This window comes from Agrobacterium sp. 22117 (assembly GCF_052045735.1).
Classification (GTDB): domain Bacteria; phylum Pseudomonadota; class Alphaproteobacteria; order Rhizobiales; family Rhizobiaceae; genus Agrobacterium; species Agrobacterium cavarae.
Genome location: NZ_JBQEPP010000001.1, coordinates 112,860 through 170,530 on the forward strand (window position 1 = coordinate 112,860; position 57,671 = coordinate 170,530).

General features: G+C 59.4%; 50 protein-coding genes and 1 other RNA gene (2 of these 51 cut by a window edge). 30 read left to right on the plus strand and 21 right to left on the minus strand.

What is annotated here, in order from left to right; genetic code table 11:
- Both ACTJKV_RS00565 and ACTJKV_RS00570 read left to right on the plus strand, forming a co-directional pair.
- On the plus strand, positions 1–1,161 hold the 3' portion of the coding sequence (locus tag ACTJKV_RS00565; protein ID WP_274101025.1) for an efflux RND transporter periplasmic adaptor subunit. The gene continues 126 nt to the left of window position 1, outside the view; the window shows 1,161 of its 1,287 coding nt (coding positions 127–1,287); its start codon lies off the left edge, out of view; the stop codon is at positions 1,159–1,161.
- Positions 1,158–4,289: an efflux RND transporter permease subunit gene (locus ACTJKV_RS00570; RefSeq protein WP_112358176.1), complete on the plus strand. Its 3,132-nt coding sequence runs from the start codon at positions 1,158–1,160 to the stop codon at positions 4,287–4,289. The genes ACTJKV_RS00565 and ACTJKV_RS00570 overlap by 4 nt, the downstream gene beginning before the upstream one ends.
- Before the next feature lie 61 nt (positions 4,290–4,350).
- Here ACTJKV_RS00570 and ACTJKV_RS00575 read toward each other — a convergent pair whose 3' ends face one another.
- Entirely contained in the window at positions 4,351–4,935 is a 585-nt protein-coding gene (locus tag ACTJKV_RS00575; protein WP_062443174.1) for a c-type cytochrome, read from the minus strand.
- Between the two features lie 150 nt (positions 4,936–5,085).
- Here ACTJKV_RS00575 and ACTJKV_RS00580 point away from each other — a divergent pair, with 150 nt between their 5' ends.
- Positions 5,086–5,841, plus strand: a complete 756-nt coding sequence (locus tag ACTJKV_RS00580; RefSeq protein WP_113266371.1) for a 3-deoxy-manno-octulosonate cytidylyltransferase — start codon at positions 5,086–5,088, stop codon at positions 5,839–5,841.
- A 10-nt stretch (positions 5,842–5,851) separates the two neighbouring features.
- Positions 5,852–6,712, plus strand: a complete 861-nt coding sequence (locus tag ACTJKV_RS00585; protein ID WP_062599145.1) for a prephenate dehydratase — start codon at positions 5,852–5,854, stop codon at positions 6,710–6,712.
- 96 nt (positions 6,713–6,808) lie between these two features.
- Here the strand turns inward: ACTJKV_RS00585 and nudC are convergent, their stop codons facing one another.
- Positions 6,809–7,777, minus strand: coding sequence for an NAD(+) diphosphatase (nudC, locus tag ACTJKV_RS00590; RefSeq protein ID WP_113272923.1), 969 nt, complete (start codon positions 7,775–7,777; stop codon positions 6,809–6,811).
- The gene (locus tag ACTJKV_RS00595) at positions 7,777–8,181 is read right to left on the minus strand and encodes an HIT domain-containing protein (protein ID WP_112358173.1); all 405 of its coding nucleotides are present in this window, start codon (positions 8,179–8,181) and stop codon (positions 7,777–7,779) included. Before ACTJKV_RS00595 ends, nudC begins: the two co-directional genes overlap by 1 nt.
- A 132-nt stretch (positions 8,182–8,313) precedes the next feature.
- On the opposite strand from ACTJKV_RS00595, the gene ffs reads away from it, so the two are divergent.
- The 3 genes from ffs (at position 8,314) to ACTJKV_RS00610 (ending at position 10,762) form a co-directional block, all read left to right on the plus strand.
- Positions 8,314–8,410: signal recognition particle sRNA small type (gene ffs / locus ACTJKV_RS00600), an RNA gene on the plus strand.
- A 78-nt stretch (positions 8,411–8,488) separates the two neighbouring features.
- A complete protein-coding gene (locus ACTJKV_RS00605) occupies positions 8,489–10,363 on the plus strand; it encodes a DNA polymerase III subunit gamma/tau (protein WP_440598379.1) in 1,875 nt (624 codons plus the stop codon).
- 75 nt (positions 10,364–10,438) lie between these two features.
- Positions 10,439–10,762 (plus strand): YbaB/EbfC family nucleoid-associated protein, encoded by a 324-nt coding sequence (locus tag ACTJKV_RS00610; RefSeq protein WP_274101022.1) that lies wholly within the window; start codon positions 10,439–10,441, stop codon positions 10,760–10,762.
- Positions 10,763–10,802: 40 nt separating this feature from the next.
- On the opposite strand, the gene ACTJKV_RS00615 is transcribed toward ACTJKV_RS00610, so the two are convergent.
- Positions 10,803–11,414, minus strand: coding sequence for an MOSC domain-containing protein (locus tag ACTJKV_RS00615; protein WP_274101021.1), 612 nt, complete (start codon positions 11,412–11,414; stop codon positions 10,803–10,805).
- Positions 11,415–11,472: 58 nt separating this feature from the next.
- Here ACTJKV_RS00615 and recR point away from each other — a divergent pair, with 58 nt between their 5' ends.
- Positions 11,473–12,078, plus strand: a complete 606-nt coding sequence (gene recR / locus ACTJKV_RS00620; RefSeq protein WP_062427187.1) for a recombination mediator RecR — start codon at positions 11,473–11,475, stop codon at positions 12,076–12,078.
- A gap of 26 nt (positions 12,079–12,104) precedes the next feature.
- Positions 12,105–13,370: a lytic murein transglycosylase gene (locus tag ACTJKV_RS00625; RefSeq protein ID WP_440598380.1), complete on the plus strand. Its 1,266-nt coding sequence runs from the start codon at positions 12,105–12,107 to the stop codon at positions 13,368–13,370.
- Between the two features lie 36 nt (positions 13,371–13,406).
- On the opposite strand, the gene ACTJKV_RS00630 is transcribed toward ACTJKV_RS00625, so the two are convergent.
- Complete coding sequence (locus ACTJKV_RS00630) at positions 13,407–15,035, minus strand: MFS transporter (RefSeq protein ID WP_062427320.1); 1,629 nt, start codon at positions 15,033–15,035, stop codon at positions 13,407–13,409.
- A gap of 286 nt (positions 15,036–15,321) precedes the next feature.
- On the opposite strand from ACTJKV_RS00630, the gene rimP reads away from it, so the two are divergent.
- From rimP to ACTJKV_RS00680, 10 genes are all read left to right on the plus strand, one after another.
- Positions 15,322–15,906 (plus strand): ribosome maturation factor RimP, encoded by a 585-nt coding sequence (rimP, locus tag ACTJKV_RS00635; RefSeq protein WP_062443144.1) that lies wholly within the window; start codon positions 15,322–15,324, stop codon positions 15,904–15,906.
- Positions 15,907–15,968: 62 nt separating this feature from the next.
- Complete coding sequence (nusA, locus tag ACTJKV_RS00640; RefSeq protein WP_062443141.1) at positions 15,969–17,573, plus strand: transcription termination factor NusA; 1,605 nt, start codon at positions 15,969–15,971, stop codon at positions 17,571–17,573.
- A complete protein-coding gene (locus tag ACTJKV_RS00645; RefSeq protein WP_062427182.1) occupies positions 17,570–18,262 on the plus strand; it encodes an RNA-binding protein in 693 nt (230 codons plus the stop codon). Before nusA ends, ACTJKV_RS00645 begins: the two co-directional genes overlap by 4 nt.
- A gap of 101 nt (positions 18,263–18,363) precedes the next feature.
- Positions 18,364–21,102 carry a translation initiation factor IF-2 gene (infB, locus tag ACTJKV_RS00650; RefSeq protein WP_274101019.1) on the plus strand — a complete coding sequence of 913 codons (2,739 nt, stop codon included), beginning with the start codon at positions 18,364–18,366 and terminating at the stop codon, positions 21,100–21,102.
- Between the two features lie 181 nt (positions 21,103–21,283).
- A complete protein-coding gene (gene rbfA / locus ACTJKV_RS00655; RefSeq protein WP_440598381.1) occupies positions 21,284–21,700 on the plus strand; it encodes a 30S ribosome-binding factor RbfA in 417 nt (138 codons plus the stop codon).
- Positions 21,701–21,703: 3 nt separating this feature from the next.
- Positions 21,704–22,636 (plus strand): tRNA pseudouridine(55) synthase TruB, encoded by a 933-nt coding sequence (gene truB, locus ACTJKV_RS00660; RefSeq protein WP_062427179.1) that lies wholly within the window; start codon positions 21,704–21,706, stop codon positions 22,634–22,636.
- 377 nt (positions 22,637–23,013) lie between these two features.
- A complete protein-coding gene (locus ACTJKV_RS00665) occupies positions 23,014–23,913 on the plus strand; it encodes a LysR substrate-binding domain-containing protein (protein WP_112520038.1) in 900 nt (299 codons plus the stop codon).
- Between the two features lie 293 nt (positions 23,914–24,206).
- Positions 24,207–24,476, plus strand: coding sequence for a 30S ribosomal protein S15 (gene rpsO / locus ACTJKV_RS00670; RefSeq protein ID WP_062427177.1), 270 nt, complete (start codon positions 24,207–24,209; stop codon positions 24,474–24,476).
- Between the two features lie 243 nt (positions 24,477–24,719).
- Entirely contained in the window at positions 24,720–26,864 is a 2,145-nt protein-coding gene (gene pnp, locus ACTJKV_RS00675) for a polyribonucleotide nucleotidyltransferase (protein WP_112520037.1), read from the plus strand.
- Between the two features lie 173 nt (positions 26,865–27,037).
- Entirely contained in the window at positions 27,038–28,057 is a 1,020-nt protein-coding gene (locus ACTJKV_RS00680; protein ID WP_112520036.1) for a class I SAM-dependent methyltransferase, read from the plus strand.
- 37 nt (positions 28,058–28,094) lie between these two features.
- Here the strand turns inward: ACTJKV_RS00680 and ACTJKV_RS00685 are convergent, their stop codons facing one another.
- The gene (locus ACTJKV_RS00685; protein ID WP_274101017.1) at positions 28,095–29,039 is read right to left on the minus strand and encodes an AEC family transporter; all 945 of its coding nucleotides are present in this window, start codon (positions 29,037–29,039) and stop codon (positions 28,095–28,097) included.
- 339 nt (positions 29,040–29,378) lie between these two features.
- Here ACTJKV_RS00685 and ACTJKV_RS00690 point away from each other — a divergent pair, with 339 nt between their 5' ends.
- A complete protein-coding gene (locus ACTJKV_RS00690) occupies positions 29,379–30,371 on the plus strand; it encodes an adenosine kinase (RefSeq protein ID WP_274101016.1) in 993 nt (330 codons plus the stop codon).
- Between the two features lie 60 nt (positions 30,372–30,431).
- Here the strand turns inward: ACTJKV_RS00690 and ACTJKV_RS00695 are convergent, their stop codons facing one another.
- A complete protein-coding gene (locus ACTJKV_RS00695) occupies positions 30,432–30,968 on the minus strand; it encodes an SH3 domain-containing protein (protein ID WP_062427172.1) in 537 nt (178 codons plus the stop codon).
- 178 nt (positions 30,969–31,146) lie between these two features.
- Between ACTJKV_RS00695 and ACTJKV_RS00700 the strand changes: the two genes are divergently transcribed.
- Positions 31,147–32,151, plus strand: coding sequence for a 2-hydroxyacid dehydrogenase (locus ACTJKV_RS00700; RefSeq protein ID WP_062427171.1), 1,005 nt, complete (start codon positions 31,147–31,149; stop codon positions 32,149–32,151).
- Here the strand turns inward: ACTJKV_RS00700 and ACTJKV_RS00705 are convergent.
- The 3 genes from ACTJKV_RS00705 to recF are packed head-to-tail and all read right to left on the minus strand — an operon-like array spanning position 32,148 to position 34,541.
- Positions 32,148–32,624: a GNAT family N-acetyltransferase gene (locus tag ACTJKV_RS00705; protein ID WP_274101015.1), complete on the minus strand. Its 477-nt coding sequence runs from the start codon at positions 32,622–32,624 to the stop codon at positions 32,148–32,150. The genes ACTJKV_RS00700 and ACTJKV_RS00705 overlap by 4 nt on opposite strands.
- Positions 32,621–33,379, minus strand: a complete 759-nt coding sequence (locus ACTJKV_RS00710) for a molybdopterin-synthase adenylyltransferase MoeB (RefSeq protein WP_274101014.1) — start codon at positions 33,377–33,379, stop codon at positions 32,621–32,623. The genes ACTJKV_RS00705 and ACTJKV_RS00710 overlap by 4 nt, the downstream gene beginning before the upstream one ends.
- 37 nt (positions 33,380–33,416) lie before the next feature.
- On the minus strand, positions 33,417–34,541 hold the full coding sequence (gene recF, locus ACTJKV_RS00715) for a DNA replication/repair protein RecF (RefSeq protein WP_144621835.1): 1,125 nt from the start codon (positions 34,539–34,541) through the stop codon (positions 33,417–33,419).
- A 202-nt stretch (positions 34,542–34,743) separates the two neighbouring features.
- On the opposite strand from recF, the gene ACTJKV_RS00720 reads away from it, so the two are divergent.
- Positions 34,744–35,853 carry an alpha/beta hydrolase gene (locus ACTJKV_RS00720; protein ID WP_144621833.1) on the plus strand — a complete coding sequence of 370 codons (1,110 nt, stop codon included), beginning with the start codon at positions 34,744–34,746 and terminating at the stop codon, positions 35,851–35,853.
- Between the two features lie 61 nt (positions 35,854–35,914).
- Here the strand turns inward: ACTJKV_RS00720 and ACTJKV_RS00725 are convergent, their stop codons facing one another.
- From ACTJKV_RS00725 to ACTJKV_RS00740, 4 genes are all read right to left on the minus strand, one after another.
- Positions 35,915–36,550, minus strand: a complete 636-nt coding sequence (locus ACTJKV_RS00725; protein WP_274101013.1) for a nucleoside triphosphate hydrolase — start codon at positions 36,548–36,550, stop codon at positions 35,915–35,917.
- The gene (locus ACTJKV_RS00730) at positions 36,547–37,329 is read right to left on the minus strand and encodes an ATP-binding cassette domain-containing protein (RefSeq protein WP_062599625.1); all 783 of its coding nucleotides are present in this window, start codon (positions 37,327–37,329) and stop codon (positions 36,547–36,549) included. Before ACTJKV_RS00730 ends, ACTJKV_RS00725 begins: the two co-directional genes overlap by 4 nt.
- Before the next feature lie 11 nt (positions 37,330–37,340).
- Entirely contained in the window at positions 37,341–38,405 is a 1,065-nt protein-coding gene (locus ACTJKV_RS00735) for an ABC transporter permease (RefSeq protein ID WP_062427165.1), read from the minus strand.
- Between the two features lie 134 nt (positions 38,406–38,539).
- On the minus strand, positions 38,540–39,562 hold the full coding sequence (locus tag ACTJKV_RS00740; protein WP_062427164.1) for a sugar ABC transporter substrate-binding protein: 1,023 nt from the start codon (positions 39,560–39,562) through the stop codon (positions 38,540–38,542).
- A gap of 264 nt (positions 39,563–39,826) precedes the next feature.
- Here ACTJKV_RS00740 and ACTJKV_RS00745 point away from each other — a divergent pair, with 264 nt between their 5' ends.
- Entirely contained in the window at positions 39,827–41,059 is a 1,233-nt protein-coding gene (locus tag ACTJKV_RS00745) for an ROK family transcriptional regulator (RefSeq protein WP_440598382.1), read from the plus strand.
- Positions 41,060–41,084: 25 nt separating this feature from the next.
- Here ACTJKV_RS00745 and ACTJKV_RS00750 read toward each other — a convergent pair whose 3' ends face one another.
- The 7 genes from ACTJKV_RS00750 to mepA form a co-directional block, all read right to left on the minus strand.
- On the minus strand, positions 41,085–42,074 hold the full coding sequence (locus tag ACTJKV_RS00750) for an Ldh family oxidoreductase (protein WP_274101011.1): 990 nt from the start codon (positions 42,072–42,074) through the stop codon (positions 41,085–41,087).
- A gap of 175 nt (positions 42,075–42,249) precedes the next feature.
- Positions 42,250–42,885 carry a 2,3-bisphosphoglycerate-dependent phosphoglycerate mutase gene (locus tag ACTJKV_RS00755; protein WP_062427161.1) on the minus strand — a complete coding sequence of 212 codons (636 nt, stop codon included), beginning with the start codon at positions 42,883–42,885 and terminating at the stop codon, positions 42,250–42,252.
- An 18-nt stretch (positions 42,886–42,903) separates the two neighbouring features.
- On the minus strand, positions 42,904–43,731 hold the full coding sequence (dapB, locus tag ACTJKV_RS00760; RefSeq protein ID WP_274101010.1) for a 4-hydroxy-tetrahydrodipicolinate reductase: 828 nt from the start codon (positions 43,729–43,731) through the stop codon (positions 42,904–42,906).
- 17 nt (positions 43,732–43,748) lie between these two features.
- Positions 43,749–45,533 (minus strand): ABC transporter ATP-binding protein, encoded by a 1,785-nt coding sequence (locus ACTJKV_RS00765; protein WP_274101009.1) that lies wholly within the window; start codon positions 45,531–45,533, stop codon positions 43,749–43,751.
- A 98-nt stretch (positions 45,534–45,631) separates the two neighbouring features.
- Positions 45,632–46,648: a glucokinase gene (locus ACTJKV_RS00770; protein ID WP_274101008.1), complete on the minus strand. Its 1,017-nt coding sequence runs from the start codon at positions 46,646–46,648 to the stop codon at positions 45,632–45,634.
- 57 nt (positions 46,649–46,705) lie between these two features.
- Positions 46,706–47,089, minus strand: coding sequence for a methylglyoxal synthase (locus ACTJKV_RS00775; protein WP_062443089.1), 384 nt, complete (start codon positions 47,087–47,089; stop codon positions 46,706–46,708).
- Between the two features lie 81 nt (positions 47,090–47,170).
- Positions 47,171–48,220, minus strand: a complete 1,050-nt coding sequence (mepA, locus tag ACTJKV_RS00780) for a penicillin-insensitive murein endopeptidase (RefSeq protein WP_440598383.1) — start codon at positions 48,218–48,220, stop codon at positions 47,171–47,173.
- Positions 48,221–48,388: 168 nt separating this feature from the next.
- Between mepA and ACTJKV_RS00785 the strand changes: the two genes are divergently transcribed.
- From ACTJKV_RS00785 to ACTJKV_RS00815, 7 genes are all read left to right on the plus strand, one after another.
- On the plus strand, positions 48,389–50,233 hold the full coding sequence (locus ACTJKV_RS00785; protein WP_274101007.1) for an extracellular solute-binding protein: 1,845 nt from the start codon (positions 48,389–48,391) through the stop codon (positions 50,231–50,233).
- Between the two features lie 146 nt (positions 50,234–50,379).
- Complete coding sequence (locus ACTJKV_RS00790) at positions 50,380–51,471, plus strand: microcin C ABC transporter permease YejB (RefSeq protein ID WP_130977141.1); 1,092 nt, start codon at positions 50,380–50,382, stop codon at positions 51,469–51,471.
- A gap of 29 nt (positions 51,472–51,500) precedes the next feature.
- Entirely contained in the window at positions 51,501–52,613 is a 1,113-nt protein-coding gene (locus ACTJKV_RS00795) for an ABC transporter permease (RefSeq protein ID WP_246666410.1), read from the plus strand.
- A 29-nt stretch (positions 52,614–52,642) separates the two neighbouring features.
- On the plus strand, positions 52,643–54,271 hold the full coding sequence (locus ACTJKV_RS00800) for an ABC transporter ATP-binding protein (protein ID WP_274101087.1): 1,629 nt from the start codon (positions 52,643–52,645) through the stop codon (positions 54,269–54,271).
- A gap of 101 nt (positions 54,272–54,372) precedes the next feature.
- A complete protein-coding gene (locus ACTJKV_RS00805; RefSeq protein WP_274101006.1) occupies positions 54,373–55,620 on the plus strand; it encodes an NAD(P)/FAD-dependent oxidoreductase in 1,248 nt (415 codons plus the stop codon).
- A gap of 183 nt (positions 55,621–55,803) precedes the next feature.
- Positions 55,804–57,165 carry a glutamine synthetase family protein gene (locus ACTJKV_RS00810; protein ID WP_062443073.1) on the plus strand — a complete coding sequence of 454 codons (1,362 nt, stop codon included), beginning with the start codon at positions 55,804–55,806 and terminating at the stop codon, positions 57,163–57,165.
- A 3-nt stretch (positions 57,166–57,168) separates the two neighbouring features.
- Positions 57,169–57,671, plus strand: partial view of an NAD(P)/FAD-dependent oxidoreductase gene (locus ACTJKV_RS00815; RefSeq protein WP_440598384.1) — the beginning only. Its footprint extends 799 nt past the window's final position; the window shows 503 of its 1,302 coding nt (coding positions 1–503); the start codon lies at positions 57,169–57,171; its stop codon lies off the right edge, out of view.

Here is a 57,671-nt window from a genome sequence, read left to right on the forward strand (position 1 = left end):
ACGGCTTCTGCTGATGGAAAGGCCGGGGGAGATAAGGCCGCCGCCCAGGATGGCGGCGGTCACGACCGGGCGAAGGGCCAGGGCGGCGGGCGGCGCAATGGCGGTCCGCCTGCGGTTTCCACAGTCACGGTCGAAGAAGCGGCCTTGCCGATGGATGTGGAAGCGACCGGGTGGGCTGTTGCTGCGGATTCCACCAACATCGCCCCGCGTGAAGCGGGTACGGTCGCGTCTGTGGCCGCCACGAGTGGCCAGGAGGTCAAGGCGGGCGATCTCATCATCAAGATGGATGATCGCTTTGCGAGCGCTGCCGTTGCCAAGGACAAGGCCAACATCGCGTCCGATCAGGCCAGTCTGGCGCAGGCGCAGGCGGCATTCGATCGCGCGACCGCGCTTGCCAAACAGAGTGCTGAGTCCCAACAGGTGCTGGATCAGGCCCGCGCAGCCCGCGACATGGCCGCTGCCAAGATCGATGCCGACAAGGCAACATTGCAGTCCGACGAGGCAACCCTTCAGGACACCGAAATCCGCGCGCCCTATAATGGTCGCCTCGGCATCATCACCATTAGCCCTGGCGCCTATCTCAGCGCCGGTGTGACGATTGTCAGCATCACCCGTTACGATCCGATTTACATGCAGTTCAGGCTGCCCCAGCGCTATCTGGAGCAACTGCGTGAAGGGATGAAAAACGGCGCGACGGTCGATATCGACCCGGTGGCAACCGGCGGAACGGCGATCCAGGGAAAGCTTGCCTATTTCGACAACACCGTCGATCAGGCATCGGGTACGGTGCTGGTCAAGGCCGCGTTCAAGAACGACAAGGGCCTCGTCTGGCCCGGTCAGTCCGCCGATGTCGTCGTTCACTTCCAGTCGGATCAGAAGCAGATCGTTGTGCCGACAGTGGCGCTGAGGGCAGGACCGAACGGGCAATTCGTCTATACCGTGGATGACAGCCACCATGTTCACATGACGCCTGTCGATGTCATCCGCTCGAACGGCAATATGACGGCGATCGCCAGCGGCCTCTCTGCCGGACAACGCATCATCGTCGAAGGGCAGTCTGAACTGACGGATGGTCAGACGGTCGTCGATACGCCGGAAGCTGCGGCCGGTCAGCCAAACAAAGTTGCACAGAACGCGCCCGCCACGGAGATTGCCCAGTGATCGCACGTTTTTGCATCAATCGCCCCGTCGCGACAATCCTTCTTGCGATCGGGCTGACGCTCGCTGGCTTCGCCGGCTACAGGCTGCTGCCTGTGGCGGCGTTGCCAAAAGTGGACTTTCCCACCATCAACGTCTCTGCGTCACTCTCCGGTGCCTCGCCGGAGACCATGGCGACCTCGGTCACGACACCGCTCGTCAAGCAGTTCGAGACCATTCCCGGCATCAGTGAAATCAGCGCCACCAACACGCTCGGCAACACCTCCATCGTCATCCAGTTCGACCTGAACCGCGATATCGACGCAGCTGCAGCGGATGTGCAGGCGGCCATTTCGCGCGCGCAGCGACAGTTGCCGAGCAACATGACCACCGCGCCGAGCTACCGCAAAACCAACCCGGCGGACGCGCCGGTCCTGTTGCTGGCCGTCAACAGCAAGGAAATGCCGGCAAGCAAGGTGGACGATATTGCGGAGAACATCATCTCGCCGCTGCTTTCGACAATTTCAGGCGTGGCGCAGGTGAGTGTTTACGGCGCAAAAACCTATGCTGTCCGCGTGGGTCTCGAACCCTCCAAACTTCAGGCCCGCAATCTTGGCGTCGATACGGTCACGACAGCCATTGCACAGGCGAACAATCAGGTCCCGGTCGGCGCGCTGGAAAACAAGAGCCAGCGCCTGACGATCGATGCCGATACGCAAAGAACCAATGCAGAGGAGTTCAAGTCGCTGGTCGTCGCCACCGCAAACGGTGCGCCGATCCATCTGGGCGATGTCGCCAATGTCCAGGATGGCGTGGACAATCCGGATGCCGGCAGCTGGTTCGACGGCGAACCCGCCATCATTCTCGCCGTCCAGCGCCAGTCGGATGCCAATACGGTCGATGTGGTGAAAGCCATCCAGGACAAGTTGCCGGCGCTTCGCGAACAATTGCCGCCCTCGATCAACATCCATGTCATGAACGACACGTCCGTTGCCATCAAGGACGCCGTTTCGGATGTTCAGTTCACACTGTTCCTGACAATCGCGCTCGTTGTTCTGGTCATCTATCTGTTCACCGGACACCTGACCGCGACCATCATTCCGGGCCTTGCCGTTCCCCTGTCGCTGATTGCGGCCTTCGGCGCCATGTATGTCCTGGGATACAGCATCGACAACATCTCGCTTTTGGGGCTGACGCTCTCGGTCGGTCTCGTCGTGGATGATGCCATCGTCATGCTGGAGAATATTCTGCGCCTGCATGAAGAGGGGCTGCCCATGCGTGAGGCCGCACTCAAAGGTGCAGCGGAAGTCAGTTCCACCATTCTGTCCATGTCGATATCGCTCGTTGCCGTGTTCATCCCTATTCTTCTGATGGGTGGCGTGGTTGGCCGTCTGTTCAACGAATTCGGCATGGTGGTGACGCTCGCCATCCTGGCATCGGCGCTCGTGTCCCTGACGGTGACGCCGATGCTCGCTTCGCGCCTGTCGTCTCATTCCTCCAGACCGCCGGCGATCATTCGCTGGTTCGATGCCGGTTTCGACCGCACCCTTGGCGTTTACGACCGCGCCGTCGGATGGTGCCTGCGCCATCGCGGCTTTGTTCTTTTGTGCTTCCTGGGCTCGGTCGCAGCATCCGGCCTGTTGTTCTGGACCCTGCCATCCAGCTTCTTTCCGCAGGAAGACATTGGCCAGCTGTCGGTCTCGACCCGTGCGCGTGAGGACATTTCCTATACCGACATGAGTGACCTGCAGAACCAGGTGGCGGCAGCGATCCGCACCAATCCCGCCGTCCTGCATGTCACCTCCATCGTTGGCGGCGGTTCGCGCAGCCCGCTGAACAACGGCTCCATGTTCGTGCAGTTAAAGCCGAAAGCGGATCGAGAACCGCTCCAGCAGACACTGGCTGAGTTGACCAAGGCAACCGCGAAGATTCCCGGTATCAGAACCTACATCACGCCGCAGCAGAGCCTCCGCTTTGGCGGCCGCAGTTCGGCCTCGCAATATCAGCTCGTCGTACAGGGCCTGAGCGCCGATGCCACAAGCCTTTGGTCGGGCAAGCTGATGGACGAGATGCGCAAGGACCCGACATTCACGTCCGTCACATCTGACGCGCAGAATGGCGCAATTGCCGCAACCATCGTGATTAATTCCGAGAAGGCGGCAGCCTACGGCATTACCAACGATCAGCTGCGCAAGACGTTGGAAATGTCTTTTGGTGGCTATGACGCCGCCCAGATCCAATCGACGGGCAACAGCTATAATGTGATCGTCGAGTTCGATCGCTCCAAGCCCTGGACCGCAGACTCCCTGCGCGACATCAATATTCTTTCCACCAAGACCAACACGCTGGTACCGCTGTCCAACTTTGCCACGGTGGAGAGCAAGCCGGCGCCGGTCGCCATCAACCAGACGGGACAGCTGGTCTCGACCACCATCTCCTTCAATCTGCCGGATGGTGTCTCGCTGAGCCAGGCCATGCAGCGCATCGACCAGGTCAAGGCGCAGATCGGCCTTCCTAACGACGTCTTCACCACCTATGGCGGCACGGCAGCGATCTTCCAGCAGTCACAGGGCAATACCGGTCTGCTGATATTGGCCGCGGTGCTGACCATCTACGTGGTGCTGGGCGTTCTCTATGAAAGCTTCATCCATCCGCTCACCATTCTGTCGGGCCTGCCGGCGGCCGCCTTCGGCGCACTTCTGGCGCTTAAAATCATGGGTATGGACTTTTCCATCATCGCCCTGATCGGCCTTCTGATGCTGATCGGCATCGTCAAGAAGAATGCGATCATGATGATCGACGTGGCGGTGGACAATATGCGCAGCAAGGGAGAGGCGGCGGCGGTCGCCATCCACGAGGCCTGCGTCCGCCGTTTCCGCCCGATCATGATGACGACCTTCTGCGCGCTTCTTGGTGCATTGCCGATCGCGCTTGGCTCCGGTGCCAGTTCCGAACTTCGCCAGCCCTTGGGTGTCGCGGTGGTCGGCGGCCTGCTGGTGTCACAGGTCCTTACTCTCTTCATCACGCCGGTGATTTTCGTCGAGATGGAGCGTGCGGGCCAAGCTCTTGGCAGGCTGTTCTCCCGCCGTCACACGGTGGAACATGAGGCCAATAGCGAGACGGCCAGCAAGCCCAACAAGGCGGCCGCATGATTGCGCCGCTCCCGAAGGCACAAAAAAGCCCGGTCGCCCGGGCTTTTGAAATTCATGCTGGTTAGTTCGTCGGCATCGGTGCCGCAGGTGCATTTGGATCCGGCAGCGGGGCCGGATTGTCGGACAGCGTGCGCAAATAGGCGATGAGATCGGCGCGCTCTGTTTCCTTCTTGATGCCTGCAAAGCCCATGGCCGTGCCAGGGACATGCTTCTTCGGTGCTTCGATGAAGTAGCTCAAGTGATCGTAGTCCCACTTCTCGGAGCTACCCTTGGAGAAATCCTTCATGCCAGCGGAATAGCTGAAGCCTGCGTGGCTGGCGATCGGGCGGTTGACCACGTCGAAGAGGTTAGGGCCGACTTTATTGGGGCCGCCCTTGTCCCCGGTGTGACAGCTCGTGCATTTCTTGAACACGGTTTCGCCCTTGGCGGCATCGGCAGTTGCAAGAAGCTTGGCAATCGGTGTTGCAGGCGCCTCGGCTGCGCCTCCGGCGGCCTCGCCTGCACCGGATGTCTCTGCAACGATCGTATAGCCTTCCTTTTCCGGGGCAGCGGAATGGAAAATTGCGTCCGAGGCTATTGATACCGTCATAAGGACGAAGATCGTGCCAAGAAACGCACCGACCGCCATATTAACCCGTGAATTCATTGATTTGCGCTCCCTCACAACCGTTTGCATGAAACGGGCATCTTGAAATTGCGTGAAAGCTATGGCTTTTGCACAGCCTGCGCAACTTGAATATGCTCTCCGCCCCCGTGACGTATTGCCACTTTTCCGGCGGAATTTGAAGGGTGTCGGATGAATAATCGAAATTTCGAAAAAGCTATCGTGCTTATTCCCGCACGAATGGCCTCGACCCGCCTTCCGGGCAAGCCTTTGGCCGACATTAACGGCAAGCCGATGATCGTTCAGGTTGCCTTGCGCGCCCGCGAAGCAGGCGCCGAACGCATCGTTGTCGCGGTGGATGACGAGCGCGTTTTCGACGCGGTCAGGTCGGCCGGTTTCGATGTCATCATGACCCGGAACGATCACCAATCCGGCTCCGACCGCATCTACGAAGCCTTGCAAAAGGCCGATCCGGAGGGCCGCGCCGAATTCGTCATCAATGTTCAAGGCGATCTTCCGACCATTGAGCCGGAAACGATTCGCGCCTCGCTGCTGCCGATGGACAATCCTGAGGTCGATATCGCCACCCTGACCGTGCCGATCACCGACGAGGATGAAAAGACCAATCCGAGCATCGTCAAGATCGTCGGCAGCCCGCTTTCGCAAACCCGTCTTCGTGCGCTCTATTTTACGCGCGCGACGGCGCCCTATGGCAACGGACCGCTCTACCATCATATTGGGCTCTACACCTATCGGCGTGCCGCGCTGGAGAAATTCGTGTCACTGAAGCCGTCCGTGCTTGAGCTGCGCGAGAGCCTCGAACAGTTGCGCGCACTGGAAGCCGGCATGCGGATCGATGCGGAGATCGTGCGCTCCATTCCACTCGGCGTCGACACCCAGCCGCAGCTTGAGACCGCCCGCAAGATCCTTGCCAACAGACAGAATTGAAGATCGTACCATGACCAGCAGCAATCGCATTGCCTTCCAGGGCGAATATGGCGCAAATTCCGACATGGCCTCTCGCGATGTCTTTCCGGATATGGACCCGCTGCCGTGCCCGACCTTCGAAGATGCGTTCAATGCGCTGGAAAATGGCGACGCCGATCTGGCGATGATCCCGATCGAAAACACACTGGCCGGACGCGTGGCAGATATTCATCACCTGCTTCCGGAATCGCGCCTGCACATCATCGGCGAATATTTCATGCCGATCCGCTTCCAGCTGATGGTGCTGCCCGGTGTGCAGAAGGATGAGATCAAGACGGTCCACAGCCATATCCACGCCCTCGGCCAGTGCCGCAAGATCATTCGCTCCAACGGCTGGAAGGCGGTTGTTGCAGGCGATACCGCCGGCGCTGCAAAGCTGGTGTCGGAAAAGGGCGATCGTAGCATGGCAGCTCTCGCGCCCCGCTTGGCCTCGTCGCTTTACGGACTGGATATTCTTGCTGAGAATGTCGAGGACTCCGAAAACAACGTCACCCGATTCGTCGTGTTGTCGCGCGATGAGCAATGGGTGAAGCGCACCACGCCACAGGACGTGATCGTCACCACCTTCGTCTTCAATGTCCGCAATATTCCGGCAGCGCTCTATAAGGCCATGGGTGGCTTTGCCACCAACGGCATCAATATGACGAAGCTCGAAAGCTACCAGATCGGCGGCAAGTTCGTCGCGACGCAGTTTTACGCCGATATCGAAGGCCATCCTGAGGACGAGCCGGTCCGGCATGCACTGGAAGAGCTGAAGTTCTTCTCCGAGAAGGTCCGCATTCTCGGTGTCTATAAGGGCCACGCCATGCGCGGCAATTTCAACACCGTCTAACAGTCGATCCAGGAATGCCGTTGGCCGCCTGCGAATGTCAAACCAGCGGCAATTCCTGAACAGACTACGATCCTCTTATGGTCGGGCGGAGAGCGCTTAAGCCGCGCCGTCCCACTCGATCCAGTCGCGCATCAGCCGATGGGCTATGGCACCTTTCGGTGGCGGTAACTGACCATTGGCCCCCGTCATCTGCAGAAGTTCCGCGACCTCCTCACGGGTAAACCAGCGGCAATCCTCCAGCTCCGCATCGTCACGTCTGATGTCGAAGGACAGCGCTTCAGCAAAGCAGCCGATCATCAGCGTGTGGGGCATCGGCCATGGCTGTGAGGCATGGTAGCGAACGCGCCCGACCTCAATGGCGGATTCTTCCCGCGTCTCGCGACGCACGGCGTTTTCGATCGTCTCGCCGGGCTCCACGAAGCCCGCGAGGCAGGAATACATGCCCGGCGGAAAATGCGCGCCGCGACCGAGCAGGCAAAGGTCCCGCTCCAGATCGATCGTCAGCATGATGACGACGGGATCGGTGCGCGGAAAGATCGTGTGGCCGCAGCCGGAACAGATGCGCTTATAGCCACCAATCCGAAGCTCCATCTGGTCGCCGCAGCGACCGCAGAATTTGTTGTCGGCGTTCCAGTTCACAAGGCTGACAGCTTGCGCCACTTCGCCCAACAGTTCCTCTCCGATCAACTGGTCGCGATAGAGCGTGCGCGCATCCGCTGCCTTATAGTGGCTGGCAAGCGCCTCTTCGGCAATCTTGACCGGAACGGCGACACGCGGTTCGCCATTTTCTCTGTAGCCCAGTAGAATCGCCTGATCGAAATCGGGATCGAGCTCCGCCAGTTCATAGGCGGCAAACAGAGGATCGAGGACCTGATCGTCATGCTTGAGGATCAGCTTGTTGCCGGCAAAGGCCAGAAGATGGGTGCCTTCCACCTTCAAGGCGTCGGCTACACAGGTCTCGTTGCGATTTTCGGCTAGGCGGTCAAGATCGTTTTGCGCAAAGGCCGTCAGAGCGGAGGGTTCGGGATGTGGCGAGGTCGTATCGAAAATGCGATTTGAAGTCATCAGAGTGCGCCAGCCAGTTTCTTTATGAAATCCTGTTTGTCGTGTTCGGCGTAAGGCACTGGGGTTCCCTGTCCCCAGATCGGCCCAGGCCAGCACGGATCGCCTTCGTTACGGGCAATGATATGCACATGGAGTTGGCGGACGATGTTGCCAAGCGCACCGACATTGATTTTCACGGCTCCCGTCAGATCCTTCAGCGCCGAAGCGACAAGGTTGGTCTCAAACGTCAGCACGGCCTGATCGAGTGGGGTGAGGTCGAACAATTCGCTGACATCGTTGCGTTGAGGGACCAGCACCACCCAGGGCCAGCGGCAATCGTTCTGCAGCCGCAACTGGCAAAGGCCAAGCGTGGTAATCAGGACGCTGTCGCGCGCCAGTCTTTCGTCCAGGTGGAATGGGCCCAAGGCATCCTCCCTAAAATGGTCCGCGGTCTTGCGCCGCAGTTCGCGCTTAATAACGAACTGTTTTCACAGAGATAGCAGTTTTTTTAAGGCCTGACTTGCATTTGCTTCTATTATTGCCGATATGTGGCGCCGGGAGGTTGGTGGTGGACGAGCCACTCGCCAACCGGGTCAGGTCCGGAAGGAAGCAGCCCTAACGAGCCAGGCACGGGTCGCCGTGCCAGCCTCCCACCCTTCTTTTTAAGACACGCTCTGCTTCGCCGGGCCAGTTGAGCCTGAAGCGGGCCCCACTTCGAAAACTGGCGAGGCGATGAGCGACACCGGAACCAATATGCCCCAGACAAAAGAGCAGGGTACAGGTTACCGGGTTTTGGCGCGCAAATACCGCCCCAAGGATTTCTCCGATCTGATGGTCGGGCAGGAGCCGATGGTTCGCACGCTGACCAATGCGTTCGAAACCGGCCGTATCGCCCAGGCCTATATGCTGACCGGTGTGCGCGGTGTCGGCAAGACCACCACCGCCCGTATTCTGGCGCGGGCTTTGAACTACAAGACGCCCGAAATCGACAAGCCCACCATCGATCTGCGCATCCCCGGCGAGCATTGCCAGGCGATCATGGAAGGTCGCCATGTCGACGTGATCGAGATGGACGCCGCCTCGCATACGGGTATCGACGATATTCGCGAGATCATCGAGCAGGTGCGTTATCGCCCGGTCTCGGCGCGCTACAAAGTCTACATCATCGACGAAGTGCACATGCTCTCGACGCAGGCGTTCAACGGCCTGTTGAAGACGCTCGAAGAGCCGCCGGAGCACGTGAAGTTCATCTTCGCCACCACCGAAATCCGCAAGGTTCCGATCACTGTTCTGTCGCGCTGCCAGCGTTTCGATCTTCGCCGCATCAGCGCCGCCGACCTTGTGGGACTGTTCACGGCGATCGCATCCAAGGAAGGTTTCGAGGCCGAGCCGCAGGCGCTGTCGATGATTGCGCGCGCAGCCGAAGGCTCGGCGCGTGACGGTCTCTCGCTGCTCGATCAGGCGATCGCCCATGGCAGCGGCCGCGTCGAGGCCGATGCGGTGCGTGGCATGCTGGGTCTTGCCGATCGCGCCCGCATCGTTGATCTCTTCCAGCACATCATCAAGGGCGATGTGGCATCCGCGCTCTCCGAATTCAACGCGCAGTATGAAGCGGGCGCAAGCCCCGTGGTCGTCCTGAACGATCTCGCCGATTTCACCCATCTCGTGACGCGCATGAAATATGTGCCGGATGCGGTAGAAGATCCGTCGCTTTCGGAGGTCGAGCGGGTTCGCGGTGCCGAATTTGCCGAAAGTGTCGCCGTCTCTACCCTTTCTCGTATCTGGCAGATGTTGCTGAAGGGTATTCCGGAAGCGGAGAATGCCTCGCGCCCTGCCGGTGCTGCCGAAATGGTATTGATCCGCCTATCGCATGCCGCCAATTTGCCGGCGCCGGAAGATGCGGCCCGCCGTCTGGAAGAGCTTTCAAACGGTGCTGGCGCCATGCCGAATGGCGGTCCCGCCGGTGGTGGCGGCAATGGTAATGGTGGCGGCGCGCGCGCCTATGGCACGACGCAAGCTGTCGCTTCGGCGCAGACATCGCCTCAGATGCAATCCGCACCCCAGCCGACCGCCATGCTGCGCGCCGTGCCTGACAGCCGCCCGCAGGACATGCAGGTTGCAGCGCCTCGTACCGAAGAGCGCCCTGAGCCCAGGGTGCCGGTCACATCGGTGCAGGACATCGCCGATCTGGCGCAGAAAAATCGCGATCCCGTCATGCGCGCCAAGGTTCGCAACTTCGTGCGTCTGGTTAAGATCGAGCCCGGCCGTCTCGACATGCGCCTTGGTGAAGGTGCTCCGGGCTCGCTTCCGGGCGAACTCGGCGTCAAGCTGAAGGAATGGACGGGCATCCACTGGATCGTCAGCCTCAGCAAGGACGAGGGCGAGCCGACGCTCGTGGAAGCGGAAGGCAATGCGCGTAATGCTCGCTTGGTCGACGCGCGGCAGGATCCGGATGTTGCGGCAATCCTCGCTCAGTTTCCCGGCGCGAAGATCACCGACGTTCGCATTCGCGCCCCCGTGCAGGAAGAGATCGAAGATACCGCGCCGCCTTCCGTGGCTGAATCCAGCGAAGGCGACATTCTTCCCGGCGACGATATCGAGTTTTGAACAAAGCGGCGAAGGCGACGATGCCGACCGCGTTCGCATCATCCGCCCCAACAACGAAAAACAGGAGTTTCAGCCATGCGTGACATTATGGGCATGATGGGCAAGGTCAAGGAAATGCAGGCCAAGATGGAGAAGGTGCAGGAAGAAATTGCCGCACTCGAAGTCCATGGCGCGTCCGGTGGTGGTCTCGTCACCGTGACCCTCAATGGCAAGGGCGAAATGCGCGCCTTGAAGATCGATCCGTCGCTCTTCAAGGAAGACGAAGTCGAAATCCTCGAAGACCTGATCGTCGCAGCCCACAAGGATGCCAAGGAAAAGGGCGAAGCCCAGGCACAGGAAAAGATGGCTGGCCTGACCGCTGGCCTGCCCATCCCGCCCGGCATGAAGTTCCCGTTCTAAAAAACCTGCGTCGGCCTTGGGCGACGCAAGCCAATAAGACTTAGGCGATCATCGCGCGAAAGCGGCTGGCAAGGGGCGTGTCGAGAAAAGCGGCACGCTCTTCCTGCGTCAGGCGGTTGGGCCGAAAACGCTGCAGGATGACCGGGATCGGAAGTTTCGTTCCGTTATAGGGTGTGAAGGTCACGCTCTCTCCGGCTTCTATCATGCCTGATTGGAGCACCCGGCAGTAAAATCCGGGATGACCGGCATTGCGAAAGCGCCGGGCAAATTGCGGGTCGCCAACGCGCGCTGTGAGCGTGGCGCAGGGTATGCGCGCGGCGGTGACTTCCAGCGTGACCTGTTGGAGCCCTAGCCGATCGCCGACGCAGAGCGTGGCGCTGTCGATGCCTTCGATCACCAGGTTCTCGCCGAAGAATCCGGGCTCGACGGCGTGGCCAAGATCATTTACCCAGAAGTCGAGATCGCCCGAACCCATGGCATAGATCGCCTGGTCCGGCCCGCCGTGATGCTTGCGGTTACAGACGGCATCACCGACGATCCCTTGCGCATCGACCATTACAGGCCCACTTAGCGCGTGCTTGAAGATGCCGGTCTTGGATGTCTTGCCGGGGAGCGTTTGCGCATCCGCGCGACAAATCGCCTGAATTTTCATGAGATGCCTTTCGCGCTTCGCGATTCCCGTTCAACGATTAATGCAGTAGAAACGCTCCATGGCAAAACGAGTCACCGGTCCTGAAATCGAAAAACTGATCCAGCTTCTGGCAAAGGTGCCGGGACTTGGCCCCCGCTCTGCGCGCCGCGCGGCGCTGCACCTCATCAAGAAGAAGGAGCAGTTGCTGGGTCCCCTTGGACATGCCATGGACGAAGCCTATCACAAGGTCAAGATCTGCTCCTGCTGCGGTAATGTCGATACGATCGATCCCTGCACGGTCTGCTCCGATGTGCAGCGCGACCAGGCGGTGATCATCGTGGTGGAAGACGTGTCCGATCTCTGGGCGCTGGAGCGGGCAGGGGCGATGAACACGGCATACCACGTGCTGGGCGGTACGCTCTCGCCGCTGGATGGTGTCGGCCCGGAAGATCTCAACATCAAGGGCCTGATCGACAGGGTCAGTGTCGGCGGCATTCGCGAGCTGATCATCGCCGTCAACGCCACTGTCGAGGGCCAGGCGACCGCACATTACATCACCGACCGTCTGACCGACCTTGGCGTCAAGATCACCCGCCTTGCCCACGGCGTGCCGGTTGGCGGCGAGCTGGACTATCTCGACGAAGGTACGTTGACCGCGGCGCTTCGCGCCCGCACGGCAATTTGAACTCACTTAAAGACTAAGGAGACCGAATGCGCGCTCACACCATCGGCCTTGCACTTGCCGCCGCTATTTCTCTTCTCTCATCTGGCACCGCCTCGGCGCAGGCTGTTCCGACGGGGGCTGCTGCCGCGAAATATGACGCGGAGTTCAATGCCTGGCTGAAGCGGGAAATCTGGCCGGAGGCGCGCAAAGCCGGCGTGTCGCAAAAAACGCTCGAGGCAGCGCTCACCGGCTTGTCGATCAATTGGAAGCTGCCGGATGTCCTGGTGCCTGGGCAGAAGCCGCCGAAGGAGCAGGCCCAGAGCCAGGCCGAGTTCTCTTCTCCCGGCGCATATTTTTCTGAAAAACGTCTGCAGGGTCTGGCAGCAACGGGTCGCTCGCTTGCTGCCACCCACGCGGCGACGCTTAAGCGCATCGAAGCCACCTATGGCGTCCCGGGCAACATCGTCGTTGCGATCTGGGGCCGCGAGTCCGGTTTCGGTCGCGCGAAGCTGCCAAATTCCGTCATCGATGTACTGGCCACCAAGGCCTATGCCTCGACTCGCAAAGAGATGTTTCGCGCCGAGCTGATCGACGCGCTGAAGATCGCCGAAAGCGGTGACGTGCCGCCCTCGCGGATGATGGGCTCATGGGCCGGAGCCCTCGGCCAACCGCAATTCATGCCGTCGAGCTATTTGAAATACGCCGTCGATTTCGATGGTGACGGCCATCGCGATATCTGGAATTCGGTACCGGACGCGTTGGCATCCATCGCCAACTATCTATCCAAACGCGGCTGGCAAAGAGATCGCGATTGGGGCTTTGAGGTTTCCATACCAGACAATGTTTCCTGCGCGCAGGAAGGCCCGGATCTGGCAAAGCCTGTGTCGCAATGGGCGAAGATGGGAATCACTCACGTCTCTGGAAAAGGTTTTCCATCCAACGACTTGAGCGCTGACGGCATGATGCTGGTTCCCGCTGGTCGCCACGGCCCGGAATTCGTCGTGACGCCGAATTTCTACGTCATCAAGGAATATAACAACTCCGACCTCTACGCGCTTTTCATCGGCAATCTCGCCGACCGTATCGCTTATGCCGCAGGCCCGTTCCAGGCGGAGTGGGGCAATGTCGGCTCCATGCTGCGCTCCGACGTGCTCGCCATGCAGAAGGCGCTGGTCGCCAAAGGCTATGATGTCGGCAAGGCGGATGGGCTTGCAGGCTTCAAGACCCGCCGTTCATTGGGCGATTGGCAGGCCAAGAATGGTCTGAAGCCAACCTGCTTCCCTGATGCGTCGTTGAAATCAAAGCTAAGGTAAGCCCGGCATAGTGCTTGAGTAGTGCGGCCGATCCACTCAATGCGGATCGATATGGGCCTTGTGGAAAATATCGTCCTGCGGCGGGATGGCCTGCCGTTCGATCATCCGGTGGACGCGCGGGCGGGTCTTGCCCTTGTGCAGCGTCAGGATGCGATCCCAGCTTTCCGCATCGGCCTGGGTTCGCCGGTGGTTGTGGCGGACATATTCCACCCATGTCGGCACGTGATAGATTTCCGTCCAGACGTCCGGGTTTTCGAGGTCTCGCATCAGGCTCCAGTTACGTGCGCCATCCCGAATGCGGATGCGGCGGCGCTCGGCCATGATCGCCATGAACTCTGGTAGATCGGCATCGTCGATCTCGTAATCCACCATGATCGCGATCGGGCCGCTGCGCGGCTTCACATCCAGTCGCAGCGGCGGCTCGACGAAGCGGTTCAGCGGATCGAGGTTCAGCGAGGCGAAGGCCGGCATGGTGAGCTTGAAGCCGACGACGACGCCGAGCAGCATCAGCACGCAGGAACAGAGAAGCGAGAAGGTGAGCCCATGATCTTCCGCAAGCGAACCCCACAGCCAACTGCCGACGGCGATGCCGCCGAAGGTCAGTGTCTGGTAGAGCGAGAGTGCGCGACCCACCACCCAACGTGGGGTCGAAAGCTGCACGATCGTGTTGAAGAGGGACAGCGCCAGAACCCAGCTTGCCCCCGAGATCGTCAGGAAGATGCTGGTGATGATGGCGTTGGTGCTGATCGCCGTCACACCGGCACTCAGCGCAAAGCCGAGAAAGGCGACGCGGACGATCCATTCGCTGCTCAGCATTTCGCGCAGCCTCGCGCTGATCAGCGCGCCACCAATCGCGCCGACGCCGAAGGCACCGAGCATGATACCATAGGTCAACGGACCGCCTTCGACGAGATCGCGCGCCACCAGCGGCATCAGTGCGAGGATGGCACTCGCCGAAAGGCCGAAGAGAAAGCCGCGCACCAGCACCTTGCCGATATTAGGCGACATCGCCACATAACGCATGCCGGCGGAAATGGCGGCCAGGAGCTGCTCGCGCGGCAGCGTGGAATTGTTCTTAGGTGGCTGCCATTTGAACAGCGCATAGATCAGCGTGAAGTAGCTGAGCGCATTGACGAGGAAGGCTGCGGCAGCACCCGCCGCCGCAACGATCACGCCGCCAATGGCGGGGCCGACGCTGCGCGTGATGTTGAAGCCGACACTGTTGAGCGTCACCGCCGCGGGCAGGTCTTCCCGGGGGACCATCTCGCCAACCGACGCCTGCCAGGACGGGTTGTTCAGCGCCGTTCCGCAGCCGATCATGAAGGTGAAGAACAGGAGCAGCCAGGGCGTCAGCAGGTCGGCCCAGGCAAAGACCGTCAACATTATCGAGGCGATCAACATCAGGAACTGCGCCGAAAGCATGATCCGGCGCCGGTCGAAGCTGTCGGCAAGCGCACCGGAGATGAGCGAGAACAGCATGATCGGCAGCGAGGTGGAGGCCTGCACCAGCGCGATCATGTTTTCCGAGGTCGAAAGCGCGGTCATCATCCATGCGGCACCCACCGCCTGGATCAGTCCGCCGAAGTTGGACGCGATGCTGGCGAACCAGATGCGCTTGTAGGTCGGGTGCCGGAGTGGCGCGAGTGGCGATTGACGGTCGGGCACGAGCGATCCAATTGATTTCAACTGCTGTTCAGGCAGAAAGTACTATAAAGGTCGGTGGTGGTGACACCACCCATTCAAACGCCGCAAAGGTAAAATTGTGGCGGAAAAAATCGAATATTCGGATTTGCGCCGCAAACCTTGCAATTCCGGCCCGAAGGGTTTATATCCGGTTTCAAATTCTTGATCGTCTGATGAAGAGTGGGGTCCCCAAGGCCCCGCTCTTTTTCGTTAGGCGGATTGTCAAACCGGAGCAGATGTTCCGCTTGAGGAAGACCGGAAGAGCATAATGGCAGCAGCCGAACCCAGACTGATAACCGAAACAGGCATCGACCAGCGGATCGCCGAAATCATCGAGCCGATTCTGACCGGAATGGGTTTCGTGCTTGTCAGGGTCCGGCTTTCCAGCCAGAATGGCTCGACATTGCAGATCATGGCCGAACGTGAAGACGGCACCATGACCGTGCAGGACTGCGAAGCCGTCTCGATGGCCATTTCGCCGGTTCTCGATGTGGAAGATCCCGTCGAAAAGGCGTATCATCTGGAAGTGTCCTCGCCCGGCATCGATCGTCCGATGGTTCGCAAGTCCGATTTCGTCCGCTGGCAGGGACATCTCGTCAAGGTCGAGACCTCGATCCTGGTGGACAACCGCAAGCGCTTTCGCGGCAAGATCGCGGAAGTCGATGCGGACAGCTTCAAGCTTGAACGCGACCAGATCGGTTATGGCGAAGAGCCGGTGGTGACGATCCCGTTCAACACGCTGTCGGATGCCAAGCTGGTTTTGACCGACGACCTTATTCGTGACGCGCTAAAGGCGGACAAGCAGGCCAAGGCCGCTGCTGCCAATCAGAACGAAGAAGCAGACGAAGATTGATTTTTTGAGGGGCCTTTCGGGGCCTTACCCCACGCAAACATGCGACTTACGGAGACAAAAAAATGGCAGTGAGTGCTAACCGGCTTGAGCTTCTGCAGATCGCCGATGCTGTGGCGCGCGAAAAGGTCATCGACCGCGAGATCGTGCTTGCCGCAATGGCCGATGCCATCCAGAAGGCCGCCCGTTCGCGTTACGGTTCCGAAACCAACATCCGCGCCGACATCAACTCCAAGACCGGCGAAATCCGCCTGCAGCGTCTTCTGGAAGTGGTCGAGAAGGCCGAAGATTATTCAACCCAGATCCCGCTGGAACTGGCGCGCGACCGCAACCCGGATGCCAAGCTCGGCGACTTCATTGCCGATCCGCTGCCGCCCATGGATTTCGGCCGTATCGCTGCCCAGTCCGCCAAGCAGGTCATCGTCCAGAAGGTGCGTGAAGCCGAGCGTGATCGTCAGTTCGACGAGTTCAAGGATCGCATCGGCGAAATCATCAACGGCACGGTCAAGCGCGTCGAATATGGCAACGTCATCGTCGATCTCGGCCGCGGCGAAGGCATCATCCGTCGTGACGAAATGATCCCGCGCGAAAACCTGCGCTACGGCGATCGCGTCCGCGCTTATGTCTATGACGTTCGTCGCGAACAGCGTGGCCCGCAGATTTTCCTGTCGCGTACCCATCCGCAGTTCATGGTCAAGCTCTTCACCATGGAAGTGCCGGAAATCTACGACGGCATCATCCAGATCAAGTCGGTTGCCCGTGACCCGGGTTCGCGCGCCAAGATCGCCGTGATTTCCAACGACAGCTCGATCGATCCGGTCGGTGCCTGCGTCGGTATGCGCGGTTCGCGCGTTCAGGCTGTCGTCGGCGAGCTTCAGGGCGAAAAGATCGACATCATTCCGTGGAGCCAGGAGCCTGCAAGCTTCATCGTCAACGCTTTGCAGCCTGCGGAAGTGGCCAAGGTCGTTCTGGATGAAGAGTCCGAGCGTATCGAAGTGGTCGTTCCCGACGAGCAGTTGTCGCTTGCGATTGGCCGCCGCGGTCAGAACGTTCGCCTCGCCTCGCAGCTGACCGGCTGGGACATCGACATCATGACGGAGCAGGAAGAGTCCGAGCGTCGTCAGAAGGAATTCAACGAGCGCACCAACCTCTTCATGGAAGCGCTCGACGTCGACGAAATGGTTGGCCAGGTTCTGGCATCGGAAGGCTTCGCCCAGGTCGAAGAACTGGCCTATGTCGAACTGGATGAAATCTCCTCGATCGACGGCTTCGACGAAGACACCGCCGTCGAAATCCAGACGCGCGCCAAGGAGTATCTCGACCGCGTCGAAGCGGAGATGGATGCCAAGCGCAAGGAACTCGGCGTTGCCGACGAACTACGCCAGATCGACGGCCTGACATCGCAGATGATGGTGGCTCTTGGCGAAGATGGCATCAAGACGATCGAGGATTTTGCCGGCTGTGCGGCCGACGACCTCGTCGGCTGGACCGAGCGCAAGGATGGCGAAACCAAGAAATTCGACGGCATCTTCTCCAAGCTCGACGTATCGCGCGTGGAAGCGGAGAACATGGTTCTGCAGGCCCGCCTTCTGGCTGGCTGGATCACCGAGGAAGAACTGGCTGCTGAACAGCAGGCTGCCGAGGAGGCGGATACCGCCGTTGAGGAATGATATCGCAGGCGCATGAACCCGATGCCGGCTCCGATGAGGATCTGGCAGAAGGCAACGTCAATGGACGGATGTGCATTGTAACACGACAGAGCGGATCGCCAGATGAGCTGATCCGCTTCGTCGCAGGCCCGGACGGCAGTGTCGTGCCGGACCTGAAACGCCAATTGCCGGGGCGCGGTTGCTGGGTAACAGCCGAACGCGCTCTGGTGGAAAAGGCGATCGCAAAGAAGCTCTTTGCGCGCGCCTTGAAAACGGACGTCAAGGCTGGGCCGGATCTCCTGGAGATGCTGGACCGGCTGATGACGCAGCAGGTAACGGGCATGATGACCATGGCGCGCAAGGCGGGCCAGTTCATCAGCGGCGCGATGAAGGTCGATGCGGCCGTCCGTTCGGGGCAGGCGCTGGCTGTCTTCCACGCCACCGACGCTGCCGCCGATGGCGTCCGCAAACTGGATCAGGCTCGCAAGGCCTGGGCACTCGGTACGGGTGCCGACGAAATACCGTCCTTCAAGCTCTTCACCGGGGCCGAAATGGACGAACTAATGGGCCAGAATGCTTTTATCCATGCCTGCGCGCTTGCAGGACAGGCGGGTGAAGGTGTAGTGAAGCGCGCAAAGATGCTCGAGCGATATCGCCATGGCGAAAAAGCTCCAGCGGACATTGGCGCTGCCCGGACGGAACGACAATGACGCGGTTATCGGACAACACCGGCCGCCGCGTTCGGATGCAGCTATTGAAAGACAGGGCCTGATGGTGTCATCCGGCTCTCGTCTGTAGGAACGGGAACGGAATGACCGATAACAACGACGACAAGACACTCAACGCACAGCCTAAAAAGACTCTTACCCTCAAGCCGGGCGGGTTGAACCAGGGTACCGTGCGTCAGGACATGGGTCGTGGTCGCACCAACGCAGTTGTCGTGGAGACACGCAAGCGTCGCCCCATGCGTCCTGAAGACGAGAAGCAAGCTGGTGCAGCAGCCGCCGCGGCACCGGTTGCCCAGCAGCCACGCGCAGCAGCACCGGCTGCCGCGCCAGCCCAGCCGCGCCCACAGCAGGCGCAGCCCGCACCTCGTGTACAGCAGAACCATAACCAGCAGCGTCCGCAGCCATCCGCTCAGCCACGCCAGCAGGATCGTCCGCGCGGCAACGTGCTGCACGATCTCTCGGCCGGTGAAATGGAAGCGCGCCGCCGCGCTTTGATGGAAGCCCAGGCGCGTGACGTTGTCGAAGCCAAGCAGCGCGCCGAAGACGAAGCCCGCCGCAAGGTGGAGGAAGAACGCCGCCTCGTCGCCGAGAAGGAAGAAGCCGTCCGTCGCGCCGCCGAAGAAGCGGCTGCTGCAAAGGCTGCTGAAAACGAAGCCCCTGCAAGAGCCGAACAGCCGGCAGCGCCGACAACGACGACCGCACAGCCAGTGCGCCGTGACGTTCGTCCGCAGTCCACGCGTCCGTCGCCCGTAGCAGCAGCACCCGCGCCAGCACCGGAAATGCCCGGTCGTGGTGTTCCGGGCGTTCGCCGCACCGAGAAGGATGATGAGGACGATCGTGGTGCACGCCGTACCGGCATGCCGATGCGCGGCAAGGCACCAGCGCCAGCGCCGGCAAAGCCTGCTGCCCGTTTGAAGACGGAAGAAGAGCGTCGCCGCGGCAAGCTCACGGTTACGTCGAACCTCGACGAAGAGGGTGCACAGCGCGGCCGTTCGCTGGCCTCCATGCGCCGTCGTCAGGAGAAGTTCCGTCGCAGCCAGATGCAGGAAACGCGCGAGAAGATTACCCGCGAAGTCATCCTGCCGGAAACCATCACCATCCAGGAACTGTCGCAGCGCATGTCCGAACGTGCGGTGGACGTCATCAAGTACCTGATGAAGGAAGGCCAGATGATGAAGCCGGGCGACGTCATCGACGCCGATCTGGCCGAACTGATTGCCGGCGAATTCGGCCACACCGTCAAGCGCGTGTCGGAATCGGATATTGAAGAAGGCATCTTCAACGTCGCTGACGTTGCTGGCGACATGGTTTCGCGTCCTCCGGTCGTGACCATCATGGGTCACGTCGACCACGGCAAGACCTCGCTGCTCGACGCCATCCGTCAGGCAAACGTGGTCGCTGGCGAAGCCGGTGGCATCACCCAGCATATCGGTGCCTATCAGGTTGAACAGAACGGCCAGAAGATCACCTTCATCGACACCCCCGGCCACGCCGCCTTCACGGCCATGCGTGCCCGCGGTGCGCAGGCAACCGACATCGCCATCCTGGTGGTTGCGGCTGATGACAGCGTGATGCCGCAGACGATTGAATCGATCAACCACGCCAAGGCGGCCGGCGTGCCGATCATCGTGGCGATCAACAAGATCGACAAGCATGAGGCCAATCCTGAAAAGGTTCGCCAGCAGCTGCTCCAGCACGAAGTCTTCGTGGAATCCATGGGCGGTGAAGTGCTCGACGTGGAAGTGTCGGCCAAGAAGAAGCTCGGTCTCGACAAGCTGCTCGAAGCCATCCTTCTTCAGTCCGAAATTCTCGACCTGAAGGCAGACCCGACCCGTACGGCCGAAGGCACGGTTATCGAAGCCGAGCTCGACCGTGGTCGCGGTGCAGTTGCAACCGTTCTCGTCCAGAAGGGTACGCTGAGGCCTGGCCAGATCATCGTTGCCGGTGATCAGTGGGGCCGTGTCCGTGCGCTCGTCAACGATAAGGGCGAACACGTCAAGGAAGCGGGTCCTGCCATGCCGGTCGAAATTCTCGGCCTGTCCGGCACGCCGTCTGCCGGTGACCGTTTTGCCGTCGTCGAAAGCGAAAGCCGCGCTCGCGAGATTTCCGAATATCGTCAGCGTCTTGCCCGTGACAAGGCCGTTGCTCGCCAGACAGGCCAGCGCGGTTCTCTCGAGCAGATGATGAGCCAGCTACAGACCTCCGGCATGAAGGAGTTCCCGCTGGTCATCAAGGCCGACGTGCAGGGCTCCGTCGAAGCGATCATCGCATCGCTCGACAAACTGGGTACCGACGAAGTCCGCGCACGCATCGTTCATTCGGGCGCTGGCGCGATCACGGAATCGGATGTCTCTCTGGCAGAAGCGTCCAACGCCGCGATCATCGGCTTCAACGTCCGTGCCAATGCCCAGGCCCGTACGGCGTCTGAGCGTGCAGGCATCGAGATCCGCTACTACAACATCATCTACGATCTGGTGGATGACGTGAAGGCAGCCATGTCCGGTCTTCTGTCGCCGGAGCGTCGCGAGACCTTCCTCGGCAATGCCGAAATCCTCGAAGTCTTCAACATCACCAAGGTCGGCAAGGTTGCCGGTTGCCGTGTCGTCGAAGGCAAGGTGGAACGTGGTGCAGGCGTTCGTCTGGTTCGTGACAACGTCGTCATCCACGAAGGCAAGCTCAAGACGCTCAAGCGCTTCAAGGACGAAGTCAGCGAAGTGCCGGTCGGTCAGGAGTGCGGTATGGCCTTCGAGAACTACGAAGACATTCGCGCTGGCGACACGATCGAGTGCTTCCGCGTGGAGCATATTACCAGAACGCTCTAAGCGCTCTGCCTGATTGTATGATTTTAAGAGCGAGCGCTGGCTAACCGGCGCTCGCTGAATTTTAGGATACTCCGACAAGAGGGTCCAATATGGCCTTCCGCCGAGAGTGCTGGAGTGAGAAATTGGGAAGCTGCAAAGCGGCCCGACGGTCTTCTTCCAATTTGCTGAGGCAAGAATAACAATGGCAAAAGCAACTTCATCAGCCCCTTCACAACGCATGCTGCGCGTCGGCGAGCAGGTTCGTGCGGCATTGACGCAAATCCTGCAGCGCGGCGAAGTGCGTGACGATCTTCTCGAAAAGACGGTCATTTCCATTTCGGAAGTGCGCATGTCTCCCGATCTCAAGATCGCGACCGCCTATGTAACACCACTTGGTGTTGCCGATCATACCGAGAGCATCGATGCCTTGAACCGGCATGCGAAGTTCATCCGCGGCAGGCTCGGACCGCATCTGCGCCAGATGAAATACGTTCCGGAAGTCCGCTTCCGCGATGACACCAGCTTCGACAATTATCAGAAGATCGACGCCCTGCTGCGCTCTCCCGAAGTGCAGCGCGATCTTGGATCTTCCAACGAAAAAGACGACGAACAGAACTGAAGAATGTCCAAACCACGCAAACCCAAGGGCCGCCCGGTTTCCGGCTGGCTCATCCTCGACAAGCCGTTTGATTTCGGCTCCACCGAGGCCGTCTCCAAGATCAAATGGCTTTTTAACGCGCAGAAGGCTGGCCACGCCGGTACGCTCGACCCGCTCGCCTCGGGCATGCTGCCGATTGCGCTCGGCGACGCCACCAAGACCGTCCCTTACGTCATGGATGGCCGCAAGATCTATGAATTCACCGTCAGCTGGGGTGAAGAACGCACCACCGACGATATGGAAGGCGAGGTCCTCAACGCCTCCGAAAACCGTCCGAGCGAGCAGGATATTCGCGATCTGCTGCCGAAATATACCGGCACGATCCTGCAGACGCCACCACAGTTCTCCGCCATCAAGATCGCTGGCGAGCGCGCCTATGATCTGGCGCGCGAGGGCGAAGTCGTCGAAATTCCGGCACGTGAGGTCGAGGTTCATCGCCTGACGCTGCTGGCCTGCCCGGATGAAAACACCGCACATTTCGAAGTGGAATGCGGCAAGGGCACCTATGTCCGCGCGCTGGCGCGCGACATGGGTCGTGATCTTGGCTGTTACGGCTTCATTTCCGAACTCCGACGCGCCATGGTCGCACCCTTCGCGGAAGATGCGATGGTGCCACTGGAAAAGCTCACCGAACTGGAGACGATCGAAGACCGCGACGAGCGCCTTGCCGCGCTTGACGCCTATCTCATCGATACGTCCGAAGCGCTTTCGTCACTGCCGCATCTCATCATCAATGATGATCAGGCACACCGCCTGAAGATGGGCAATCCCATCCTCCTGCGCGGACGCGATGCCCCGACGCAGGAATCGGAGGCCTACGCCACCGCGCGCGGCAGGCTGGTGGCGATCGGCGAGATCGGCCAGGGCGAATTCCGCCCCAAGCGCGTCTTCGGCTGACAGCACATCGGCGTCACCTTCTCTCTTGAGGAACGCTCAATCATCATGCCGACGGCCGCGCTGGTCGTCGGCATTTTCATGCGGCTGAAACAGGGTGAGCCGCAGGAAATCCCGTAGAATGTCAATCACCTTTCGAAGCACGACACATCCTCCACGGACCTGTCATTGTGTGACCAAGCCCGTGCCTCTCGTTTCAATCCGCTTTACTTTTTGACTCGACGCATCGTGCTTTCCGAAAATCGATCCCGATTTTCGGGCCGGTGCGGTAAAGCGCGCCGGTCGCAATCGAGCCCGGCACATCTGAGCTGCATAAAACGCGGGTTGCGTCCTAGCTTCAAACGAGATTATCGTCGGCGTCCTATGACTTGAGGTTATGCATGAAGCGCAGTCGCCTTCCTTTAACAGCGCTCAGAAGTTTTGAAGCAGCGGGGCGGCTCATGAGCTTCACGCGTGCTGCAGAAGAGTTGTGCATCTCGCAGGCCGCCATCAGCCGTCAGGTGCGGGAGTTGGAAGTGCTGCTTGATCGACCGCTCTTCGATCGGGGTCATCGATCCGTCAGGCTCACGCAGGAAGGCGCAAAGTTGCTCCACGTCGTAACGGCTTCCTTCGACGCGATGTCCGATGGCCTTGCAGATGTCGAGCGCGGCAAAGGCCCCGATACGGTGAACATCAATGCCGAGCCGTCTTTTGCTGCCTGCTTCCTCACCCCGCATCTGTCGGACTTCCAACGCAGTCATCCCGATATCGACGTACGGGTGGAGTCGGAGTCCGGCCTTGCAGAGTTTCGCCACAACGAAGACGTCGTTGCCATCCGCCACAGCCTGACGAGAACGAGCTGGCCCCGATCGGAGAGCCGGCATTTGATGGATGTGCAGATGACTCCATGCCTCTCGCCGCGACTGCTGGAAGGAAGGGGGTTGCCGCAACGGCCTGTCGATCTTCTGGACTTTCCGCTTCTGTATGAGGACAGCCGGGACATGTGGCGAAGCTGGTTCGAGCGGGCAGGCGTTTCCTCGGACGTGTATCCGCGTGGACCAATCTATACCGACGAAGGCATGACGCTTCAGGCCGCCTTGCGCGGGCAGGGCGTCGCACTTCTGGAAGAGCGGTTTGCTAGGGAGTATCTGGCCTCCGGGCTTCTCATTCGCCCCTTCCAGCAGACGCTTCCCTTTGGCGCCTTCTTTATCGTGGTGCGCGGTTTCGAAACCCTGGCGCCAGCCGTCCATGATTTTCTTGAATGGCTTTCGGAAAGCGTGCGTTCGCGAGAGGGGCATTAAAATGGACCGACTGTCCTTTCCGACGCGTGGACATGATTTACAGCCTCGGCCCGAAAACCGGAATCGATTTTCGGAAAGCACGATGCGCAGATTCTAGAAGGTAAAGCGTCCTTTGCGCGTCCAATAGGACGCACGGCGCTTTAGCGCGGATCCCCATCGCCCCTTTCCTTTAGCTGCCAATTGGTTTATAGGCAGCGCCAGCTAGGCATTGCCTTTGCTACTGAATGGCCAGCGCTGGACGACATCCCGGCCCTTGGCGACCGATTTTTCCTTAAAATAGAAAGGATTTTACGATGTCGATTACTGCAGAGCGCAAAGCCGCCCTCATCAAGGAATATGCAACGAAGGAAGGCGACACCGGTTCGCCTGAAGTTCAGGTTGCAATCCTGACCGAGCGCATCAACAACCTGACCGAACACTTCAAGGGCCACAAGAAGGACAACCACTCTCGTCGTGGTCTTCTGACGCTGGTTTCCAGCCGCCGTTCGCTTCTCGACTATCTGAAGAAGAAGGACGAAGGCCGTTACTCGAAGCTGATCGGCACCTTGGGCATTCGCCGCTAACATCTTGACCGGCGGGTTTCCTTTGAAGGTGCCCGCCGGTTTTTCATCCGGCAACCCCGGATAACAAGACGGACCGGATGGGCCGGAACCGTCTGAACCAACCGAAGACCTGTCATGGGGCAGGATTGCAGGATGCTTGTGTCACCGTCCGTGGCACCAGGAAAAAGCCTCCCGCTGTCTTGCCCGTGATGTGTCGCAGCCGCTGCTTCAATGGTGGAGCCGCGGCGACAAGAAGGACAAGATATGTTCAATCAACATTCCGTGGAAATCGAATGGGCAGGCCGCCCGCTGAAGCTGGAAACGGGCAAAGTTGCTCGCCAGGCTGACGGCGCCGTCATCGCAACCTACGGCGAAACCATGGTTCTCGCGACCGTCGTTTCTGCAAAGTCCCCGAAGCCGGGTCAGGACTTCTTCCCGCTGACGGTCAACTACCAGGAAAAGACCTACGCAGCCGGCAAGATCCCCGGTGGCTACTTCAAGCGCGAAGGCCGTCCGAGCGAAAACGAAACCCTCGTTTCCCGCCTGATCGACCGTCCGATACGCCCGCTCTTTCCTGAAGGCTACAAGAACGACACCCAGGTCGTCGTTACCGTGATCCAGCACGATCTGGAAAACAACCCGGACATTCTGTCCATGATCGCAACCTCTGCCGCTTTGACGCTCTCCGGCGTTCCCTTCATGGGCCCGGTCGGCGGCGCACGCGTCGGTTACATCAATGGCGAATATGTTCTGAACCCGCATCTCGACGAGATGGACGAGTCGGTTCTCGACCTCGTCGTCGCCGGTACCCAGGACGCCGTCCTGATGGTCGAGTCTGAAGCCAAGGAACTGAACGAAGACGTCATGCTCGGCGCCGTCATGTTCGGCCACCGTGGCTTCCAGCCGGTCATCGATGCGATCATCAAGCTCGCTGAAGTGGCTGCCAAGGAACCACGCGAATTCGAGCCGGAAGATTTCTCCGCTCTCGAAACCGAGATGCTTGGGCTTGCCGAAGCTGAACTGCGCGATGCCTACAAGATCACCGAAAAGGCTGCTCGTTATGCCGCCGTCGACGCCGTCAAGGCGAAGGTGAAGGCACACTTCCTGCCGGAAGATGGTGAAGCCAAGTACACGGCGGAAGAAATCGGCGCGATCTTCAAGCACCTGCAGGCCAAGATCGTTCGTTGGAACATTCTCGACACCAAGAGCCGTATCGACGGTCGCGATCTCTCCACGGTTCGCCCGATCGTTTCGGAAGTTGGCCTTCTGCCGCGTACCCACGGTTCGGCACTCTTCACCCGCGGTGAAACGCAGGCGATCGTCGTTGCCACGCTCGGCACCGGCGAAGACGAGCAGTATGTCGACAGCCTGACCGGCATGTACAAGGAACGCTTCCTGCTGCACTACAACTTCCCGCCCTACTCGGTCGGTGAAACGGGCCGCATGGGTTCCCCGGGCCGTCGCGAAATCGGTCACGGCAAGCTCGCTTGGCGCGCAATCCGTCCGATGCTGCCTTCTGCTGAGCAGTTCCCCTACACGCTGCGCGTCGTATCGGAAATCACTGAGTCCAACGGTTCGTCTTCCATGGCAACCGTCTGCGGCACGTCGCTTGCTCTGATGGATGCCGGCGTTCCGCTGGCAAAGCCGGTTGCCGGTATCGCCATGGGCCTGATCCTGGAAGGCGAGCGCTTTGCCGTTCTGTCGGATATTCTAGGTGATGAAGATCACCTCGGCGACATGGACTTCAAGGTTGCCGGTACGGCAGATGGCATCACCTCGCTGCAGATGGACATCAAGATCGCCGGTATCACCGAAGAGATCATGAAGGTCGCTCTTGACCAGGCGCAGGGTGGCCGCAAGCACATCCTCAACGAGATGGCCAATGCCATCACCGAAAGCCGTGGTCAGCTCGGCGAATTCGCTCCGCGCATCGAAGTCATGAACATTCCGGTCGACAAGATCCGTGAAGTCATCGGTTCCGGCGGCAAGGTCATTCGCGAAATCGTCGAAAAGACCGGCGCGAAGATCAACATCGAAGATGACGGCACCGTCAAGATCGCTTCCTCTTCCGGCAAGGAAATCGAAGCGGCCCGCAAGTGGATCCACTCCATCGTGGCAGAGCCTGAAGTTGGCCAGATCTACGAAGGCACGGTCGTCAAGACCGCTGACTTTGGCGCATTCGTCAACTTCTTCGGCGCACGTGACGGCCTCGTTCACATCTCGCAGCTCGCTTCCGAGCGTGTTGCCAAGACCTCCGACGTCGTCAAGGAAGGCGACAAGGTCTGGGTCAAGCTGATGGGCTTCGACGAGCGCGGCAAGGTTCGCCTGTCGATGAAGATCGTCGATCAGGCAACCGGCAAGGAAATCGCTGCCGAGAAGAAGGCTGAAGGCGACGCTGCTGCCGAGTAAGGCGCTGTCGCTTATTCCTATCGGGGCGCGGGATCTCTCCCGCGCCTTTTTTCTATTTTCAGAGCGGCTCCGTTCCGGTTAGAACGTGAAGCTGCTCCATTGTTGTTGAACACATTGTCCCGACGCAAAGACGCCTGGCGCTTTTCCGGCACATGTTCTTGAGGATGCTCCCGATGAGCCGTGACGCAGTCAAAACCCTTTTCCATCCCTTCGCTGCCGATATGCTGCCAGCGCCGAAAGCCGGTGAACGCGTGCTGTTTCTGGGCGCGGAGGCAGGAGCACCTCGCCTGGAGGGTTTCGAGGCTGAGATCGTCGCGGTTCAAAACCTGCGGCCGCTCTATCGCGCGCTGCAGGCGCATGGCTCCGAGGTCACACCGGAGATCTCCGGCGAGGATTACGACGCCGCCATGATCCTGTGCGGCAAGCACCGCGGCGAAAACGAGAACCGCATGGCGGAAGCCTTGAAGCGCGTGAAGGCGGGCGGCCTGATTTTGGCTGCTGGCGCCAAGGAAGACGGCATCGTCACCCTGCGCAAGACGCTTGCAAAGCTCGGTATCGAGGCGGAATCCACGCCGAAATACCACGGCGTCGCAATCTGGTTTGCACGACCTGATGATGTCTCTGCCGCCGTCGCGAAGCTGGAGCAGAAGCCGGTCACCATCGACAACCGCTTCACCGCCATGCCTGGCATGTTTTCTCATGACCGCGTGGATGACGGCTCCGAACTGCTCGTCTCGCGCATGCCAACGGATTTCGATGGCAATGCGGCAGACTTCGGTGCCGGATGGGGCTATCTCTCCGTCATGCTGGCGGAGAAGTCGCCGCGCACGGCGCGCGTCGATCTTTTCGAGGCCGACTACAACGCGCTCGAATTTGCCAAGACCAATCTACTGGAAAACTGCCCGCGATTGACCGCACGCTTCTTCTGGCAGGATCTGGCCGCCGAGCCGCCAAAGGAAAAATACGATCTGATCATCATGAACCCGCCATTCCATGCGGGTGGCCAGGCCGCCGAACCGGCTCTCGGTCAGGCACTGATCAAGGCAGCAGCGACAGCATTGCGCAGCGGCGGCAAGCTGCTGATGGTTGCCAATCGCGGCTTGCCTTACGAGCCGGTGCTCGCCAGCGAGTTCCGCAAGAGCGAGGAAGTCTGCCGCAACGCGCGCTTCAAGATCCTCAGCGCCCAGAAGTAATCAAGCGTAAGAAAGAGGCTGCGGTTCATCTGCAGCCTCAGCTCAGCAGCCAGGCCCAGAGCGATACCGTCAGGACGCCGAACAGCGTCGATATGCTGATGGTCGAGGCAGCGATGCTGTGTCCGATCCCGAAGCGGTTGGCGAGCAGCCAGGAATTGATGCCGGTCGGGACGCAGGATGTCAGCACCAATGCCGATGTCCAGGCGGGGTTAAGGCCCAGCAGGTGCGCCGTCGCCCAGACGCAGGCCGGTAGAAGCAAGAGTTTGAATGCCGTCACGGTCGCAGCGATGTGCAGGTTCCCGCGCACCGGATATTTGGTCAGCGCCATCCCCAATGAAATCAAAGCCGCGGGTCCCGCCATGGCGGCGACCTGATCGATCACCGTTGTGAAGACGACAGGCATCGGCTCGCCGATCACGTTGAAGCAGAGCCCGAGAATGAGCGCGATCACCAACGGATTGGTCGCGAGGTTGCGGCCCACCTGTCTCAATACGGTCAGGGTGCTTCTTCTTTCTCCGCCCACCACCTTGTGCGTTGCATTTTCCATCAGGATGGTTCCGGCAATCATCATGATGGGAAGATGGATGGCCAGCAGAATGGAAATCGCCACGATCCCGTCATTGCCGACAGAGCGGCTGACGAGGGGCAGGCCGATGAAGATATTATTGGCGAAGGCCGACGAGATGCCGGCAATGACGCTGACGCGAAGATCCTGCTTGAAGAAATAGGTCGTCACCACCTGACCCGCTGCCCAGGTGATCGCGACGCCGGTAAAGTATGTGATCCAGAGCTTGAAGGGCGAAGCGCCATGAAAATCTGCTTCCGCCAGCGTACGAAAGATCAGCGTCGGTACGGCAATCTTGAAGACGAAGTCGCTCAACACGTCGCTCGCGTCGGCCTTGAACAACCTCGCCTTCACCGTCAGCCAACCGATCAGAATGAGCAGAAAGATCGGGGCGACATTGACGGCGACAGCATACATGGAGACGGGCTTTCACGGCGTTCTGCAGAAGAACTACCCTGTATAGGAAAGGCCAATGGTCTCAAACCATTTTCTATAGGGAGCCGGAACAGGAGCCGTCTCCCAGAAACAGAAAAAGCGGGGATCGTCCCCGCTTCAGCCTGTGGTCCCCGTCAGTACATCCGTGCCGGGAACGACTGATGATCTAGCAGCGCTTCATGACAGGCAAATGACGCCAAAGATCAGTCTGCCGAAGGTGCAGGCAGGCGAAGTCGCCTTTTCTCTTTTCTTGTCGGCAGAAATCTTTAAGACCGAGTTCCGGATAACGCACCGGGTCGGTGCGGCTCGGACAAGAGGCTCATGACAAAATTCGACGTACTGACCGTTGGCAACGCCATCGTGGATATTATTTCGCGCTGCGATGACAGTTTCCTCATCGATAACGCCATTACCAAGGGCGCGATGAACCTGATCGATGCGGAGCGCGCGGAACTGCTCTACTCGCTCATGGGGCCGGCACTGGAAGCGTCGGGCGGAAGTGCAGGCAATACGGCAGCGGGCATTGCCAATTTTGGCGCACCGGCAGCCTATTTCGGCAAGGTCGCCGAAGATCAGCTCGGCGAGATCTTCCAGCACGATATCCGCGCTCAGGGCGTCCATTTCGAGACCAAGCCGCGCGGAACCTTTCCGCCCACCGCCCGCTCGATGATCTTCGTCACCGAAGATGGTGAGCGTTCCATGAATACCTATCTCGGTGCCTGCGTCGAGCTTGGGCCGGAAGACGTCGAGCCGGAAGTCGTTGCCCAGTCGAAGGTCACCTATTTCGAGGGCTATCTCTGGGATCCGCCACGCGCCAAGGATGCGATCCGCGATTGCGCCCGCATCGCCCACGAGAATGGTCGCGAAGTCTCCATGACGCTCTCCGACAGTTTCTGTGTCGGCCGTTACCGCGATGAATTTCTCGATCTGATGCGCTCGGGCGCTGTCGACATCGTCTTCGCCAACAAGCAGGAAGCGCTGTCGCTCTACGAAACCGACGACTTCGATCTGGCGCTGACCAGGATCGCTCAGGACTGCAAGATTGCCGCCGTGACGATGAGCGAAGAGGGTGCGATGATCGTACGCGGCACGGAGCGGGTAAAGGTTGATGCCTATCCGGTTTTCGATGTCGTCGACACGACGGGTGCCGGCGATCTCTTCGCCTCCGGCTTCCTCTTCGGTTATACACAGGGCCGTTCGCTGGAAGATAGCGGCAAGCTCGGCTGCCTTGCGGCCGCTGCCGTGATTCAGCAGATCGGACCGCGCCCAATGTCGTCGCTAAAGGCGCTGGCTGAGAAGCACGGTCTTCTCTAGGATTGCTTCCAATCATCCCCGTGCGTCCATCAAGGGCGCACGGTCTCTCATTGGCCTTGATTACTTGAAGGCTTCGCCGGGATAGGCACCCCAGATTTCGCCCTGCGACACCCAGCCGCCCACCTGACCGGCTTCCGCCTTGCACCAGTCGCCATTGCACTCGCCGATCCGGATCTGCACGCCAGGCTCAAGTTTGGCCACGACCGAAGCACTCGACTGTGGCTCGCGGCGCATATTGACGAACACTTCCTTGCCCTTGCCGCGCATCCACGGCGCTGCCACCGCAGTTCTTTCACCCGAGAGCAGCGCCTGGTTTACCCAGCCCTCGGTGCCGTCGGCATCGCGAATCCGGCGCCAGTTTTCATATTCCTGGATGATCTCCACCGGCATGCCGGATTTCATATACATCCAGGAGACGGCGTAATCGGTGCTCGGTCCAATGCGCATATTGACGCGCTTGGATTTCAGGCTGACGAAGCGCGGCAGCGGCAGTCCGCTGGCACCCTTTGCGGCGCCCTGTGCGAAAGCCGGTGTAGCAGCGGCATGGAGAAAACCGAATGACAATGCAATGCAGAGGATGGAGACAAAGCTACGCATGTCGTTTGACCGTTTCCGTGAAACAAGAGAATGACGTAAGGGGCGCCCCAGTCCTGCCGCCGAAGACGCAACATGCGAGATTTGTTTGTCTTCGCCGGTGGGTCTGGTAGAAACGCCCTTGATGAACAAATTATCGCTCTTTCTGGTTAACGACCTCTGAACAAGGTGCCTGCAGACAATGACGAACAAGAAGAGACCGACCGTCTATTTGACCCGAAAACTGCCGGATCTGGTCGAGACCCGCATGCGCGAACTGTTCGAGGCTGAATTGAATATCGAAGACGCACCCCGCACGGAGGCAGAGCTTCTGGCCGCCATGCAGCGCGTCGACGTTCTGGTGCCGACGGTGACCGATCGCATCACCGCGTCGATGATCGAGCAGGCCGGTCCTCAACTGAAATTGATCGCAGGTTTTTCCAACGGCATCGACCATATCGATGTGGATGCGGCGGCGCGCAAGGGGATAACCGTGACCAACACGCCGAATGTTTTGACTGAAGACAGCGCCGACATGACGATGGCGCTCGTGCTCGCCGTTCCCCGCCGCCTTGTCGAGGGCACGCGCGTTCTTGCCAATGGCTCCGAAGACTGGCGTGGCTGGTCTCCCACCTGGATGCTTGGCCGGCGTCTCTCGGGCAAGCGCATCGGCATCGTCGGCATGGGCCGCATCGGGACTGCCGTTGCCCGCCGCGCCAAGGCCTTTGGGCTGTCGATCCATTACCATAATCGCAAGCGCGTCAGTCCGGCCACGGAGGCGGAACTCGAGGCGACCTATTGGGACAGCCTCGACCAGATGCTGGCACGCGTCGATATCGTCTCTGTCAACTGCCCATCGACGCCGGCCACCTATCACCTGATCTCGGCCCGGCGTCTTGCGCTGATGCAGCCGACGAGCTACATCGTCAATACGGCGCGCGGCGACATTATCGATGAGGCAGCGATGATCGAGTGTCTGCGCCAGGGCAAGATCGCCGGTGCGGGTCTCGATGTGTTCGAGAACGAGCCAGCCGTAAATCCAAAGCTCATCAAACTCGCCAAAGAGGGCAGGGTGGTGCTTCTGCCGCATATGAGTTCAGCCACGATCGAAGGCCGCATCGACATGGGTGACAAGGTGATCATCAACATTCGCGCCTTTTACGACGGCCACAGACCGCCGAACCGGGTGTTGCCGGGCAGGGCTTAACCGGGCAGACGCTTCGACATTTCGATAGAGGTGACCCGCTTATATCCGGCGTGCGAATTCTCAGCCGTCTTGACGAAGCCCCAGGACGAAAACTGCCGGTGATTGTTGACGAGTTCAATCCTGGTCTCCAGTCGCAGGCTTGGGAGCGACAGCCTGTGCGCCGTCTCTTCGGCTATCTTCAGCAACGCTTTTCCGATACCGCGGCCTTGCGCCACAGGTGATACGGCAAGCTTGCCGACATAAAGCGAAGCGGCTTCGGGCTTACAGAAAATACACCCGAGCATATCGCCGCCATCGAACGCGACAAAGGCAATCTCGTCCCGGATCTTTTGACGCAGATTGTCTGGCGTCAGACGGTGGGCCGAAGAAGGCGGGTCGATGACGCCATCCATATAGGCGAAGGACGACATGATCAGCGCCAACAGCTCCTCGATGCGGTCGAAGGTTTCGTCGATCTGAACAATCGTGATCATGCTGTCTGGCGCCTCTTATAGCGAATGGTCTCGAAGCGGGCGGCAAGCGCGTCGTAAAGCATCAGCCGCCCGACCAACGGTTCTCCGGTGCCGGTGATGACCTTGATCGCCTCCATCGCCATCGTCGTGCCGATAACACCTGTCAGCGCGCCGATAATGCCGGTCTCGGCGCAGGACGGGATCAGGCCTTCCGGGGGCGGGGCTGGAAACAGATCACGGTAGCGTGGCAGCAACATGCCGTCCGGACCTTCCTCATAGGGCTTCAGAACCGTCACCGAGCCATCGAAACGGGCCACAGCACCTGTGACCAGCGGCACCCTTGCCGCCTCCGCAGCATCTGCCGCCGCATAGCGCGTATCGAAATTGTCCGATCCATCGATCACCAGATCGAAGGCACTCAAATGATCATGCGCCCAGACAGTGGAGAAGCGCTCCTCGAAGTGCAGCGTGCGCACATGCGGGTTGAGCCGGGAGATGCTGCGACGCGCGCTTTGCGTCTTCTGCTCGCCGATCGTGCCGGTGTCGTGAATGACCTGCCTTTGCAGGTTCGATAGCGAGACGATGTCGTCATCGATAATGCCGAGCGTCCCGACCCCGGCAGCAGCGAGATAATAGAGGACGGGAGCACCAAGACCCCCGGCACCGATCACCAGCACCTTGGCCGCCTTCAGCCGCTGTTGGCCCATGCCGCCGATTTCGGGCAAGAGAATGTGCCGTTTGTAGCGTTCTATTTCCTCGGGGCTAAGAGCATCCATGATCCTGTCTCCGCTACCTCAATGGGCAGAAGCCCTATCATGACACGCTGCCATGCGACACGGTGAAAAACTGCGCGCGATCCTGCAATGCTGCAAACATCGATGCATCCGTCCCGGTCATGAAACTCTGGCCGCCAAGCGCATGGATGAGGTCGAAAAGTGCGGCACGTCTGCCTTCATCCAGATGGGCGGCGATCTCGTCCAGAAGCAGGATCGGCGCGTAACCCGTCATATTGGCGGTCAGTTGCGCATGGGCAAGGACGAGGCCGACGAGGAGCGCCTTCTGCTCACCGGTGGAGCAGCGTGCCGCGTCCATATCCTTTTCCGCATGCCGGACGAAAAGATCGGCGCGATGGGGTCCTTCGAGTGTGCGTCCGGCACCCGCATCGCGATAACGGCTTTCCCGGAGCGTGGCGAAATACTCATCCTCAAGATCGACTGCCGGTCGATGATACTGATCGTCAAGGAAGCCGGACAGCGTAAGCGTGGCCTTTGGGAAGCTGGTATCGCCGGAACGGCTTTCGATCAGTGCGCGCAGCAAACCCAGCATCTCATGGCGCGCAACAGCCATGGCAATACCAAGCTCTGCCATCTGCTTCTCGATACCGTCGAGCCAGACGGGATCGAGGCGACCATCGGAAAGCAGGCGGTTGCGCTGGCGCATCGCTTTTTCGAAATCGTTGGCACGCCGTCCATGCGATGGGTCGAGGGAAAGAACAAGGCGATCGAGGAAACGGCGGCGATCAGACGACGACCCCGTGAAAAGCCCGTCCATGGACGGTGTCAGCCAAAGAACCCGCAAGTGATCGGTCAATTCGTCGACGGACTTGACGGACGTACCGTTAAGCCGCAGGCGCCGTGATGGCGTATCGCCGTCACCATCTATGCCTGTTCCGATCGCAACCTCACCATCCATGCCCGAGAGGTCGGCGAAGATCGAGAACCCTGTTTCCTCTGCACCTACGCGGGTAACATCCGAAAGAACGGCACGGCGCAGACCCCGCCCAGGCGACAGGAAGGAGATGGCTTCCAGCAGGTTCGTCTTGCCGGAACCATTATCGCCGGTCAGCACGACATGGCGCTCATCCAGCCGCAACGACACTTCCGCATAATTGCGGAAATCGGTAAGCTTCAGCCGTGAGAGGAAAACTTTGGCCGTCATGCCATATCCAGAATCGTCATGGCTTACGACCTACAACATCCCGCCCCAAATCGAAACGAACTTTCTCTGAAACCGAGGCTGACAGCCGCGTCATGGACAGCGTCTTCCTTGCCTGATAATCTTACGTTTACGTCTGCGTTCATTCGATTGCCAGCCGCAGATTTTGCCGCTATCGGTGCTTGTCTAATTTAGCGGGTATTGCATGCTCAGAGTCACTTCCCTTTTGCTCACCCTCGTCCTCCTCGGTTCCTGCGCCGGACGGCCGGGAGCCGACGTGCTGCAGGCCGTCAATACGCGGGCGACGGCGGGCAAGAGCATAGCCGCCTACGTCGTCAGTACGCGCGAGAAGGAAGCGGGCAAGACACTGGCATTCGGTGCAGGGCGTGCCGATCAGCCCAACTATGCACGCTTCGATATCTCCATCCCGCCGGATCACAAGAAAGGCAAGATCGAGTGGCCGTCGGGTAAGCCGGACGCCAAGAAAGACTTCGTCGTGACCGATCGAGACATGCTCTCAAAAGACGCATTCAAGCACGATCTCGCCGGCATTCTTTCATCCGGAAAGGATGTTGGCCTGTTTGTCCACGGCTACAATTACAGCTATCAGGAGGCTTTGTTCCGTGCCGCGCAAATGGCGGCGGACGCCGATATCAATGGAGTGCCGGTGGTCTTTTCCTGGCCGTCCATGGCCGATGTCACGGGATATCTGGCCGACAAGGAAGCGGCAACCTTTTCTCGCGATGCGCTGGCGGACCTCCTGATCGATCTCGCACAAAAATCACCCCGCAAGAACGTCATCGTTTTCGGTCACAGCATGGGGGCTTGGCTGGTCATGGAGGCCTTGAGAGAGCTCAGGCTGAAGGGCCGCAACGACGTCATCGCCAAGCTCCAGGTCATTCTCGCGGCACCGGACATCGACACCGACGTATTTCGAAAGCAGATCGAGGTGGTCGGTCGTCTCAATCCGCCGCTTACCGTGCTGGTGTCAAAGGATGATCGCGCCCTGATGGCTGCTTCCCTACTTGCGGGCGAACGAAGCAGAGTCGGCGCACTGGACGTTACAGATCCCGAAATCAGCAAGGCTGCGAAACGCGAAGGCGTTCAGTTTGTCGATATTTCGGAGCTCGATTCATCCGATGGCTTCAACCACGATCGCTACGCCGCACTTGCTGTATTGTTGCCGAAGCTCGATGAAAAGCGTCGCGGCGGTGGCAACGATCTGACGCGCGCGGGCGCATTCGTTCTTGACGCTGTCGGCGCCACGGTGTCCAGCCCGTTCAGACTGGCAAGCAAAGTCGTCAATCCGAATTGAGGTTGATTGATCCGCGCTGACAAAGGTTGATCGCTTGTCCGGGCACACAGGTGACGAGGCGTCAGGTCCAGGTGTCGAGACGAATATCGGCCGGTCGTGAATTTTCGACGACGCGCTTGCCGTTGGGCAGATCGTTCTCGTAAAGCTTGGCGTGGATGGCTTGCTCGTCCAGCCCATAGCCGATCCAGCGATCGCGAAGCCGCTGCTCGAGAACCGGATAGGATGGGCCGACGAAAATGGTGAGGTCGAAGCTGTCTTTCAGCCGGTCCCAGGGTGCTTCATCCAGCAGCAGATAATTGCCCTCTGCAAGAATGAAGCGTGTATCTGCTGAAACGGCTCTTGCGGATGCGATCGCGATTTCCCGGGAGCGGTCGAAGACAGGAACGAGTACCTCTTCGTTACCCTGGCGTACGGCTTTGACGATATCGATAAAGCCACGGACATCGAATGTTTCCGGTGCCCCTTTGCGGGCGATCAGGCCGCGGCTTTCCAAAATCCCGTTGTCCATATGAAAGCCGTCCATCGGCAGGACTTCGGCGGCCTCGCCACGGGCAATCAGGCTGTCTCTCAGGGCATCGGCGAGTGTGGATTTGCCGGCCCCTGGAGGACCGGCTATCGCAATTATGCAGCGACGAGAGTTGGAGTTCTCTGCACGGGCAAGGACATCGTCCGTCAACGCCGCAAGCGTCAGTGTCATGCGGCGATATCCTGGCGTGGCGGTTCTTTCGCGCCCGTCATGAAGGCCACCGCGTCCGACATCGTATAGTCTTTCGGATTGATGACGCAGAGACGTTTGCCGAGACGATGGATGTGAATGCGATCCGCCACTTCGAAAACATGCGGCATGTTGTGCGAAATGAGCACGATTGGCATGCCGCGCGAGCGTACGTCCTGGATGAGTTCCAGAACGCGACGGCTCTCCTTGACGCCAAGTGCCGCTGTCGGTTCGTCGAGAATGACGACCTTTGAACCGAAGGCTGCCGCTCTGGCAACCGCAACGCCCTGCCGCTGGCCACCGGACAGCGTCTCGACCGCCTGGTTGATGTTCTGAATGGTCATCAAACCAAGTTCGGAAAGCTTCTCGCGGGCGAACTTGTCCATCGCCGCATGATCGAGCTTGCGAAACACCGAGCCGAGAATACCAGGCTTGCGGAGTTCCCGTCCCAGAAACATGTTGTCGGTGATCGACAGTGCAGGGGACAGCGCAAGGTTCTGGTACACGGTCTCGATGCCGGCATCGCGGGCTTCCAGCGGTGTTTTGAACTGGACCGGTTTGCCTTCCAGCCGGATCTCGCCTTCATCCGGGCGGATCGCGCCCGACAGTGCCTTGATGAGCGAGGATTTGCCCGCACCATTATCGCCGATCACCGCCAGGATTTCGCCCGGGTAGAGATCGAAGTCGGCATTGTCGAGTGCTGTCACACGGCCATAACGCTTGACGAGACTATGACCTGAAAGAATGGGTTGTCTGTTCATATCCTGGGCCATCAGACGGCTGCCTTTCTGATCCATTGATCCACTGCCACGGCGGCGATGATCAGCCAGCCGGTCAACATAACCTTCCACTGCGGGTCTGCACCGAGCATGTTGAGGCCCATGGAGACCACGCCGACCAGCATGGCGCCGAAGAGCGTTCCGAGAATAGAGCCACGTCCGCCGAAGAGCGAGATGCCGCCGATAACGGTCGCTGTAATGGCCTGCAGGTTGTAGTCGGTTACAGCGGCAGAGGGTGAGATCGAACCGTTACGGCCGATTGCGACCCAGGCCGCGAAGGCTGCTATGACGCCAGCAATGGTGTAGACGCTCAGCAGAACCTTGCGGGTCTGGATACCGGAGAGCTTTGCCGCTTCCGGATCGTCGCCCACGGCATAGACGTGGCGTCCCCAGGCGGTCTGGTTCAGGACGTACCAGAGCACGGCGACGAGCGCGACCATCGCGATGACGCCAAGTGTAAAAATGGCAGAACCGATACGGAAGTTGGTGGCGAAGAGCTGCAGAAGCGGTGCGGTCTGCTGCACGTCGGCATCGCGGATCGTTTCATTGGCCGAGTAGATGAAATTCGTCGCCATGACGATGTTCCACGAACCAAGCGTCACGATGAAGGGGGGGAGTTTGACCACCGCCACCAGGAAACCGTTGAAGAAGCCGCAAAGTCCGCCGACAACGAAGCCCGCGAGAATGGCGATAGGGGTTGGCAGTCCATAGGTGACCGCCACATTGCCCATGACGACGGATGAAATGACCATCACCACGCCGATCGAAAGATCGATACCGGCCGTTAGGATGATCAATGTCTGTGCCGAGCCCAGAATACCGACAACGGCGATCTGCTGCAGGATCAGGGTCAGTGTGTAGGATGAAAAGAACCGTCCGCCGATCGTCATGCCGAAGATCGCAACCGACAGGATCAGGACGATGAGTGGCACGGCTGCCGGTGTCGAGTGTAGAAAATGCTGCGCGCGTTTGAGCGCGGAAACGCTCTGCTGATCGAAGGAGGCGACTTTCTTGTCGCTCCCGTCCAGCACGCGTTCGAATTCTTGAATTCCGCTCATGTTTCCTCCTCCCGCTCGCCAAACATCTATGCGCGGCGCCGAAATGTCAGCCGGGTATTACGAAAGCGAATGGTTTTGAGTGAAGTTGGCCGGGACTGATCCCGGCCATGATCTTCAGATGGTGATTGAGGGCATCAGCCCCAGCACTTCGCCAGGCCTTCCTTGACGCTGATCGAAGGGACACCCTTGACCGGCTTGTCGGTGACCAGCGAAACGCCAGTATCGAAGAAGGACTTGCCTTCCGTCGGCTTCGGCTTTTCACCCGTGTCGGCAAACTTCTTGATGGCCTCGACGCCGAGTGCTGCCATCATCAGCGGGTACTGCTGCGAGGTCGCGCCAATGACGCCTTCCTCGACCGACTTCACGCCTGGGCAACCGCCGTCCACGGAAACGATCAGTACGTTCTTTTCCATGCCAACGGCCTTGAGGGCCTGATACGCGCCGACAGCAGCCGGTTCGTTGATGGTGTGAATGACGTTGATGCCTGGGTCCTTCTGCAGAAGGTTTTCCATGGCCTTGCGTCCGCCTTCTTCATTGCCGTTCGTCACGTCGTGGCCGACGATGCGCGGATCGGTTTCGTCGCCGATCTTGTTCGGGTCTTTCGGATCGATACCGAAGCCGATCATGAAGCCCTGGTCGCGCAGAACGTCGACGCTCGGCTGGTCAGGCGTCAGGTCGAGGAAGCCAACCTTGGCATCCTTGGCGCCGTCGCCCATCGTGCCCTTGGCCCACTCACCGATCAGCTTGCCGGCCAGGAGGTTGTCGGTTGCAAATGTTGCATCGGCAGAGTTGATTGGGTCAAGCGGGGTGTCGAGAGCGATGACGAGAAGGCCTGCATCCCGCGCCTTCTTGATCGTCGGAACGATGCCCTTGGTGTCGGAAGCGGTGATCAGAATGCCCTTGGCGCCATCGGCAATGCAGGACTCGATGGCTGCAACCTGGCTTTCGGAGTCACCATCGACCTTACCGGCGTAAGACTTGAGCGTCACGCCCAGTTCCTTTGCCTTGGCGGTCGCGCCTTCTTTCATCTTGACGAAGAAGGGGTTGGTGTCGGTCTTGGTGATAAGGCATGCCGAAGTATCGGCGGCCGATGCAACCGAAGCGAAAGAAACGCCAAGCGCGAGCGCGCCCAAAAAGGCGGAAACAGTTGTCTTCATATGATCCTCCCAGTGGAAACAAGCAGCCATTTGGATGACTGGTCTGCGGCCCTTCTCCTCCTAGATCAGGCGCCACTGGAAGCGATGGAACCATCAAATTAACAGCCTGTCAATAAATAAATCCAATTGAATTATTAATTCGATCTGTCATTCTCTCAGCCTTGATTGCGAAAGTGGACGGGAGGAGACCGGGACACTTGTCGCAGCCGACATGATGAATGAAGCCGTGGGGCGCTTGCCATTAACGGCCGGGAGGAAAACAAGATGTCGCGTTCCGTGGAGATGTCGCAGACGCCACCTGCGACGGTGACCGATTTGAGCGGCGGTGCCAACCAGGTTCGCGTTCGCGCCTATAATGAGCGGTTGGTTCTTTCGCTTGTGCGTCGTCACAATGCCCTGTCGAAGGCTGAGATCGCCAGGCGTAGCGGGTTATCAGCCCAGACCGTCTCCGTCATCATGCGTTCGTTGGAAAAGGATGGCTTGCTGATCAGGGGCGAGGTGCTTCGAGGGCGCGTCGGGCAACCCTCCACGCCGATGCGGCTCAATCCAGATTCGGTCTACTCCTTCGGCGTGAAGATCGGCCGCCGCAGCGTCGATCTGGTGCTGATGGATTTCGTCGGTCGAATCAGGATGCAATTGCGCAATACGTATCCATACCCAATGCCGGAATGGATTTTGCCCTTCGTCACCGAAGGCATTGCCGAGTTGGAGGGCAGGCTCAATCCGTCAGAACGCGAGAAGATCGCAGGTATTGGGATCGCCGCGCCGTTTGAACTCTGGAGTTGGGCGAAAGAGGTTGGTGCGCCCGAGGGCAAAATGGACAGTTGGAAACAGGTCGATCTTCGCCAGGAGATTGCCGATGCTGTCGACCATCCCGTCTTTCTTCAGAACGATGCGACGAGCGCGTGCGGCGCCGAGCTGGTGTTTGGCAACGGCCAGGCCTATCCGGATTTTCTCTACGTCTTCATTGGCTCGTTCATCGGTGGCGGCGTCGTCCTGAATTCGGCCCTGTTCTCAGGAAGGACTGGCGCGGCAGGCGCGATCGGTCCGCTGCCGGTTCAGGGTCGGGATGGCAAGACGGTGCAGTTGCTGAAGATCGCCTCGATCTTCGTGCTTGAAGACATGCTGCGTGAAAGAGGCATCGACCCCAAGCCGCTGTGGTTTTCTCCCGATGAATGGATCGATTTCGGCGAATCTCTGGAAGTATGGATCCGCAATACCGGTGCCGCACTTGCCCAGGCTGTCATTGCCGCTGCGTCGATCATTGATTTCTCCACCGTCATCATCGATGGCGGCTTCCCAGGCTGGGTGCGCTCGCGCATCGTTGAAGCAACGCGCGACGCTTTGATGCTGCACGATCTTCAAGGTGTGGGCGTACCCGATATCAGGGAGGGTGCGGTCGGAAGTCAGGCACGCGCTATTGGTGGCGCCAGCCTGCCGCTGTTCTCCCGTTATCTTCTAGACCAGAATGTGTTGTTCAAGGAAACTTCGACCTGACAGGCCGCGCACCTTTTGCCAGTTCTTAAAGCGCTTCGATCTGACGCAAGATGTCGTCTTCGATCGTAATTCCATTGTCCAGAGATTGCTTGCGAATGCCCTGGCTGCGGCGGCCTGGAAGCCTTGCATTGCCCTGAGACTCGATTTCGGCGGCCATCTGCGAAACCCTGTCCGCCAGAGCATCATTGCCGGCAATGGTCGGATCGATCGCAATAATCGTGTGCCCGAGAGAGGGCGCCGTTCCCGTATCGTCCAGAAGAGAAGAGGCCTGGAAGCCGAAATTGCCTCCGGTGAGGCCCGCCGCCATGATCTCGACCATGAGCGCCAATGCCGCGCCCTTAGCCTCACCGGCCGGCACCATGGTGCCGTTGATCGCTTCATGTGGATCGGTGGTCGGGCGGCCCTGAGCGTCGAGAGCCCAATCACCTGGAATAGTGACGCCTTTTTGGCGGGCGGCCATGATCTTCCCCCGCGCGACCTTGGAAAGCGCCAGATCGATCACCAGAGGGTCGGCGTCTTTCATCGGCGCGGCAAAGGCGATCGGGTTCGTGCCATAAAGCGGCTTGATGCCGCCCCAAGGCGCCATGGATGCGGGGGCATTGGCAACCATCAAGGCAACGAGGCCCTGTTCTGCCAAACGCTCGACCGTTAAAGCCATGACACCAGCATGATGTGACCGACCGATCGCGGCAAGCGCGATGCCCTGTTCACGTGCAAGCGGCTCTAGCTCCTGGATCGCAAGATCGATAGCCGGATAGGCATAGCCGTGTCCTGCGTCGATCGAGACCACCGCCGGGCGCTCCTTTGTGGCTGTGGGCACGGCTTTGCCATTCACTTTGCCGGAATGAAGCTGAGCCACATAGACCGGTATCCGCCGAAATCCGTGGCCGCCCTGGCCACAAGCCTCCGCGGCAACCAGTGCACGAGCAACGGAGCGCGCGCTTGACGCCAGAACGCCGTTCTTCTCGAAGATGGAAGAAACGAAGTCTTCCGCATGTTCTATGCTGAGTTTCATGACGCAATCTGGAAGGGAACAGAGTGAAAGGATGCCCGGCCGACATTCGGGGATTGGCAGTGACACGCGAGAAAAGCTCGCGAAAACGGTATTGCAACCTGACGGCTTGCCATGCTTCAGCAGCGTGTAGCGGACGGCCCTCGATCAAAAGGTGGGAAGGCCGCCCTTACACGTGTCAATGCGCAGCAGACATGTCGCCCAGCACGTCCTTGGACGCGACGGTGGAGTCGGCATTCAGCTTGTAGACCATGGGCACGCCGGTCGCGAGATTGAGCTTCAGGATTTCTTCCTTGCTCAGCTTGTCGAGCACCATCACCAGCGAACGCAGCGAATTGCCATGGGCGGCAACCAGAACCTTCTCTCCACGCAGAACCCGCGGCAGGATTTCCGTCAGATAGTAAGGCCAGACGCGTGCACCGGTGTCCCGCAGGCTTTCGCCGCCGGGCGGCGGGATGTCGTAGGAGCGGCGCCAGATATGCACCTGCTCTTCGCCCCATTTCTCGCGGGCGTCATCCTTGTTGAGGCCGGAGAGATCGCCATAGTCACGCTCGTTAAGCGCCTCATCGCGGATGGTTTCCAGGCCAGACTGGCCGACATTGTCGAGCACGATCTGGCAGGTTTTTTGCGCCCGGATCAGCGAAGACGTGTAAGCCACATCAAATTTGATACCGTAATCGGCAAGCGCCTTGCCGCCGGCGTTGGCTTCCTGCACGCCGAGTTCCGTCAGATCGGGGTCGCGCCATCCGGTGAAGAGGTTCTTGAGGTTCCAGTCGCTTTGACCGTGACGAACGAGGACGAGGGTTCCGCTCATAAATACTCTCCAGGTTGATTATGAATTGTCTGCCAGACCGAGAACGTCCAGCATGGAATAGAAGCCGGGCTTCTTGTCGAAAGCCCAAAGTGCGGCGGCGATGGCGCCACGCCCGAAAATGCTCCGATCCGCCGCATGGTGCGAGAAGGTCAGTTGTTCTCCCTCACCAGCAAAGATCACGGAGTGATCGCCCACCACCGAACCGCCGCGCAGCGTTGCGAAGCCAATGGTGCCCGCCTGGCGTGCACCGGTATGCCCGTCGCGCACCCTGACGGAGTTTTCGGCAAGATCGATGTTGCGTCCCTGTGCTGCCGCTTTGCCAAGCAGAAGCGCCGTACCGGATGGTGCGTCCACCTTGTGCTTGTGATGCATTTCCAGCACCTCAATGTCCCACTGCTGCGGCCCGAGCGCTTTTGCCGCTTGGCGCGTTAGAACGGAAAGCAGATTGACGCCAAGGCTCATATTGCCGGACTTTACGACGCGCGCATGACGCGCAGCCGCCTTGAACTTTTCCTCGTCCTCGACCGAGCAGCCGGTGGTGCCGATAATGTGGACGATACGCGCCTGTGCGGCAAGACCGGAGAAGATCACACTCGCCGCCGGTGAGGTGAAATCGACCACACCTTCGGCATTGACGAAGGCGGTGAGCGCATCGCTGGTGACCGGAACACCAATTGGGCCGAGACCCGCAATCTCTCCCGCATCTCGTCCAACGAAGGGCGAGCCCTCGCGCTCGATCGCGGCATGGAGTTGAACGCCGGGCGTTTCATGAATGAGACGGATGAGGGTCTGTCCCATTCGGCCTGCAGCGCCAACCACCACCAGTTTCATGCCGTTGCCGCTCATGCCGTCACCCTATGCTCTCAAAGTCCGCGAACGCCTGTCGCCTGAAGATTGTTGAGGCGAGCGTAAAGACCGTCCTCCTGCCGCGCAAGCGTATCATGCGTTCCTTCTTCGACAACCTGGCCCTCATTCATCACCACAATCTTGTCTGCCTTGACGACGGTCGAGAGACGGTGGGCAATGACGATAACCGTGCGTCCGGACATGGCGGTATTGAGCGCCTTTTGCACAACGGACTCTGACTCGGTATCGAGTGCAGACGTCGCTTCATCAAGGAGCAGGATGGGTGCATTGCGGACCAGAGCGCGTGCGATGGACAGGCGCTGACGTTGGCCGCCAGACAGGGTCATGCCGTTCTCACCAACCTGTGTGTCGTAACCCAGCGGCTGCGCCAGAATGAAGTCATGGGCGAAAGCAAGCTTCGCCGCTTCCTCGATTTCGGCGTCTGTCGCTTCTGGACGGCCGTAGCGGATGTTGTCGCGGATCGTGCCCTCGAAGAGATAGGGCTGCTGCGAGACATAGGCGAGATTGAGACGCACCGAATGCGTCGTCACGTCTGCAATGTTTTGCCCATCGATCAAAATCTCGCCGCCCGTCGGATCGTAAAACCGCGGCACGAGGTTGATGATCGTGGATTTCCCGGCGCCAGAGGGGCCGACAAGGGCGGTCGTTTTTCCGCCCTCGGCGACAAAGCTCACGCCTTTGAGGATAGGACCGGAATCCTTGTAGGAGAAAACGACATTGCGAAGTTCCACGGTCGCGTTTTCGATCTTGAGCGGCACCGCATTCGGCTTTTCGCGCTGAACCGGCTCCATATCGAGGATCTCATAGATCATGCGCGCATTCACCACGGCACGTTCCAGCGAGACCTGAAGACGGGCAAGACGGCGCGCTGGATCGTAAGCGAGCAGGAGGGCCGTCACGAAAGCAAAGAAGGCGCCCGGGGGAACGTTGTCATAGATCGCGCGGTAAGCGGCATAAGCGAGCACGCTTGAGACGGCAATTCCGGCGATGGTTTCAGTCAGAGGTGCAGTTCGCTCGGACAACCGCGCGATACGATTGGAACGCCGTTCGGAAGCATCGATCGTCGCGAAGACCCGCTCCTCAAGTGGCTTTTCCATGGTGAAAGCCTTGACGATCGCGATGCCTTGAAGCGTTTCCTGCATGGACCCGAGAACACGACTTCCAAGGATGATGGCTTCTCTGGTCGTTTCCCGAAGTCTTTTGGAGATGTATCGAAGGCCGAGAACCAGCGGCGGCACGATGAAGACGATGATGATCGAGAGGAACGGGTCCTTGACAATCATCACGCCGATCAAGGCAATGAAGGTCAAGAGATCTCGGGCCACGGAGGTGACGGTCAAGTTCATGACGTCGCGGATGCCGCCGATATTCTGGCTGACCTGGGCTGCGAGATGCGCGGAACGGGATTCGCTCAGATACCCGACCGAGAGTGTCATGAGATGCGAGTAAAGACGCTTCTGATAACGGGCAACGATGTTATTGCCAATTTTCGAAAGCGCAACAGATTGGAAGTAGCTCGCAAGTCCCCGAAGGAAGAAAGCCATAAATATTGCACCGCAGATCATAAATGCGAGATCAGCGCGTCGGTTGACGAAGGCTTCGTTGATAATGGAGTCCATAATCCAGGCGGTGAACGCCGTTGATCCTGCGACGATGAGCAGGCAGAAAACGACCAATACATAGCCTTTGATATGGTCGCGCGCATTCTCGGCAAAGACACGCTTCAGAACTGCAGCAATTGTATCGGTGTCCACAGGACCCCGTGACTTGGCGGTTTTCAATCGCTCATCCACCTTTTGATGTTCCGGCGGCAGCGCCGCCTTTTCAAGCGGCGTCTATATCCATTAGGGCAGGCTTTGACCAGCCTCAACTTGGAAGCTCACCTCTGCCAGCGGCGCCCTTCGAGCGTCACGCCGAAATTCTCCGGTGTTCTGGCAAAGCTGGACAGACCGGCAAGTGCTGCCTGCGGGTGGGTCACGACATAGGTTGGAATGGAGCGCATCAGCGCGCTGTGCGGCGCCTTGTCCTCAAAGCCGGCACGAAATTCTGGACGCTTCAGCGCCGGAATGATCTTTTGCGAAATGCCGCCGGCAAGATAGACCCCGCCACGCGCCATGAAGACGAGCGCCATGTCTCCGGCGACGCGCCCGAGATAGGTGCTGAACAGCGAGAGGGTTTCCTCAGCCTGCGCATTCGATCCGCCAAGACCACGTGCGGTGACATCCGCCGGATCGGAGAAGCTCGGCGCGATGTCATCCGCCGCACAGATGGCGCGGTAGAGATTGACGAGGCCTCTGCCGCAGAGAATCTGCTCGCCAGAAATGCGGCCCTCAATCGCTTCGAGGTGAGGGAAAATCTGATGATCCCGTTCCGTCCGTGGCCCAAGATCGACGTGCCCACCTTCACCAGGCACTGGAAACCACATGTTTCGCGCATGAACCAGACCACCCACGCCGAGTCCTGTGCCAGGGCCCAGCACCACGCGCGACGCGATCATATCCGGGCGGTTTGGTCCAATGCGCTCGCGATTGTCGTCGTCAAGTGCGGCAATCGCCAGAGCCTGCGCTTCGAAGTCATTGACGACCACGACATCGCCCAAGTCGAGATTGCTCAGCATCTCCTTCGGTTTGACGATCCAGTGGCAATTGGTCAGCGGGATCTCGTCGGACTCGATCGGTCCGGCCACGGCAAGGAGCGCCGAGACCGGTTTGATCGCCGTGTTGCTCAAAACCGCAATCTTGATGGCATCATCAATCGAGGGATAGTCGGCGGTTTTGACGGTGGTCAGATGAACGGCTTCAGATGTGGCGTCCGGCAGGATGCAGAAACGGGCATTGGTGCCGCCGATATCTCCAATGAGGATCGGAAAGGAAAGATGATCGTTCTGATTGGGCATCACTGCTCCTGAAGCCGCCTGATTTTGAAAATAGGATACGCCGCGCTCGCTGAGCGCCTATCTGTTGATGTGAAAGTCGATCAGTCGCTCGGCCGTCGCGCGGTTGAGCGCCATCGGTATGTCGTAGACCGTGGCAAGCCGTGTCAAGGCTTTCACGTCCACATCATGCGGCATGGAGGTCAGCGGATCGACAAAGAAGATCAGCATGTCGACATCGCCGGTCGCAATCATCGCGCCGATCTGCTGATCGCCGCCGAGAGGCCCGCTTTTCAGACGAATCACGTCGAGCTTGGGACAGGCATCCTGCACACGACCACCCGTCGTTCCCGTGGCGACAATACGGAAAGTCGACAGCGCATCCTGATGCTCGCGGGCAAACTCCGCCATGTCGTCCTTCTTCTGATCATGCGCAATCAGCGCAACGCAGCGTTTGCTGTCCATCATCCGTCCCACGCGTTTTTTAAATCGATTTGAAGCCTTCTATATCAACTCTGCCAAGTTTGAAAAGCGGGCCTCTTGGGATCAATTCATCGAAGGGCGCGCAGAGGGACGCGGAACATCTGCCGGCGGAACCGGCCCGCCAGGCGAGGGGGCAATGGGCGTGGTGGTCGCTGGAGCCGCAGGGGTGGTGTAAGCACTTTGTACCGCAGTCTGCGACCTTCCTGCGGAAGGTGCGACCGCAATGGCGGCGCAGGCCTTTGGCAAGTCCGACACCATCATCGGTCTTGGCGGTTTCGGCGGTTTGGCGTTTGGATCCTTCTTCGGTGCCGCCCATGGTTCCTTGGTAAACCACCAGGCAAGCGACTTGTCGCAGCCATCACCCGGACCCACCGCCGCCTGCGGCTTGCAGTCTGTTGCACCGGCGGGGCAGGAGAGGCGGACGTGGAAATGCTCGTCATGGCCGTAGATCGGACGGATTTTGCCCATGAAAGTGCGGTCGCCGGTCCAGCTTTGGCAAAGCTTCTGCTTGATGGCCGGGTTGACGAAGATGCGCTCCACCTGCGGATAGCTCGCTGCCATCATCACCAGCCGTGCATTGAGTGGAGACCATTTGCGGTCGTCAACGGTCAGAAACTTGCTCTTGTCGAGCATCGAGATGAAGGGCGTATCCTCACGCTCCTGCGCGCTCATGATGTGGTCGGGCATCTTGCGCCACCAGATATCGACATCCAGCCCGATCTGATGCGAGGCGTGACCGGTCAGCATGGGACCGCCGCGGGGTTGGGAGATGTCGCCAATCAGGAGGCCTGGCCAGCCGATTTTCTGCGAATCCTGCGCGAAACGTTCGATGAAGGAAACGAGCTGCGGTTGACCCCAGCGCCGGTTGCGTGAGAGGCGCATAGCCTGAAAACCTTCGCCCTCGGTTGGCAAGGCGACCGCGCCGGACTGGCATCCTTTTGCATAGGAGCCATAAGACTTTGAGGGCCCGGCGGAGGGAAGCTCGATATGGCCGAAAACCTGCTTTGCGGGCTGGTCTTGCGCAAAGGCTGGCGCGAAATCTGCGCCAATCATCGAGACGACCGAAAAAGCGATAAGCGAAAGCCTGCGCGCTGCCATTGTCTTTAATCTCATTCGTCGCCGCCTGCGATCCGGTTGATTCTATGGTCCGATATTACGCTGGATCGCGAATTTGGTGAAAGCATGTTTGCGGATAAACCGCTTGTGAGCCGGCACCTCTATTTTTTGACATTGTTTGGCTTATGCTTCGCCGCACCAAGCATCAAAAAGGAACATCCGCCCATGGCTTTGGCAAGCGCAAAATCCCTCCTGCTCGTAGGCATGGCAGTGTCGCTTTTGGCATCCTCGACAGGGGCAAAAGCGCAGGAGGAGGGGCAATGGCGTGTGGGCATTGCGACCGTCGGGGAGTTGAAGCACCCGAAGGGCTTCGAGCGCTTTGATTATGTCAATCCGAACGCACCGAAGGGCGGCACTTTGCGACTGTCGACAGCAGGTACGTATGACACCCTCAATCCTCTTCTTGCCAAGGGAGAAGCTGCAACAGGTCTCGGCGCGGTCTTCGATACGCTGATGAGGTCATCCGAAGAGGAGCTCTCGGCGTCCTACGGCCTCCTTGCGGAAGGCTTGACCTATCCAGCTGATATGTCCAGCGCGACGTTTAGATTGCGCGCCGAAGCCAAATTCGCGGACGGAAAACCTGTGACTCCGGAAGATGTGGTTTTCAGCTTTGACAAAGCTAAAGAGCTCAATCCGCAGCTCGCAACCTACTACACGCACGTCACCAAAGCCGAAAAGACCGGCGATCGGGAGGTGACCTTTACCTTCGACGAGAAAAACAACCGCGAACTCCCGCAGATCGTCGGACAGTTGCTTGTTGTTCCCAAACACTGGTGGGAGGCCAACGGTCCGGATGGAAAGCCACGCGACATTTCGCGCGGAACGTTGGAGCCAGTTATGGGGTCCGGCCCCTATAAGATTGCCTCGGTGGCTCCGGGCTCCACGATTACTTATGAGTTGCGCGACGATTATTGGGGCAAAAACCTCAACGTCAATGTCGGAATGAACAACTTCAAGACGATCAGCTACACCTTCTACACCGATCGCGATGTGGAGTTTCAGGCCTTTAAAGCAGGCAACACCGATTTCTGGCAGGAAAACTCCGCCGGTCGCTGGGCAACCGGCTATGACTTTCCAGCCGTCAAGGACGGACGGATCAAGCGCGAGGAACTTCCCAACATCTACCGCTCCGTCGGTATTATGCAGGCTTTCGTGCCGAACGCACGCCGCGACAAGTTCAAGGATCCGAGAGTCCGCAAAGCGCTGAACCTGGCCTATGACTTTGAGGATATGAACAAGACACTGTTTTTCGGCCAGTATCAGCGGATCAACAGCTTCTTCATGGGCAGCGACCTTGCCTCATCCGGTTTGCCTCAGGGCAAAGAGTTGGAAATTCTGACCGAAGTGAAAGATGAGGTGCCGCCGGAGGTCTTTACCACCGAGTATCGCAATCCCGTTGGCGGGGATCCGGCCAAGCAGCGCGACAATCTGCGTGAAGCTGTCAAGCTTATGAAGGAGGCAGGCTACGAGTTGCGGGGCAACCGAATGGTCAACGCGAAAACGGGCCAACCATTCGATTTCGAAATTCTTGTCGATTCGCCCGCCATGGAGCGCGTCGTTCTGGCCTACACACAAAACCTCAAGAAAATCGGCATCAACGCGACGGTTCGAAACGTCGATTCATCGCAATATACCAATCGCACACGCGCCTTCGATTATGACATGATCGTCAATCTCTGGGCTCAGACCTCCAATCCTGGCAATGAACAGGCCGATTACTGGGGTTCTGCAGCCGCAAACCGCCAAGGCTCGAAGAACTTTGCCGGGATCAGCAATCCTGCGATCGACAAGATCGTCCGCAAGATCATCTTCGCTCCCACCCGTGAGGACCAGGTTGCTGCCGTTAAGGCGCTGGATCGGGTTCTGCTGGCCGGAAATTACGTCATCCCGCAATTCTACCGTGGCGAGATGACGGTTGCCTACTGGAACACCATCGTTCGCCCAACGGAACTGCCCTATTACGGCATCGGCTTCCCCGAGGCCTGGTGGTCGGCCAGTGCGGCAAAATGAGCTTGGTCTTGCTTTATAGGCCAAGCCTTGATTCACATGTCTAAAGACGAATCATTAGGCGGGCAAAAGCTGCCGCTCGCCGGGAAAGGAAACGGTTTGACAGTAAGGATGACAGCCGAGCGCGCTTGCCTGGAGCGTGACCTCTAATGGGAGCCTATATTCTCCGGCGTCTGGCGCTCATGATCCCGACGATTATCGGCATCATGGGCATTTCCTTTCTCGTCATTCAGTTTGCACCCGGCGGCCCGGTCGAACAGGTCATCGCCCAGCTGTCCGGTTCAGGTGACAGCGCTGCCGACCGCCTGTCCGGCGGCGGCGACCTCATGGGCGGCGGTGGTGTGGATGAAAGCGGATCGAAATATCGCGGCGCTCAGGGCCTCGATCCGGAGTTGATCGCCAAGCTCGAAAAGCAGTTCGGTTTCGACAAGCCGCCGCTGACGCGCTTTCTGGAGATGATGTGGAACTACATCCGCTTCGACTTCGGCGACAGCTTCTTCAGAAATTCTTCTGTCATCGATCTCATCATCGACAAAATGCCTGTGTCGATTTCGCTCGGCTTCTGGATTCTGATCATTTCCTACGCCATATCCATTCCGCTCGGCATCAAGAAGGCGGTAGAGGACGGCTCGAAATTCGACGTCTGGACGTCCGGCATTGTCATTATCGGTTATGCCGTGCCGAGCTTCCTCTTTGGCATTCTGCTGATCGTGCTGTTCGCTGGCGGTTCCTTCTTCGACTGGTTCCCGTTGCGTGGTCTCACCTCGGACAATTTTGCCGACCTGACATGGTGGCAGAAGATCATCGACTATTTCTGGCATCTGACATTGCCGCTGACAGCGCTCGTCCTGTCGGCCTTTGCCACCACGACGCTGCTCACCAAGAACTCCTTCATCGATGAGATCAAGAAGCAATATGTGGTCACCGCGCGCGCCAAGGGTCTTTCCGAGCGGAAAGTTCTCTACGGCCACGTCTTCCGCAACGCCATGCTGATCGTCATTGCCGGTTTTCCCGGTGCCTTCATCTCCGCCTTTTTCACCGGTTCGCTGTTGATTGAGAACATCTTCTCGCTGGATGGCCTCGGCCGGCTTGGCTATCTGTCCGTCGTTAATCGTGATTATCCGATCGTGTTCGGTACTCTCTTCATCTTCTCGCTCATGGGTCTCGTCGTCGGTCTGGTTTCCGACCTGATCTACACCTGGATCGATCCGCGCATCGACTTTGAGCGGAGGGACGTGTGATGACTGTCTCCACGCCTGTTACGGACACGATGCCACCGCAGAAACGTCCTTTTTTCTCGCCGACGAGCATTCGCCGTTGGCAGAACTTCAAGGCGAACCGCCGCGGCTACTGGTCCTTCTGGATATTCCTCGCGCTTTTCGGCCTCAGCCTTTGCGCCGAGTTCATCGCCAATGATAAGCCGATCCTGGCGTCCTACAAGGGCGAGTTGCTGGTTCCTGTTCTGGTGGATTACCCGGAAGAAAAGTTCGGCGGCTTCCTGGCTCAGACCGATTATAAGTCCTCCTATATTCAGGATGAGATCAACGCCAATGGTTGGATGATCTGGCCGCCGATTCGCTATTCCTATCAGACGGTAAATTCCAATATTCCCCATTCCGCACCCACGCCGCCCTTCTGGTTGATGACCAAGGAGGAGCGTTGCTCCGGCTATCCGCAAGGGGCGGCTGATCCCGGCTGCACGCTTGGCAATCTCAATTGGCTCGGTACCGATAACCAGGCGCGCGACGTCACGGCGCGTATCATCTACGGCTTCCGCATCTCGGTCCTTTTCGGCCTGGCGCTCACCATCTGCTCGGCCATCGTCGGTGTGACGGCCGGTGCGGTCCAGGGTTATTTCGGCGGCTGGACCGATCTCCTGATGCAGCGCTTCATCGAGATCTGGTCGTCCATGCCGGTGCTCTATATCCTGCTGATCATCGCAGCCATCCTGCCGCCCGGCTTCTTCGTGCTGCTCGGCATCATGTTGTTGTTCTCTTGGGTCGGCTTCGTCGGGGTTGTCCGTGCCGAATTCCTGAGGGCGCGCAATTTCGAATATGTGAATGCCGCACGCGCACTTGGTGTCGGCAACGCCACCATCATGCTCCGGCACCTGCTGCCGAACGCCATGGTCGCAACGCTCACCTTCCTGCCTTTCATCCTCTCCGGCTCGATCACGACGCTGACATCGCTCGACTTCCTCGGCTTCGGCATGCCACCCGGCTCGCCATCACTGGGTGAACTGATTGCCCAAGGCAAAAACAATCTCCAGGCGCCGTGGCTGGGGCTGACAGCCTTCTTCACCATGTCGATCATGCTCTCGCTGCTGATCTTTACCGGAGAAGCGGTGCGCGATGCTTTCGATCCGCGCAAGACGTTCCGGTGATGGCCATGTCTCCAACAAATGCAGGCACAATGACCGCACCCCTCCTCTCCGTCCGAGACCTCTCCGTTGCCTTCCATCAGGGCGGCAAGGAAAGTCTCGCTGTCGACCGGGTTTCCTTCGACATCATGCCCGGCGAAGTGCTGGCGCTGGTTGGCGAATCCGGTTCTGGCAAGTCGGTGACGGCCAACTCCATCCTGAAGCTTTTGCCCTATCCCGCCGCAAGCCATCCATCGGGCCAAATCCTGTTCGAGGGCAAGGATTTGCTGACGCTGCCGATGCGCGATCTGCGATCGGTGCGCGGCAATGATATCACCATGATCTTCCAGGAGCCGATGACCTCGCTCAATCCGCTTCACAGCATCGAGCGGCAGATCGGCGAAATTCTGGAGCTGCACCAGGCTCTCACCGGTGCGCCTGCACGTACCCGCATCCTGGGACTGCTCAATCAGGTGGGCATTCGCGATCCGGAAAAGCGGCTGAAGGCGTTTCCGCACGAGCTTTCCGGCGGGCAGCGTCAGCGTGTGATGATCGCTATGGCGCTCGCAAACCGGCCCAAACTCCTGATCGCCGACGAGCCGACGACGGCGCTTGACGTGACGGTGCAGGCGCAAATTCTCGAGCTGCTGGCCGGGCTGAAGAATCAGCATCACATGTCGATGCTGTTCATCACCCACGATCTCGGTATCGTGCGCAAATTTGCCGATCGTGTCTGCGTCATGACCAAAGGTAAGATCGTCGAGACGGGCACTGTCGAGCAGGTCTTCACCAACCCCCAGCACGCCTATACCCGCCATCTTCTGGCCGCTGAACCGAAAGGTGAGCCACCACCTGCCGACGATAAGAAGCGGGTGGTCATGCAGGGTGCCGACATCAAGGTCTGGTTCCCGATCAAGGCCGGCCTGATGCGCAAGGTCGTGGACCACGTCAAGGCGGTGGATGGCATCGATATCACCCTTCGTGAGGGCCAGACGGTCGGCGTGGTGGGCGAATCCGGCTCCGGCAAGACGACGCTCGGGCTTGCGCTCTCGCGGCTGATTTCCTCGAAGGGCCGGATCAGCTTTATCGGTCAATCCATCGACGCCTATTCCTACGCCATGATGAAGCCGCTGAGAAACCGCCTTCAGGTGGTGTTCCAGGATCCCTACGGTTCTCTCAGCCCCCGCATGTCTGTCGGAGATATCATTGCCGAAGGTCTGAAGGTGCATGAAACTTCGCTATCCTATGAGGAGCGCGACCGGCGCGTCGCGACCGCGCTGGAAGAAGTGGGGCTCGATCCTGCAACGCGCTGGCGCTACCCGCATGAATTTTCCGGCGGCCAGCGGCAGCGTATCGCCATTGCCCGCGCCATGGTGCTGAAACCGCGCTTTGTCATGCTGGATGAGCCGACATCGGCGCTGGACATGAGCGTGCAGGCGCAGGTGGTCGATCTCTTGCGCGATCTCCAGTCCAAACATGATCTCGCCTATCTCTTCATCAGCCACGACCTCAAGGTGGTGAAGGCGCTCGCCAACGAGGTGATCGTCATGCGCCACGGAAAGATCGTCGAAAGCGGCCCCGCCAAGTCTATCTTCGAGGCGCCGAAAGAAGATTACACCCGTGCGCTGATGGCCGCTGCCTTCAACATCGAAGCGGTCAAGACCGCAGCCGTGAGCGAGTAAAGACCTCCAAGCAAATGGTGGCGAGGCGGTTTTGCTGTTGCGTTCGATGATGGGGAGCGCCATCTTTCTCAAACGTCTGATGACGGCAGAGGAAGAAGAGAATGGCAGCGGATGTGATCGTATTGGGTGCCGGGATCATTGGGGTCTCGGTGGCGGTTCAACTGGCAAGACGCGGAAAATCCGTCGTGCTTCTCGATCGCCGCGGACCTGGCGAGGAAACATCCTTCGGCAATGCCGGTCTCATTCAGCGTGAGGGCGTCGTGCCCTATGGCTTCCCGCAGGATCTGGGACTGCTCGCGCGCTACTCGCTCAACAACCGCATCGACGCCCATTATCACATGGCCGCAATGCCAAAGATCGCGCCGTTTCTGGCGCGCTACTGGTATCACTCGCAACCGGCACGGCATGCCGCGATTTCCCGTTCCTACGCGCCGCTGATCGAACATTCGATTACCGAGCATTCGATCCTGATCGACGAGGCCAAGGCCAGCGATCTTATCGTCAAGAATGGCTGGATGGAGGCTTACCGAACGGAGGCCAAGCGGGACGACGATTTTGCCTTTGCCGAGCGCCTCGCGCGCGATCACGGCATTTCTCATACCAAGCTGACCCGGCAGGAGTTGGCGCAAGCAGAGCCGCATCTGTCGCACGATTTCGTCGGTGGGCTTAAGTGGGACGACCCCTGGTCGGTTCTCGACCCGCATGGTCTCACCATGGCCTATCTGCGCCTGTTCGAAAGTCTGGGCGGTACCTTCGTCAAGGGCGACGCGGCGGCTCTCTCTCAGACGCCGGCCGGCTGGAAAATCCAGACGGAGAATGGCCTGATTGAAGCTGAGAGCGTCGTGGTTGCCTTGGGTCCGTGGTCCGATACCGTGACGACACGGCTCGGCTATCGCTTCCTGATGGGAGTGAAGCGCGGTTACCACATGCACTACGCCCCCCAGGATGGAACGAAGCTCAACAACTGGCTGATCGATGCCGAGCGCGGTTATTTCCTGGCACCGATGAAGAAGGGCATCCGCCTGACAACGGGTGCGGAATTTGCCGATCGCGATGCACCGAAATCGCCTGTCCAGCTTTATCGGGCGGAGCGCGTGGCCCGGACCATCTTTCCGCTGGGTGGCAGGCTGGACGCCGAACCCTGGATGGGTGCGCGTCCCTGCACGCCGGATATGATGCCGGTCATCGGCAAAGCGCCGCGCCATAAGAGCCTATGGTTTGCCTTCGGTCACGCCCATCATGGCCTGACGCTGGGGCCGATTACAGGGCGGATTTTGGCTGAAACAATGCTTGGCGAAACACCCGTCATTCCGATCGGACCCTACGCCGCGGAGCGCTTCAACCCCTGACACACCGATTAGGGGTGGCCTTCCTGCAAAAGCCCGCTTAACATGCAAGCCAGGGAGGAAAAGGGTATGCAGCGGGGCACAAAGTCACGATGACGGCGCGATATATGATCTACCAGCAGCAGGATGACTTTCGTTAGCGTCGGCTTTCCTTAGCCGATCGAAAGAGCAATGACATCCTGGTGAATGATGGCTGATATCGAATACGCAAAGACCTTTTTCCAACAGAACCCCGACATCGAAATTCTCGAGGCCTTCGTCATTGACGCCAATGGCATTCCACGGGGCAAGTGGATCCCGCGAGAGCGGGCGCTCGACGTGCTGGAAAAGGGCATGGCCGTTCCCCGCTCGGTCTATGCCCTGGATATCTGGGGCCGCGACGTGAACGCCGCCGGACTGGCGGAAGGAACCGGCGATCCTGACGGCTTGTGTGTTGCGGTGCCAGGAACCCTGTCGCGCGTCACCTGGCTTGGGCGGCCCACGGCGCAAGTGCTACTGGCCATGACCGAGCCGGATGGCGCTGGTTTCTTTGCGGATTCGCGGCATGTTCTGGCGCAGGTTCTGTCGGGCTTTACCAAGCGTGGCTTGACCCCTGTCGTTGCCACCGAACTTGAATTCTATCTGATCGACCCGGTCCGCTCCGCGCTTGATCCGGTGCGCCCACCCAATAGCCGGGAAGGGCGCTGGCATACGGGTCAGACGCAGGTTCTCTCCATTTCCGAGCTTCAGGATTTCGAGGACGTCTTCCACGACATCGCCACCGCCTGCCGCGCGCAGAATGTGCTGGCCGATACGACGCTTCGGGAAAATGGGCCCGGGCAATATGAAATCAACCTCAACCACGTGCCGGATGCGCTGCGTGCGGCGGATTTCGCCGTTTTCCTCAAGCGCATCGTCAAAGGGGTGGCGCGCAAGCACGGGCTGGACGCCACCTTCATGGCTAAGCCCTATGGAACCCAGGCAGGCAACGGCATGCACGTGCATTTCTCCGTCCTCGATAAGGATGGACGAAACATCTACATGGGCGAGGATGGCCCCTCGGAAGCGCTCATGCACAGCGTCGGCGGTCTTCTGGAGAATATGGGGGAAAGCATGGCGGTGTTTGCTCCGCATGCCAATTCCTACCGGCGGCTGCGCCCCAGCGAACACGCGCCGACCTATGCCTCCTGGGGCTTTGACAACCGCTCTGCCGCGGTGCGGGTGATCACCGCCAGCAAGCCTGCCACCCGCATCGAGCATCGCGTGGCCGGTGCCGATACCAACCCTTACCTCGTGCTTGCCATGATCCTGAATGCCGCGCTCTCCGGCATGCGGGAGAAGCGCCAGCCGGGTGGGGCGATTGCAGGCGATAGCCACGCCATCAATCACGAGCCCTTGCCGACGAACTGGGACTATGCGGTCCAGCGCTTTGCCCGTTCGAGCTTCGCCTATGCCACGCTCGGTCAGCGCTACAGAACGCTCTATGCCGCCTGCAAGCAGCAGGAAATTTCCGAATTCTCGCTTCGCGTCACCGATGTGGAATATGACGCCTATATCAGGACGGTGTGAAACATGGCTCACGTAACCGCGCTTCCCAATCCCGGTCATACGACCTCCTGGTATGCGGCCTCCGCCAATGACAAGAGCGTGCGCCCCACGCTCGAAGGCGAGATGCACGCGGATATCTGCGTGATCGGCGCAGGCTTCACCGGCATGTCCGCCGCACTGGAACTCGCTGAAAAAGGTTTCTCCGTCATTGTTCTGGAAGGCACGCGCATCGGCTTTGGCGCCTCCGGGCGCAATGGCGGGCAGATCGTCAACGGCTATAGCCGCGATCTCGAAACCATTGCGGGGCGCTATGGGCAGGAGAAGGCGGTCAAGCTCGGTGAGATGTCGCTCGAAGGCGGTGAGATTATTCGCGAGCGTGTGGCGAAATACGGGATCGACTGCGATCTGGTGGATGGCGGTTTCTTTGCCGCCTTCACGCAAAAGCAGATCCAGGAGATGGAAGCCAACAAGACCCATTGGGAGAAGCACGGGCATTCCGGGCTGGAAATGGTCTCCAAGGCAGAGGT

Excerpts from the sequence above, each read along its gene's own strand:
- ACTJKV_RS00720 (WP_144621833.1), top strand. The coding sequence starts at position 34,744 with ATGCTCAGAGTCACTTCCCTTTTGCTCACCCTCGTCCTCCTCGGTTCC.
- ACTJKV_RS00740 (WP_062427164.1), bottom strand. The coding sequence starts at position 39,562 with ATGAAGACAACTGTTTCCGCCTTTTTGGGCGCGCTCGCGCTTGGCGTT.
- ACTJKV_RS00585 (WP_062599145.1), top strand. The coding sequence starts at position 5,852 with ATGACCAGCAGCAATCGCATTGCCTTCCAGGGCGAATATGGCGCAAAT.
- ACTJKV_RS00580 (WP_113266371.1), top strand. The coding sequence starts at position 5,086 with ATGAATAATCGAAATTTCGAAAAAGCTATCGTGCTTATTCCCGCACGA.
- ACTJKV_RS00805 (WP_274101006.1), top strand. The coding sequence starts at position 54,373 with ATGGCAGCGGATGTGATCGTATTGGGTGCCGGGATCATTGGGGTCTCG.
- ACTJKV_RS00645 (WP_062427182.1), top strand. The coding sequence starts at position 17,570 with ATGATATCGCAGGCGCATGAACCCGATGCCGGCTCCGATGAGGATCTG.
- ACTJKV_RS00750 (WP_274101011.1), bottom strand. The coding sequence starts at position 42,074 with ATGAAACTCAGCATAGAACATGCGGAAGACTTCGTTTCTTCCATCTTC.
- ACTJKV_RS00730 (WP_062599625.1), bottom strand. The coding sequence starts at position 37,329 with ATGAACAGACAACCCATTCTTTCAGGTCATAGTCTCGTCAAGCGTTAT.
- recF (WP_144621835.1), bottom strand. The coding sequence starts at position 34,541 with ATGACGGCCAAAGTTTTCCTCTCACGGCTGAAGCTTACCGATTTCCGC.
- ACTJKV_RS00795 (WP_246666410.1), top strand. The coding sequence starts at position 51,501 with ATGCCACCGCAGAAACGTCCTTTTTTCTCGCCGACGAGCATTCGCCGT.
- ACTJKV_RS00575 (WP_062443174.1), bottom strand. The coding sequence starts at position 4,935 with ATGAATTCACGGGTTAATATGGCGGTCGGTGCGTTTCTTGGCACGATC.
- recR (WP_062427187.1), top strand. The coding sequence starts at position 11,473 with ATGGCAAAACGAGTCACCGGTCCTGAAATCGAAAAACTGATCCAGCTT.
- ACTJKV_RS00785 (WP_274101007.1), top strand. The coding sequence starts at position 48,389 with ATGGCTTTGGCAAGCGCAAAATCCCTCCTGCTCGTAGGCATGGCAGTG.
- ACTJKV_RS00745 (WP_440598382.1), top strand. The coding sequence starts at position 39,827 with ATGTCGCGTTCCGTGGAGATGTCGCAGACGCCACCTGCGACGGTGACC.
- ACTJKV_RS00725 (WP_274101013.1), bottom strand. The coding sequence starts at position 36,550 with ATGACACTGACGCTTGCGGCGTTGACGGACGATGTCCTTGCCCGTGCA.
- dapB (WP_274101010.1), bottom strand. The coding sequence starts at position 43,731 with ATGAGCGGCAACGGCATGAAACTGGTGGTGGTTGGCGCTGCAGGCCGA.
- ACTJKV_RS00625 (WP_440598380.1), top strand. The coding sequence starts at position 12,105 with ATGCGCGCTCACACCATCGGCCTTGCACTTGCCGCCGCTATTTCTCTT.
- ACTJKV_RS00790 (WP_130977141.1), top strand. The coding sequence starts at position 50,380 with ATGGGAGCCTATATTCTCCGGCGTCTGGCGCTCATGATCCCGACGATT.
- ACTJKV_RS00755 (WP_062427161.1), bottom strand. The coding sequence starts at position 42,885 with ATGAGCGGAACCCTCGTCCTCGTTCGTCACGGTCAAAGCGACTGGAAC.
- ACTJKV_RS00770 (WP_274101008.1), bottom strand. The coding sequence starts at position 46,648 with ATGCCCAATCAGAACGATCATCTTTCCTTTCCGATCCTCATTGGAGAT.
- ACTJKV_RS00690 (WP_274101016.1), top strand. The coding sequence starts at position 29,379 with ATGACAAAATTCGACGTACTGACCGTTGGCAACGCCATCGTGGATATT.
- rpsO (WP_062427177.1), top strand. The coding sequence starts at position 24,207 with ATGTCGATTACTGCAGAGCGCAAAGCCGCCCTCATCAAGGAATATGCA.
- ACTJKV_RS00665 (WP_112520038.1), top strand. The coding sequence starts at position 23,014 with ATGAAGCGCAGTCGCCTTCCTTTAACAGCGCTCAGAAGTTTTGAAGCA.
- nusA (WP_062443141.1), top strand. The coding sequence starts at position 15,969 with ATGGCAGTGAGTGCTAACCGGCTTGAGCTTCTGCAGATCGCCGATGCT.
- ACTJKV_RS00710 (WP_274101014.1), bottom strand. The coding sequence starts at position 33,379 with ATGGATGCTCTTAGCCCCGAGGAAATAGAACGCTACAAACGGCACATT.
- rimP (WP_062443144.1), top strand. The coding sequence starts at position 15,322 with ATGGCAGCAGCCGAACCCAGACTGATAACCGAAACAGGCATCGACCAG.
- ACTJKV_RS00685 (WP_274101017.1), bottom strand. The coding sequence starts at position 29,039 with ATGTATGCTGTCGCCGTCAATGTCGCCCCGATCTTTCTGCTCATTCTG.
- infB (WP_274101019.1), top strand. The coding sequence starts at position 18,364 with ATGACCGATAACAACGACGACAAGACACTCAACGCACAGCCTAAAAAG.
- rbfA (WP_440598381.1), top strand. The coding sequence starts at position 21,284 with ATGGCAAAAGCAACTTCATCAGCCCCTTCACAACGCATGCTGCGCGTC.
- ACTJKV_RS00605 (WP_440598379.1), top strand. The coding sequence starts at position 8,489 with ATGAGCGACACCGGAACCAATATGCCCCAGACAAAAGAGCAGGGTACA.
- truB (WP_062427179.1), top strand. The coding sequence starts at position 21,704 with ATGTCCAAACCACGCAAACCCAAGGGCCGCCCGGTTTCCGGCTGGCTC.
- pnp (WP_112520037.1), top strand. The coding sequence starts at position 24,720 with ATGTTCAATCAACATTCCGTGGAAATCGAATGGGCAGGCCGCCCGCTG.
- ACTJKV_RS00775 (WP_062443089.1), bottom strand. The coding sequence starts at position 47,089 with ATGGACAGCAAACGCTGCGTTGCGCTGATTGCGCATGATCAGAAGAAG.
- ACTJKV_RS00615 (WP_274101021.1), bottom strand. The coding sequence starts at position 11,414 with ATGAAAATTCAGGCGATTTGTCGCGCGGATGCGCAAACGCTCCCCGGC.
- ACTJKV_RS00705 (WP_274101015.1), bottom strand. The coding sequence starts at position 32,624 with ATGATCACGATTGTTCAGATCGACGAAACCTTCGACCGCATCGAGGAG.
- ACTJKV_RS00800 (WP_274101087.1), top strand. The coding sequence starts at position 52,643 with ATGACCGCACCCCTCCTCTCCGTCCGAGACCTCTCCGTTGCCTTCCAT.
- nudC (WP_113272923.1), bottom strand. The coding sequence starts at position 7,777 with ATGACTTCAAATCGCATTTTCGATACGACCTCGCCACATCCCGAACCC.
- ACTJKV_RS00700 (WP_062427171.1), top strand. The coding sequence starts at position 31,147 with ATGACGAACAAGAAGAGACCGACCGTCTATTTGACCCGAAAACTGCCG.
- ACTJKV_RS00680 (WP_112520036.1), top strand. The coding sequence starts at position 27,038 with ATGAGCCGTGACGCAGTCAAAACCCTTTTCCATCCCTTCGCTGCCGAT.
- ACTJKV_RS00810 (WP_062443073.1), top strand. The coding sequence starts at position 55,804 with ATGATGGCTGATATCGAATACGCAAAGACCTTTTTCCAACAGAACCCC.
- ACTJKV_RS00695 (WP_062427172.1), bottom strand. The coding sequence starts at position 30,968 with ATGCGTAGCTTTGTCTCCATCCTCTGCATTGCATTGTCATTCGGTTTT.
- ACTJKV_RS00735 (WP_062427165.1), bottom strand. The coding sequence starts at position 38,405 with ATGAGCGGAATTCAAGAATTCGAACGCGTGCTGGACGGGAGCGACAAG.
- mepA (WP_440598383.1), bottom strand. The coding sequence starts at position 48,220 with ATGAGATTAAAGACAATGGCAGCGCGCAGGCTTTCGCTTATCGCTTTT.
- ACTJKV_RS00610 (WP_274101022.1), top strand. The coding sequence starts at position 10,439 with ATGCGTGACATTATGGGCATGATGGGCAAGGTCAAGGAAATGCAGGCC.